Here is a 57671-nt window from a genome sequence, read left to right as displayed (position 1 = left end):
AGCACCGACTGCTCTAGCACCCGCAGACCTTCACGCGCCGACGACACCTGGCTCTCGGCCGCACGGGTGCGGTTCGCCGTCTGATTGCCGTTGAACAGCGTCTGCGATGCGGTCACGCCGACCGAGCGCGGGATCTGGGTGCCGGACGCCTGGAACTGGTTGCCGGCGACCGACGAAATCACGTCGGTGTACTGATAACCGCCGCTGGCCGTGACAGCGACCTTGGGACGGTAGCCGGACAGAGCCTGAGGAACCGATTCGTCGGTGGCGCGCACCGAGGCGCGCTGTGCATTGAGTTGAGGATTAGTCTGGTAAGCGCGAACCAGCGCGCCTTCGATGGTATCCGCTCGGGCCGCTGTCTGCGAGACGCACGCCAGAACGATGCCGGCAGCCGCGAGGCCGGAAATCCGCTTAAGCCCATCCATTCTGGCAATCCAATCCTGAACTTTTCCCCACACCGGACTTTCCGGTGCCCAACGCCGTGCGCTCGGCCGAACGATGTCCGGTAAGTCCATCCTCACCATAGGACACGGAATTGACCGAAGAAACCCCCCGGCCGTGGTGCACAACGAAACTTGCGAGCTGGGGCATTCGCGCCACAGGTATGATTCCTCTAAAGAATCCGGCCGCTTGCGTCAGAATTCGAAGGCCGGCGCGCGCTCCAAACCGGGCAGCACGGGAATCGACGCATCGAACAGAATGCGGGCACCGTAGTCGCCGTGCGAACGGGTCACCACGGTAACGCGCTGCGGCCGGCCGTTGGCGAAGGCGCCGACCAGGCGGCCGCCGAGCTTGAGCTGATCGTACAGCGCGGTCGGTTCGACCTCGGTGGCGCCGCAGAGCAGGATCGCGTCGAACGGCGAGTCGTGCAGATCGCCCTTCGCCGCCTCAGCGACCCGGACGTTGACGTTGGACAGACCCAGCGCCGGCAGCGTCGAGCGGATGCGTTGCGCCAGCGATTCGTCATCGATCGTCGTGGTGACGCGGGTAACCAGCTTCGCCGCCACGGCCGCGATGTACCCGGTCGGACAGCCTACCACGAGCACGCGATCGTCGTGCTGCAGCTCGGCAGCCTGCAACATGCGCGCGGTCATGATCGGATTGAGCATGAAGTGCTTATGGCCGTCGTGGCCTTCGATCTCGAGATCGAGGTCGAGATAGACCAGCTCGCGCTTCGATTCCGGCACGAATGCCTCGCGCGGCAGCGCCCGCATCGCATCGATGATTCGCCAATCGGTCACGCTGGCAGGCCGAATTTGCCCGTCGACCATGTTTTGCCGCGCGCGCTCGAATTCCAACATCCTCGATCCCCTGCGTGAAACCCGCGCCATCCATGCTGCAACGCCGCTGAAAACGCAACATGTCGCCGCACTCAACAGATTTAGTGCAAAGGGGGCTTCACGCGGCGCAGATCATCCCCTACATAGCCCTCGCCGTCACGGCGGCTCGCCGCGGCGTTGCGGCGGAAAACGGCCGGTGTGGATCGACCGATTTCTGCTTTCCAACGCCGAACGGCTTTGTTATACGCTGCCCCGCGAAGCGCTGCTTCGCATGTTCCCTGGTAGCTCAGTGGTAGAGCAACCGGCTGTTAACCGGTTGGTCGCTGGTTCGAATCCGGCCCGGGGAGCCATTCTCATTTTCCATCATTGCAGGTCGTGACGCCCACGCTAGCTCGTGGGCTCCCGAGGATGTGCCAGCTTCCTCACAGCGGCGCGCCAGCGACCTTTCACGCCGCTGTGACTCCGCCTCCCCCGGCCCCCGGAACGTTCTCGCTCCGACGCACGTTGCGTCGGCATCGGAAACAAAGAGGGAGACCACAGATGTTGAAGCCGATCACCTTTGCCGCCGCCGTGCTCGCGGGCGCCGTGGCCCTGACCAGCGCCGCCTCGGCTCAGCAGCCGACGCAGATGCGCGGCCAGCTCTACGGCGAGAGCACTCGTTATCAGGGTTATCAGGAGCGCGGCTACCAGGAGCGCAATTGGCGCGACAGCAACGCGTTCTGGCCGGGCCAGGTGGCTGCCGGCGTCGTTGGCGGCGCGATCGGTGCGGCAGGAGCCATCGCCACGGCTCCGTTCGAGGCCGGCTATCAGGGCAACTACGACATGCGCAGCTACGCCGAGCGCAACGGCTTCGTCTGTCTGCCCGGCACCACCTTCCGCGGCGAAGACGGCCGGATGCATCTCTGCCAGTAAGCAGCCGTTTAGCATAACGGTCGAACCGAGCCGCCTCCTCCCCGGGGGCGGCTTTGTTTTTGGCCGCATTCCTTGTGGATCAGCTCAACACACACCGCACGACGAAGGCCGATCGCTAAAATTGTAGCGATCGGCTCAACCGGCCCCACAACAGTTTTTGCCACACTCAGGTTCGGACAGGGGAGCCGAACCATGAGCGAAGCCGAATACGATCTGTTGCTGGAATCGATCAGCGACGCCGTTGCGGAAAGCACGCAGGACAACGTCATCCGCCCGAACGTGGTGGCGACGATGCGCCGCGCCGCCAACGACAATTCGGTCGAATGGCCGCTGCTGCCGTTCCCGTCCGACTGGTACGCCTCCTGCTGAGCAAGGCGCTGCCGGCGTCAGCGGCCTTCCTGGGCGACGGTGTCCGCCAGCGAATCCAAATGCCGCTCCGCCAGCTCTTCGATCACCAGATCGGGCTTCTCGCGTTCGATCAACGGCGCGATCTCGCGTGACGGCTTGAAGCCCGACCGGGCGACGTAGACCACCTCACCAAAACTGCGCGACAGATACTTCACCAGTGCTCCGGTGAAGGAGTCGCCGATGAACATGATCTTGTATTTGGCCTGCGGACAGAACGTCCGCCCGATCGAAATGTCGTCGCCCACGGACTGATACGCCGTCGCCGTGAGAGCACAGCGATCGGCCGGCAGCTCCGACAGCCGGGTCGTTTCCCGCCGCGTCAATCCCGCCATGCCGGCGAGATCGCCTGCGTGGTCAGAGGGAATTGCAAACTGCTTCGCATCGAGATCGAGCACCGGCAGATCGGTCAGCGGCAGCGCAGCCATGATGCGGCGATAGCCGAGATACGCGCCCCAATCGGTCCAGTGCGAGTCGTCCTTGAGGTACACCTGCCCGTCCGCCTTGCCCTGCCGCAGCGTGCTGCGCAGATCGAGCACCGGGAGGCGCGCAGCCTCCGCCAGCGCGACGACTTGGTCGAACTGCGACGGCGGATCGCGCCGCGACATGAAGCTCGGCATCATCTCCGGATAGATCGTGTGCTTGTCCGGCACCACCACGAAGAGATATGGGCGGCTCACGGCTCGCAGCGGACGCATCCGCAACGCGAGCGCGGCTTCGGTATTGGCAAGCTGCAGCGTGCTGAAAGGACGCTGGTTGCGATACAACTCGATCGAATTGTCGCCGGCGTAGAACAGCCAGTCGTCCTTGCCGAACACCACTTTGTCCGACGGCGAGCGTCCGAGCATCACCGTGGTGAAGTTCGAGTTCAGCCGCAGCAGCAGCTTTCGCAAGCCGAAATTGTCGTTGAAATAGGCATCGAACCGCTCCGGGAAGCTGTCCCACTGCGCCGCGGTGCGCGGCCATCCCGGGAGCTGCGTCAGTTCGCGCTTCTCACTAATGCTGATCTCGGCGTGCTTGAAGGTCATCGCGATCAGCGACGCGAACGAAAACGCCGCGACGAGGCCCACGAGGGCGCCGCAGTACAGCCGAACGGTGAAAGGGGTTCGCTGCATCGCTAGAACCGGAAATAGATGAATGGATTGTAGGTGCCGGCCGCAACTTGGCTGCTGGCGAGCAGGCCGATCGTCAGCAGCACGATCAGCCGGCCTGTCATCATCAGGGTCCCATCACCGCCAATCTGCAAGGTGCGGACATCGGGATGCACCCGGCCCTGGTTCTGGTCCCGGCGCAGCCGCCAATCCGCGGTCAGCGGGCTGAACACCGCAGCACTCGCCAGACCTCCCATCACCAGGCAGAGGACGACCAGCGGATCGACATTGCCGAGGAAATCCAGCGACCAGCCGGCGCCGAGCCCGACCATGGCGCGCAAATAGGTGATGGCGTGCGAGAGGTCGGTGGCGCGGAAGAACACCCAGGCCAGCGACACCACGGCCAGCGTGTAGAGGTGCCGCACCGGCCGCGGCATCCGCGCCAGCAGCGACGCCAATCCGAGCCGTTCGAAGATCAGGAACAGGCCATGGATAAGGCCCCAGACCACGAACGTCCAGTTCGCGCCATGCCACAGCCCGCACAGCAGGAACACGGTGGCGAGATTGAAATACACCCGCCACGGCGGCACGCGGTTGCCGCCCAGTGGTATGTAGAGATAGTCGCGCAGCCAGTTCGACAGCGAGATGTGCCAGCGCCGCCAGAATTCCTGCAGCGACTGCGACAGATACGGATAGTTGAAGTTCTCCAGGAAGGTGAAACCGAACAGCCGCGCCAGCCCGATCGCCATGTCCGAATAGGCCGAGAAGTCGAGATAGATCTGCAAGGTGTAGCAGAGCAGCCCGAGCCAGGCCGCGCCCGGGCTGAGGTCGGCGGCCGGCAGCGCAAAGATCCGGTCGGCGACTTCTCCGAGCGGATTGGCCAGCAGCATCTTCTTGCCGAAGCCGGCCAGGAACCGCTCGATGCCGGAGGCCGCCAGTTCGAGCGTCACCGGCCGACGCCGGAGCTGATCGGAAATGTCGTGATAGCGGATGATCGGGCCGGCAATCAGCTGCGGAAAGAACGCAATGTACAGCGCGAAGTCGACCGGCCGGCGCTGTGCGCGGGCGACGCCGCGATAAACGTCGATCACATAAGACAGCGCGTGGAAGGTGAAGAACGAAATCCCCAGCGGCAGATGCGGCGCCACCACGGTGACCGGCGCGATGCCCACCGTCTCCAGCAGCGCGTTGAGGTTCGCGATCAGGAACTCTGAATACTTGAACACCGCAAGCAGGCCGATGTTCAACACCACCGCGGCGGCCACCACCAGCTTGCGCCGGCCCGGGTCCGTCAGGGCATCGAGCGCCAGCCCGAGCAGCCAGTTGCCGAAAATCGACCCCAGCATCACCAGCGCAAAGAACCGCTCGCCCCAGGCATAGAACACCAGGCTGGCGACCAGCAGCACGCTGTTGCGAAGCGGCCGCGGCACGCTCCAATAGACCAGGAGCAGCAGCGGCATGAACAGGAACAGGAAGACCGGCGAACTGAACAGCATCAGGCCATCGCCCTCGCTTCCCAGCTCCTGCAGTTGCGCTCCGGCATCGCCGCCCCGTCGTTTGGTGCGCCTTCTCCTTGCGTGAGCGCCCCCGATTGTTCAAGGCCACCTCTGTCCCCAGGGCAACGCGCTGTGCGGCGGTTGCCTATCGCCGTCCGGCCGTATATGAGTTCGCCGCGTGGGGCCACGTGGCGGAGTGGTTACGCAACGGTCTGCAAAACCGTGTACACCAGTTCAATTCTGGTCGTGGCCTCCACTTTCCTATCAAGCACTTAGCCAATCTTCCTGAGACTCGACCGGAACCGCGTCGAGGATCGCGCTGTTGCGCGCGGAATCGCTTCGCACGAACGCCCCATCCAATCGACACCTGTCGAGATCGCCGCGTCAGACCGCGGCGCGGGCGCGCGCCCTCATCCGCGCTTCTTGCGGCGCCAGTCGCGCTTCTTCGGCTTCGGGGCCAGATCCGGTCGCTCGGCCTGGACCTGCTTGAACCGCGCCAGCATCCGGTCGAAGGCTGACAGCAAGGCCGTCTCGATCTCGGGGCGATGCTCCAGCCGCGACAGCAGCATGGCGGCGGCTTCCAGCGTCGACAGCCCGTCGCGGCGCGGCTCCTTGCGCAGCCGGCCGTAGCGCGACGGCGCCGCGGGGTCGAGAATCACCCGCTGGCACTTCAGCATCCAGGCGTTGCGCCACCACAGCGCCTTGGCCTGGCTCCAAGTGCCGTCGAGCAGCACCACGCCCTCGATCTCGTCGAGGATCATGTCCTGATACGGCTCGGGCTGGCCCTTGGCGTCGACCGCAAGGATCTCGCGCCCCTCGGCCAATTCGGCCGCGCGGGCTGAGCCGAGATACAGGACCGCCCAGCGCGACGGATCGTGCACGGTGCGGCCGAGCGCCTTGGACAGGCTCGGCCATGACAGCCCGATCCGCACCACCGCGTTCTTGAAATGCTGCGCGGTCAGCCGCGCGGTGCCGAGTGCGCGATCCTGCTCCTGCGGATGCTGCAGAATCAGAAGCTGGATGCGGCTGGCGATCGGCTCGACGGTGTCGCAGATGCACAGCGGCAGCGCTTTGCCGCAGCGCTCGCACTCCGGTTCAGGCGCGCCCAGCTCTGCCGCAGGTGTCTGGTGTTCGGTCGTCATCTCGTCCCTACTCCGCCGGCACTGCGGCCGGCGCACCGCGGCGCCAGCGCCGCTGCCGCACCCGGTCGATCAACAGATAAATCACCGGCGTCGTATACAGCGTCAGCACCTGGGATACGAACAGCCCGCCGATGATGGTGATGCCGAGCGGCCGGCGCAGCTCGGTGCCGGGGCCGACGGCGACCACCAGCGGAATCGCCGCGAACAGCGCCGCCAGCGTGGTCATCAGGATCGGCCGGAACCGGACAATGCAGGCTTCGAAGATGGCGTCGGCCGATGGCAGGCCGCGGTCGCGTTCGGCCTCCAGCGCGAAGTCCACCATCATGATCCCGTTCTTCTTGACGATGCCGATCAACATGATGATGCCGACGAAGGCGATCACCGACAGCTCGGTACCGGTGACCAGCAGCGCCAGCAGCGCACCCAGCCCCGCCGACGGCAGCGTCGAGATGATCGTCAGCGGATGCGCGAGGCTCTCGTAGAGCACCCCGAGCACGATGTACATCGCGATGAAAGCCGCCAGGATCAGCAGCGGCTGCTTGTTGGAGGTGGCGCGGAAATCGCCGGCATTGCCGTCGAACGAGCCGCGGATCCCCTCCGGCATGTGCAGCTCGTCGACCGCGCGCTGAATGTTGGCGGTCGCCTCCTGCAGCGGCACGTCGGGCAGCGTGTTGAACGACACCGTGGTCGACGGTACGCCCTGGGTATGGGCGACCGCCAGCGCCGCCAGCCCGCGCTCGGCGCGGACCACCGCCGATAACGGCACCTGATCGCCGCTGGTGCTGTCGACGTAGATCCGCTTCAGGTCGGTCGGATCGGTTTGGAAATTCGGGTCGATCTCCAGCACCACCTGATACTGGTTGCGCTGGGTGTAGATCGTCGCGATTTGCCGCTGCGAGAATGCGTTGTTGAGCGCGTTGTCGATATCCTGAATCCGCACGCCGAGCCGCGACGCCATGGTGCGGTCGATCGACAGGGTGAGCTGCAGGCCGCCGTCGTCGCGATCGCTGGTGACGTCGGTAATGCCGTCGACCGTCTGCATCCGCTTGGCGACGATCGGCGCCCATTTCTGCAACAGGTCGAGATCGGGACTGCTCAGCGTGTACTGATAGTTGGATTCGCTGGAACGGCCGCCGCCGCGCAGATCCTGGGCGGCGAACATGAACAGCCGGATGCCGGCAACGCGGCTGAGCTGCCGGCGCAGGCGATCGATCACCATCTGAGTGGTGACGCCCTCACGCTCGGCGGTCGGCTTCAGATTGATGAACATCGTGCCGCGATTGGCGCCGCCGGCGCCCGGTCCGCCGCCACCCAGCACCGAGCCGACGCCGCTCACCGCCGGATCGGCCATCACGATGTCGGCGAGCTCCTCCTGCAGAGTCCGCATCGACTGGAACGAGATGTCGGCCGAGGCGCGGGTCGAGCCGATGATGAAGCCGGAATCGTCGATCGGGAAATAGCCCTTGGGCACCTTGATATACAGCGTCACCGTGAGCGCGATGGTGGCAATGAACACCACAACGGTCAGCCACGGTACCGACAGCACGCCGCGCAGCGTCCAGGCATAGAAGCCGACGATGCGGTTCAGCGTGCCTTCGACCGCGCGATCGAACCAAGTCTGCTTCGGCGACACTTCGGCGCGGATGTAGTGCGCGCAGATCATCGGCGTCACCGTCAGCGACACCACGGTCGAGACCACGATCGCAAACGTCAGCGTCAGCGAGAACTCGCGCAGCAGCCGGCCGATCAGGCCGTCCATGAAGATCAGCGGCGCGAACGCAGCGACCAGCGACAGGCTGATCGACAGCACCGTGAAGCCGATCTGCCGGGCGCCCTCCATCGCGGCCGGCAGCGGCGCCATGCCGCGCTCAAGGTTGCGGTACATGTTCTCGATCATCACGATCGCATCGTCGACGACGAAGCCGACCGCGATCGCCAGTGCCATCAGCGACAGATTGTTGATCGAAAACCCGCTGATCCACATTCCGGCGCAGGTCCCGGCCAGCGCCAGCGGCACCGACACGCCGGCGGCGATCGTCGGCGTCAGCCGGCGCAGGAACAGCAGCACCACCACCATCACCAACACCGCGGTCGCCAGCAGCGTCCACTGCATGTCGTCGACGCTGGCGCGGATCGTACCGGTGCGGTCGGCCAGCACCGAGATGTCGACGCCTGCCGGAATCCACTGCTTCAGCTCGGGCAGCAGGGCTTTGACCCGGTCGACGGTCTCGATGACGTTGGCGTCGCCCTGCTTGGTGATCTGGATGATCACCGCCGGCTGCTTGTTGTACCAGGCGATGGTGCGGGCGTTGCGGGTCGCGTCGCTGACGGTGGCGACATCCGACAGACGGACCGTGCCGTTCGTATCGCTCTTGATGACGATGCTGCGGAACTGCTCCGCGGTGCGCATCTGCGGATTGGTCGACAGTGTTTCGGTCAACCGCGGCCCGTCGAACGAGCCGACCGGGCCGACCGGATTGGCGTTGATGATCGCGGTGCGGACGTCGTCGGTGGAGATGCCGGCGTTAGAAAGCGCGACCGGGTTGAGCGCGATCCGCACCGCGGGCTGGTCGGCACCGGAGACCGTGACGTCGCCGACACCCGGCACCTGCGAGATGCGCTGCGCCAACACCGTGTCGGCGACGTCGTAGATCGCGCTCGCCGGCATCGTCTTCGAGGTCAGCGCCAGGATATAGACCGGCGCCGCCGCGGAGTTGAACTTGCGGAACTTGGGCAGCGTCGGCAGGTCGGTCGGCAGATCGCTGACCGCGGCGTTGATCGCCGCCTGCACATCCCGCGCGGCGCTGTCGACGTTGCGGCCGATCGAGAACTGCAGCTGGATGCGGGTATTGCCGAGCGAACTGGTCGAGGTGATCTGATCGAGCCCCGCGATTTCGCCGAGCCGCCGCTCCAGCGGTGCCGCGACGGTCGAGGCCATCACCGACGGCGCTGCCCCAGGCCGCGACGCCTGCACCATGATCATCGGGAAATCGACGTTCGGCAGCGCCGCCACCGGCAGCACCGCATAAGCCACCATGCCGACCAGAAACAATCCGATCGCCAGCAGCGTGGTGCCGACCGGCCTCCGGATGAACGGGTCGGACATCGAGGCCATCACAGCCCCTCCCCGGCGCCGGCCAGCGGGGGCGATGGTGTCGCCGGCGGCACCGGCGGCAATGCCCGCTCCAGCTTCCGGTTGATGCGGTCGAGCGCCAGATAGATCACCGGCGTGGTGTACAGCGTCAGCAACTGGCTGAGCAGCAGGCCACCGATGATCGAGATGCCGAGCGGAAACCGCAGCTCAGACCCGGTACCGCTTTCGACCGCCAGCGGCAGCGCGCCGAACAAGGCCGCCAGCGTCGTCATCATGATCGGCCGGAAACGCAGCCGGCAGGCCTGCACGATCGCCTCGTAGGACGACATCTCCTGTCCGCGCTCGGCTTCGAGCGCGAAGTCGATCATCATGATGGCGTTCTTCTTGACGATGCCCATCAGCAGGATGATGCCGATCAGGCCGATCACCGACAGATCCTGGCCGAACAGCATCAACGCCAGGATCGCACCGACGCCGGCCGACGGCAGCGTCGACAGGATGGTGATCGGGTGGATGTAGCTCTCGTACAGCACGCCGAGCACGATGTAGATCGCCACGATCGCGGCCAGGATCAGCCAAGGCTGGCCGGCGAGCGCCTTGGAGAATTCGGCGGCGTCGCCATAGAACACCCCGACAATGCTGCCGGGCATCCCGATCTGCTTCTCGATGGTTTCGATCCGCTTCAACGCCTCGCCGAGCGAGGCATCGGGCGCGAGATTGAAGCTCATCGCGACCGACGGGAACTGCGCCTGGTGCGAGATCGCCAGCGGCGCGATGGTGCGCTTCAACTCGGCGACCGCCGAGATCGGCACCTGGGCGCCGGCATTGCCCGGCACATACAGCTTGGACAGGATCGACGGGTCCTGCTGATAGACCGGCATCGCTTCCAGCACCACGCGGTACTGGTTGGCCTGGCCGTAGATCGTCGAAATCTGCCGCTGCGCGAAGGCGTCATTGAGCGTGTCGTTGATCGCCTGAACGCTGACGCCGAGCTGGCCGGCGCGTTCGCGGTTGACGTCGAGCGCCGCCCGCAGGCCGCCCTCCTGCGCCTCGGTCGAGACATCGCGGAACAGCGGATCGCGGCGCAGTTCGCCGAGCAGCAGATTGGCCCATTGCGACAGCAGCGCCGCATCGGTCGCGGTCAGCGTGTATTGATACTGCGAGCGGCTGGCCTGGGTCGAAATCTGCACGTCCTGCACGGCCTGGAAGTACACGGTCATGCCGGGAATGCCGGCGACGCGCTGCTTCAGCCGTTCGATCACTTCGCCGACGTCGGACTTGCGGTCGCCGCGCGGCTTCAGCGTCAGCACCAGCCGGCCGACATTCGGCGTCGGATTGACCGAGCCGGCCCCGATCACCGACACCACGCCGACAACATCCGGATCGGCTTCGATCGCCTGCGCGGTCTCGGTCTGCCGCGCCTTCATCTCGGCGAACGACACCGCCGGTCCCGCTTCTGTCACCGCAGTGATCGAGGCGGTGTCCTGCAGCGGCAGGAAGCCCTTCGGCGCGATCGCATACAGCACCAGCGTCGCCGCGATGGTCAGGAACGTCACCACCAGCGTGGCGCGCTGATGCTTCAACACCCACAACAGGCTGCGGTGATAGGCCTCCGCACCGCGATCGATCCAGGCGGTGATGGTGGCGAGCCCCGGCACCTGGCGCTCGTCGCGGGCATGTTTGAGCAGCCGCGAACACATCATCGGCGTCAGCGTCAGCGACACGATCGCCGAGGTGACGACCGCGATCGTCAGCGTCAGCGCGAATTCGCGGAACATCCGGCCGACCAGCCCGGACATGAACAGCAGCGGGATGAACACTGCGATCAGCGACATCGTCAGCGAGATCACGGTGAAGCCGATCTCGCTGGCGCCCTTCAGGGCCGCCTGCATCGGGCTCTCGCCGTCCTCCATGTGGCGGACGATGTTCTCGATCATCACGATGGCGTCGTCGACCACAAAGCCGGTGCCGATCGTCAGCGCCATCAGCGACAGATTGTCGAGGCTGAAGCCCATGAAATACATCACGCCGAAGCTGGTGATCAGCGACAGCGGCAGCGCCACGCCGGCAATGATGGTGGCACGCATGGAGCGCAGGAACAGCAGCACCACCAGCGTTACCAGCACCACGCTGAGCAGCAGCGTGAACTGCACGTCGTGCACCGAGGCGCGAATGGTTTCGGTGCGGTCGCTGACCACGGTGAGCTTGACGCCGGCCGGCACCAGCCGCTGGATCCGCGGGATTTCGGCGCGGATACCCTTGACCACGTCGATGACGTTGGCGCCGGGCTGGCGCTGAATGTCGAGGATCACCGCCGGTGTGCCTTGGTACCAGGCGCCGGTGCGCTCGTTCTCCAGCCCGTCGACGATCTGCGCGACGTCGCCGATCGTCACCGGCGAGCCGTTGCGATACGCCACGATGATCGGCCGGTACGCATCCGCAGCAGCGATCTGGTCGTTCGCCGCGATGGTGTAGGCCTGCTGAGCGCCGTCGAGCGAGCCCTTCGGCCCCGACACGTTGGCGTTGGCGATCGCCGTGCGCAGATCCTCCATCGAGATGCCGTAGGCGGCGAGCCGGGCCAGATCGGCCTGCACCCGCACCGCCGGCTTCAGCCCGCCGAGCACCGAGACCCGGCCGACACCGGAGATCTGCGCCAGCCGCTGCGCCATCAGTGTGTCGGCAAGGTCGCTCATGGTGCGCAGCGACACTGTGGTCGAGGTCAGCGCCAGCGTCATCACCGGCGCGTCGGCCGGATTCACTTTGGCATAGACAGGCGGGTACGGCAGGTTCTTCGGCAGAATGCCGGCGGCGGCATTGATCGCCGCCTGCACGTCCTGGGTCGCGCCGTCGATATCGCGGTTAAGGTCGAACTGCAGCGACACCTGGCTGACGCCGTAGGACGAGGTCGAGGTCATCGCCGTCAGCGACGGAATCTGGCCGAGCTGCCGTTCCAGCGGCGCCGTGATCAGCGACGCCACGACGTCGGGACTCGCGCCTGGGAGCTGGGTCGTCACCTGCACGGTCGGGAAATCGACCTGCGGCAGGGCCGACACAGGCAGCGCCAGATAGCCGAGCAGACCGCCGATCATCAGCGCCACGCCAAGCAGCGAGGTCGCGATCGGACGTCGGATGAACGGCTCAGATACGCCCATGAAAACTCACCTCAGCGTTGCGTCCTGACGTCTCGCGCTCCGGCATCCGCCACCGTCGCGCTGGCAGCGGACCGCGTCAGGGCGCCTTGGGCGCACCCGACGACGGGGCTCCGCCTGCGGCCGGTGCCTGCTGCTGCCCGGCTTCACCGCGGCGGCGCTTGCCCTGCCCCTCGCCGGCTTCGTTGCCCCCCTGGCCCTGAGCACCCGGCGGACGGCGACGCTTCTGCGGAGCGAGATCGGCGGTTGGAATCTGGCTGGCATCGCCGATCGTCACCTTGGCGCCGTCGGCCAGATTGGCAAAGCCGGTCGTCACCACCCGGTCGGCCGGCGTCAACCCCTCGGCGACCACGGCCTCGCTTTCGTTCTGCTGCGTCACCTTCACCGGGCGGGCATGAACGATGTTGTCCTCGCCGATGATGTAGCTGAACGTCCCGGCGGGGCCGCGCTGCACTGCGGACACCGGCACCACGATCGCCTGCTTCAAGGTGTCGACCTTGAGCCGGACGTTGACGAACTGGCCGGGCCAGAGCTGCAGCTTGGCGTTGGGGAATTCCGCCTTCAGCTTCACCGTGCCGGTGGTCTGATCGACCTGATTGTCGATCCCCTTCAGCATGCCGGTATCGACCACGGTGACGCCGTCATTGCCGAACACGTCGACCGGCAGCGGCGCCTCGGCAGCCGCGGCGTTGACCCGGACGATCTGCTGCTGCGGCAGGCTGAACTGCACCGCGATCGGCTTGAGCTGTGTCAGCACCACGATGCCGGTGGCGTCCGAGGCGTGCACGATGTTGCCCTTGTCGACCTGGCGCAGGCCGGCGCGGCCGGAGATCGGCGCCACCACCTTGGTGTAGCTCAGCGTCGCCGCGGCATTATCGATCGCGGCCTGATCGGAGCGCACCTGCGCCTCGAGCTGCGCCACGGTCGCCTTCTGGGTGTCGGCCTGCTGCTTGGAGCCGGCATTGGAGGCGGCGAGCTGCTGATAGCGCGCCAGATCGATCCGGGCGTTGGCGAGCTGGGCTTCGTCCTGCGCCTTCTTGGCGACCGCCTGATCGTATTGCGCCTGATAGATCGCGGGATCGATCTCCGCGAGCACGTCGCCGGCCTTGACGTCCTGACCTTCGGTGAAATTCACCGCGATCAGCTTGCCGTCGACCTGGGCGCGCACCGTCACGGTAGCGAGCGCCTTCACGGAGCCGACGCCGTCGAGATACACCGGCACGTCGGCAACCTTCGGCGTCGCCGCCAGCACTGGGACCGCGAGGTCCGGCGGCATCCGCCGCTCCGCCTGCTTGGTCTGGATCGCGCGCCAGGCGATGAAGCCGAGGCCGCCGAGGATGGCGACGACCAGCAGCAGCGACACGCTGCGGCGGCGCAGGCGGTGGCCCCAACCGTTGCGTCCGGGCCCGGCGCCGGACGTATCCTTCGCATCCGGCTTAAAGAGCATCGGCCGTTCTTTCCATCTTTGGCTCCCAGCCGCCCCCGAGTGCCTGAAACAGACTGACGATCGCCTGGAAGCGCGCAAGCTGCGTCTGGATCAGCGCGTCCTCGGCCTGGAATAGCGTGAGCTGCGTATTCAGCACGGTGACGATGTCACTGGTGCCGGCGCGGAGCTGCTGTTCGGCGAGATCGAACGCGCGCCGCGACGATGCCACCACCTCGCGCTGTAGCCGCAGCCGCTCGGTGTTCTGCTTGATCGACTCCAGCGCGTTGTCGACATCCGCGAATGCCGACACCACGGTCTTGCGATAAGTCTGCAGCAGCTCTTCTTGCTGCGCCTGCGTCAAATCGAAATTGCCCTGGATCCGGCCGCCATCGAAGATCGGCTGCGTCAGCCCCGCGGCGATGTTGGAAAACGTCGCCTGCGGCGTGAACAGTGATGCCAGCGCCGCGCTCTGATAGCCGCCCTGCGCGGTGAGCTGGATGGTCGGGAAGAACTGCGCCCGCGCGCTGCCGACATTCGCTGTCGCCGAGGCGAGTTGAGCCTCCTGGCGACGGATATCGGGCCGCTGCGTCAGCAGATCCGACGGCAGCCCCGGCGTCACCCGTGGCGACGACAGCCGCGTCAGCGAACCGCCGGCGATCTTCACGCTCTCCGGCGGGCGCGCCACCAGCGTCGCCAGCGCGTTGACGTTTTGCGCCAGCGTCAGCCGCAGCGGCGGCAGCGCGGCGCGCTGGTTCGCCAGCACGCTCTCCTGCTGTGCCACATCGAGATCGGTGCCGGTGCCGGCTTTGAGACGCTGCTTGATCGCGTCGAGAATCCGGCTGGCGCTCTTGATGTTGCCTTCGGCGGTGCGAATCCGATCCTGCGCGGCGAGCACCTGGAAATACGCGTTGGCGACGCTCGCCATCGTGGTCAGCATCACCGTGTCGCGGTCGAACCGGTTCGCGGTGGCGGTCTCCTCGGCCGCGAGTGCGGCGTCGTGGTTCTTGCCCCAGAAATCGATCTCGTAAGACGCGCTCAGCGACGACGAATAGGTGCTGTAACGGCGGCCAGCGATCGTGGTGTTGGAGATGTTCGATCCCGAGGTCTTGACCTGACTGCCGTTGCCGCTGGCGCTGAGGCTGGGCAGCAGCGCCGCGCCGGTGATCCGCGCCTGCGCGTCTGCCTGGCGGATGCGCGCGACGGCGGCGGCGACGTCGAGATTGACGGTCTGCGCCTCTTCCATCAGTTGCGTCAGCTCGGCCGACCGGAAGCCACGCCACCAATCCAGCGCCGGCGGCTTCTCGACCGCGGTGCGCGACGCAGCCTTGTAGCGATTCGGCAGATCGAGCGCGGGATCGGGCAGATCTTGCGTCAGGATACAGCCGCCCGACGCAGCGACCAGCGCCGAGGCCACCACCAGTCGGGCTGCGCGGCCAAGGTAGCGAAGTGTGGTGCTCATGCTGGGCGCGATCCATCTCCCGGCGCGGCGTAAAGCCGCGCACGCCGCGCCACGATCGACTTCGGCGCACGATGTTCTCTGCCAGTCACTTGCAACTCGATCACGGAAGACTGCTGTTTGAAAGCCAGCCGCCATTGTAACGGGCGGAAACGCCGACGCACAGGGCCGTCATCGCCGCGTTCAGTGACAAGTTGTTTCCGGTATCCCGCCGCCTGAGCCGGCTTCGGCGGTGCGATTCTCCCGATTCCATCGGTGTTCCCTCAGCTTGACGGCCCCGCCGAATGCGGCAAAGCTTACAAAGATTTCATCTGCTGATACGGCCGTCCGAGGACGATTCCCTGCCCGCCCTTCGAATTTTTTCGCTGCCGGACGTGCTGAAACTCTCGAGCCTGGATGCCGTAACTCGGTCGCCGGTGGGCTAGAGGGGGCTTGGAATGCGCGTTGCTATCGTCGGAACGGGGATCGCGGGGAATGCTGCCGCATGGGCGCTGTCCCAGCGCTATCCTGTCACGGTCTATGAGCGCGAATTGCGCGCTGGCGGCCACAGCCACACCGTCACGGTCGATTACGACGGCACCTCGATCCCGGTCGACATCGGATTCATCGTCTACAACCAGCTCAACTATCCCGACCTCACCGCGATGTTCGCCCATCTCGGCGTCGAGACCGTCGAAAGCTGCATGAGCTTTTCGGTCAGCGCCGACGCCGGACGATTCGAATGGAAGGGCGGTGGATCGAACTGGCTGGAAACGGCGGACGGCCTGTTCGCGCAGCGCCGCAATTTGCTGTCGCCGTCATATCTGAAGATGCTCCGGCACATCCTGATCTTCAACGAGCGGAGCGTCGAAGACTTCAAGACCGGCGCCCTCGCCGGCCTGTCGCTGGGCGACTATTTCACCAGCCGCAAATTCGCGCCGCGATTGCTGACCGATTATCTGGCGCCGATGGGCGCGGCGATCTGGTCGGCGCCGGCGTCGCAGATCCTGGATTTCCCGGCGGAGAATTTCGTCGCCTTCTTCAACAACCATCGGCTGCTGCATTACGAACGCCCGATCTGGCGGACCGTGAAGGGCGGCAGCGTGCGCTATGTCGAGAAGCTGACCAGCGCCTTCAAGGACGACATGCGGCTCGGCGCCGCCGTCACCTCGATCGAACGCTCGCCGAAGGGCGTGATCGTCCGCGACAGCCTCGGCGGCCTGGGCGTGTTCGACCACGTGGTGATCGGCGCCCACAGCGATCAGGCGCTGGCGATGCTCTCGGACGCCAGCGACGTCGAGCGCGACATTCTCGGCAGCATCGGCTACGCGCCGAACATGGTGTACCTGCATCGCGACCCGCGGCTGATGCCGAAGCGCAAGCGCGCCTGGGCGTCGTGGAATTTCCTGCGCTGGCAGCGCGAGGGCTGGCCGGTCAACGACGTCGCCGTCACCTACTGGATGAACCGGCTGCAGGGCATCGATGCCGACAAGCCGCTGTTCGTCAGCCTCAACCCGCCGTTCGAGCCCGCGCCCGAACTGACCTTCGGCCGCTACGCCTGCGACCATCCGCAGTACACTGCCAAGGCATTTGCGGCACAGCGCCGCGTCGGCGAGCTCCAGGGCCATCGCAACACTTGGTTCTGCGGCGCCTGGACCGGCTACGGCTTCCATGAGGACGGACTTCGCTCGGGTCTTGCGGTCGCCGAACATCTCGGCGCCCCGGTGCCGTGGCGCGGCCCGCCGTCGGAATTCCGCGAAGCGGCCGAATAACCATGGCCGCCCTCGCCGCCTCAACCTCCTCGACCCGCGGCGCGCCGCCCGCAGCGGCCGCGTCGCTGTATGTGGGCGAAGTGATGCACGCGCGGCTGAAGCCGGTTGGGCACCGTTTCCAATACCGGGTGATGTCGCTGCTGATCGATCTCGATCGTCTGGACGAGGCCGACCGGATATCGCCGCTGTTCGGCGTCAACCGGCGCGCGCTGTACAGCTTCCATGAAACCGATCATGGCCCGCGCGACGGCACCTCGCTGCGCGCCTACGCTCAGGCCAGCGCCGCGGCGAAGGGCGTCGATCTCAGTGGCGGCCGGGTACTGCTGCTGACCTATCCGCGGATCGCCGGCTACACCTTCAATCCGCTATCGGTGTACTTCTGCTACGACGCCTCCGGGGCCCTCGCGGTGGTGATCTACGAAGTCCGCAATACCTTCGGGGACATCCATCCTTACGTGCTGCCAGTGAGTGCCGGCGAACTCGGGCCAGCAGGTCTGCGGCAGGAGCAGGACAAGCTGTTCTACGTCTCGCCCTTCATCGAGATGGCGATGCGCTATCACTTCCGCATCGTGCCGCCGGGCGAAATCGTACGCTTGCGGATTCTCGAAACCGACGCGGACGGCCCGGTGCTTGCTGCCACTTTTGCAGGCACGCAGCGCGTTCTGTCGACGGCATCGCTGCTACAGGCATTCCTCGCGCTACCGCTGATGACGTTGAAAGTGATCGCCGCAATCCATTGGGAAGCGCTGCGGCTGTGGATCAAGGGCGCCAAGCTCGTTCCGCGTCCGGCGTCACCGCCGCCTCCGACCGGCTTTGCAGCCGGCGGTCACGATGCTTATACTCACTAAAGCTAAAGTATGAGCCCGGCGTTGCTCCCGTCCCGCTGGGCGCAAGCAATGGAACTGGAATGTCCGAGTTAGTAGCGCTGACCCCCGACAACGTCGATGACCGAGTGGCCGATCTGCCGCGCTTGGTCCGGATGGCGCTGGCGTTCGGTGCGCGGCTGCAGCGCGGCACGCTCGACGTCACCCTCCCCGATGGCCGCCGCTTCCGCCTCGGCGGCGCCGAGCCCGGCCCCGCCGCCGAGATGCGGCTGCACAGCTACGCGTTTGCGTCGCGGCTGATCAATGGCGGCGACATCGGAATCGCCGAGGCCTATCTGAACCGCGAGTGGGACACGCCCGATCTCACCCAGTTCCTGTATCTGTTCTGCGTCAATCACGAGATGATCCAGGCGATGCTGGCGGATAATCCGCTGATGCGGCTGGTGCAGATGGTGCGGCACTGGTTCAACCGGAACACCAAGCGGCAGGCGCGCAAGAATATCTACGCGCATTACGACATCGGCAACGAGTTCTACTCCGCCTGGCTCGATCCGAGCATGACGTATTCGTCGGCGCTATTCGAAGATCATACCCACGATCTGACCGCGGCGCAGATCAACAAATATCAGCGGCTGGCCGAGGCGATCGACCTCAGGCCGGGACAGTCGGTGCTCGAGATCGGCTGCGGCTGGGGCGGCTTTGCCGAATATGCCGCCAAGACCTTCGACGTCCGCCTCGTCGGCCTGACGATCAGCCGGGAACAGCGCAATTTCGCGCAGAAGCGGATGTTCGAGGCCGGACTCGCCGACAAGGTCGAGATCAGGCTGCAGGACTACCGCGACGAGCGCGGCCGCTACGACCGCATCGCCTCGATCGAGATGATCGAAGCAGTCGGCGAGGAATTCTGGCCGAAATACTTCTCACAGTTGCGCGATCGGCTGATGCCGGGCGGATTGGTCGGTATCCAGGCGATCACCATCCAGGATCGCTTCTTCCAGACTTACCGGCGCGAGGTCGATTTCATCCAGCGCTACGTGTTCCCCGGCGGCATGCTGCCCTCACCGGGCGTGCTGAAATCGCTGGGCGAGACGTTCGGCGTGCCGGTGGTGCGCGAGCGGGTGTTTGGAGAAGATTATGCCAAGACGCTCGCAACCTGGAGAGACAATTTCCGCGCCGCGTGGCCGAAGCTGACGTCGCAAGGCTTCGACGACCGCTTCCGCCGGTTGTGGGAATACTACCTGTCGTATTGCGAAGCCGGCTTCCTGTCCGGAAACATCGACGTCCGCCAAGTGGTGTTCGCAAAGGCGGGCTGATCTCGGCTGCATGGTCGCCGCGTTTGCTCAATGCGGCGGCATGCGTGCCTTGTCTCGCGCCGCGCGGTCTCTTACCTTGAGGGCCCGCAACGTCACCAGCCGGACAGCATGAGCATCAAGAACGACGTCGTCGACGCCATCGGCAACACGCCCCTGATCAAATTGAAGCGCGCGTCGGAACAGACCGGCTGCACCATTCTCGGCAAGGCCGAGTTCATGAATCCGGGCCAGTCGGTGAAGGATCGGGCTGCGCTGTTCATCATTCAGGATGCGGTGAAGCGCGGTGCGCTGCGGCCCGGCGGAGTCGTGGTCGAAGGCACCGCCGGCAACACCGGCATCGGGCTGGCGCTGGTCGCCAACGCGCTCGGCTTTCGCACCGTGATCGTGATCCCGAACACGCAGAGCCAGGAAAAGAAGGACATGCTGCGGCTGTGCGGCGCCGAACTGATCGAAGTGCCGGCCGTCCCCTATTCCAATCCCAACAACTACGTGAAGCTGTCCGGCCGCCTCGCCGCGCAGCTTGCCAAGACCGAGCCGAACGGCGCGATCTGGGCCAATCAGTTCGACAACGTCGCCAATCGTCAGGCCCACATCGAGACGACCGCGCCGGAAATCTGGAATCAGACCGATGGCAAGGTCGACGGCTTGGTCGCCGCGGTCGGCTCCGGCGGCACGCTCGCCGGCGTATCGATCGGCCTGAAGCAGTTCAATCCGAAGGTCCGCATCGTGCTCGCCGACCCGTTGGGCTCCGCGCTGTTCAATTACTACAAGCACGGCGCGCTGAAGTCGGAAGGCTCTTCGATCACCGAAGGCATCGGCCAGGGCCGCGTCACCGCCAATCTGGAAGGCGCGCAGATCGACGACGCCTACCAGATCCCCGACGATGAAGCGGTGCCGCTGATCTATGATCTGCTCGAACACGAAGGCCTGTGCCTCGGCGGCTCGAGCGGCATCAACGTCGCCGGCGCGATCCGCCTCGCCAAGGATCTCGGCCCCGGCCACACCATCGTGACCATCCTGTGCGACTACGGCAGCCGGTATCAATCCAAACTGTTCAACCCGGACTTCATGCGCAGCAAGAACCTGCCGGTGCCGGACTGGATGGAGACCAAGAGCACGATCCAGGTGCCGTTCGAGCAGGCCTGAATGCCGCGGGCCGCAGGCGCGGCCGCGACATCCTGAGCGACCGCGTTAACCCGCCGCCAACCGTGCTCATACGGGGCGCTGCGCATTAAACTGAAACTTCATGGCGCCGACCGATCCTTGCGCAAAACAAGGAGCGCGTCGGCTCATGTCCGTGTTCAGGTCGTTCGGCGCCACGCTGGTGGCTGCGGTTGCTGTGCTGTTGGTCTCAGATGCTCTGTTCGGTGACGACAGCTACCGCTTCGATCGGTCGCTGTACGACAGCCGGCTTTATGCCCCGCGACACACGCCGGGCGCGGCGGGGATAAGCGACTTCGACGAAGCGATGACGCCGGCCGAGCGCATCCGCGAAACCTTCAGCCAGTTCACTGTCAGCAGCGCCAAGCGCTACACGTCGCGCGCGACGATCATCAGATAGCGCAGCTTCGATCGGCCGGCCTCAGCGCAGGATCTGGCTGAGGAATAGCTTGGTGCGCGCGTGCTGCGGATGGGCGAAGAATTCCTTCGGCTCGTTCGCCTCGATGATCTGCCCGGCATCCATGAACACCACACGGTCGGCGACCTCGCGGGCGAAGCCCATTTCGTGCGTCACAACCAGCATGGTCATACCCTCTTCGGCGAGGTCGACCATGGTGTCGAGCACCTCCTTGACCATCTCCGGGTCGAGCGCCGAGGTCGGCTCATCGAACAGCATCACTTTCGGATTCATCGACAGCGCCCGCGCGATCGCCACGCGCTGCTGCTGGCCACCTGAGATCTGGCCGGGATACTTATTCGCCTTGTCAGGAATCCGCACCCGCTCCAGGAATTTCATCGCGGTGGCTTCGGCATCCTTCTTCGGGATGTTGCGCACCCAGATCGGCGCCAGCGTGCAGTTCTCCAGCACGGTCAGGTGCGGAAACAGGTTGAAGCTCTGGAACACCATGCCGACTTCACGGCGGATCTCGTCGACGTGCTTCAGCGTCGGCCCGAGGTCGATGCCGTCGACCACGATCTGGCCTTCCTGAAACTCCTCCAGCGCGTTGATGCAGCGGATCAGCGTCGACTTGCCCGAGCCGGACGGCCCGCAGATCACGATGCGTTCGCTGCGCGCGACGTCGAGGCTGATGTCGCGCAGCACGTGGAACTCGCCGTACCATTTATTCAGGCCCGCGATCGAGACGATCGGAGTATCAGCCATCAATCGATCCTTCCGTCAGGTCCGCCGGTGCGCGTTGAGCCGGTGCTCGACCGACAGCGAATAGCGCGACATCCCGAAGCAGAACACGAAGTAGATCAGCCCGGTGAACGCGAAGCCGGTGAACAGCGTCGTCGGCGTCGACCAGGTCGGATCAGCAAATGCGGCGCGGAGCTGGCCGAGCAGATCGAACAGCGCGACGATCGACACCAGCGAGGTGTCCTTGAACAGCGCGATGAAGCTGTTCACCAGGCCCGGAATGACGTGGCGCAACGCCTGCGGCAGCACGATCAGCCCGGTGGTCTTCCAATACGACAGCCCGAGCGCGCTCGCCGCCTCCGCCTGCCCGCGCGGGATCGCATTCAGGCCGCCGCGAATGACCTCGGCATTGTAGGCGCCGGCGAACAGCGCGATGCCGATCAGCACCCGCATCAGATTGTCGATGGTGAAGTTGCCCGGCAGGAACAGCGGCAGCATGTAGGTGGCGAAGAACATCACCGTGATCAGCGGCACGCCGCGCCAGAACTCGATGAAGGCGACCGAGAAGATCCGGATCAGCGGGATCGTCGAACGGCGGCCGAGCGCGAGCGCAATGCCGATCGGCATCGAGGCGACGATGCCGGTGACCGACACCACCAGCGTCACCAGCAGGCCGCCCCACATCCGAGTATCGACCACTGGCAAGCCGCCACGGTCGAGCCGCAGCGCGGCGACCATCACGGCGATGCCGACGAAAATGCCGACCGTCGTCGCCAGCGCGCGCCAGCCGTTGCGCACCCCGGTCAGGATGAACACCAGCGCAGTGACGGCAACCGAGGTGAGCAGAAGATCGAGCCACACCGGCTGCGACGAGGCCTGGATCCAGTCGCGCAGCGCCACCAGCGGCCAGCTCAGCCACACCAGCACGGTGCCGAGACCGAGCAGCGCCTGACCGATCACGCTGCCGATCGGCCCGCCCGCGGCGAGCTTGCGGCCGGCGCGCCCGACGCTGTCGGCAATACCGCTCAGCAGGTCCGCGCTCCAGGTGACGCCGAAGCCCTGCACGCCGCCGCCATACAGCAGGAAGAACGCCAGCACCGGAAAGGCGATGAAGAACAGGCCGGCATTCAGCGTCTTGGCCGGCGCCCGAGGAATCAGTAGCGGCGCCAGCAGCAGCGCGCCGAGCGCAAACACCAGATCGACCCGCCAGCGTTCCTGCGTCGGATAGAAACCGTAGATGAACTGCGAGAACTTGGCCTGCACGAACGGCCAGCAGGCGCCGACCGGATGCCCGGCCTTGTCGGCGAGACAGTCGGTGCGGTTCGAACCGGACCACACGGCGTCGACCAGCAGAAACTTCAGCGTCGGCACCACGGTGAAGTACAGCAGCAGCGCACCGACGATGGTCAGCAGGATATTGGTCGGCGAGTTGAACAGCCGCTGCCGAATGATGCCCATCACACCCGGCTGGTGCACCGGCGGCGGCCGCTGCGGCACCATCTCGCCGCGCACGAACACCGGCGTCACGGACCCGAGCTCGCTCATGCGCCCATGCTCCGGTTGATCCGCCATGCGTACAGACTCATCAGCGCGCTGGTGACCAGCGAGATCAGCAGGTACACGCCCATGGTGATGGCGATCACCTCGATCGCCTGACCGGTCTGGCTCAGCGTGGTGCCGGCGAACACCGAGAACAGGTCCGGATAGCCGATCGCGACTGCCAACGACGAGTTCTTGGTCAGGTTGAGATATTGGTTGGTGAGCGGCGGCAGGATTACCCGCAGCGCCTGCGGGATCACGATCAGTCGCAGCGTCTGCCCGCGCGACAGGCCGAGCGAGGCGCCCGCCTCCATCTGTCCTTTGTGTACCGACAGAATGCCGGCGCGGACGACTTCGGCGATGAACGAGGCGGTGTAGGTCGACAGCGCCAGCGTGAGCGCCACGAATTCAGGCGCCAGCCGCGAGCCGCCGACGAAATTGAAGCCGCGCAGCACCGGCACTTCCAGCGAGAACGGCTTGCCGACGATCAGGAACGCGATCAGCGGCAATCCGATGAGCAGGCCGAGCACGATCGGCCAAACCCGCATCGGCTTGCCGGTCGCAAACAGCCGGCGCCGGGCGTACAGCGGCAACACGATCGCGGCAGCGATTGCGATCAGCAGCGCGACCAGGAAGCCATCGAGCCCCGCCTCGCCCACCAGCCGCGGCACCACGATGCCGCGGTTGGACAGGAAAAAGCTGTCCATCACCGAGACGCTCTGGCGCGGTGACGGCAGCGCGCCGAGCACCGCGAGGTACCAGAACAGGATCTGGAACAGCAGCGGCAGGTTGCGGACGATCTCGACATAGCCGCCACCGATCCGCGAGATCAGCCAGTTCGGCGACAGCCTCGCCAGCGCGACCGCGAAGCCGATCACGGTGGCGAAGAAGATGCCGACGACCGACACCACCAGCGTGTTGATCAGGCCGACAAGGAACACGCGGGTGTAGCTGTCGGACTCCTGATACGGGATCAGCGTCTGGCTGACGCCGAACCCCGCTGTGTGCGACATGAAGGCGAAGCCGGAAGCGACCCGCTGATTGGCGAGGTTGTCGCGGGCGTTGTCGACGATCTCGTAGCCGATCCAGACCAGCGCCGCGACGAACAGCACTTGGGCGAGCAGCCCTTTCCAGCCTGAGCGACCACCGAGCACTCGTCGCAGTTTCGCGACGAGCTGTGGCGGCGGTGGACGTGCGTCGATCGCCATCGGCGCGGATCTTTAGGCGATCAGCGGATCGGCGGGGCGTACATGATGCCCCCCTTGTTCCAGAGCTTGTTGAGGCCGCGCGCGATCTCGAGCTTGGAGCCGGTCCCGACGTTGCGCTCGAACGATTCGCCGTAGTTGCCGGTCGCCTTGATGATACGGGCGACCCAATCCTTGGTCAGGCCGAGCTGTTCGCCGAGATTACCGTCGGTGCCGAACACCCGCTTCAGCTCGGGCTTGTCGGATTTGGCCATCTCGTCGACGTTCTTCTGGGTGACGCCGAGCTCCTCGGCATTGACCAGCGCGAACAGCGTCCACTTGACGATGTCGAACCACTGATCGTCGCCGTGGCGGACCAGCGGGCCGAGCGGCTCCTTGGAGATCACTTCCGGCAGCACGACATGATCGGCCGGGGTCGCCAGCTTCAGGCGCTGGGCGTAGAGCTGCGAGACGTCGGAGGTGAACACGTCGCAGCGGCCGGACTCATAGGCCTTGACCGCCTCGTCGGCATTGGCGAACGCGATCACCTCGTACTTCATGTTGTTGCCTTTGAAATAGTCGGCAACGTTCTGCTCGTTGGTGGTGCCGGTCTGCACGCAGATCGAGGCGCCGTTCAGTTCCAGCGCCGAGTTCACCTTGAGCGACTTCTTGGCCATGAAGCCCTGGCCGTCATAATAGCTGATGCCCGCGAAGTTCACGCCGAGCGAGGTGTCGCGCGACAGCGTCCAGGTGGTATTGCGCGACAGCACGTCGATCTCACCGGACTGCAGCGCGGTGAAGCGATCCTTCGCCGACAGCGGCACGAACTTCACTTTGCTGGGGTCGTCAAACACCGCGGCCGCGATCGCGCGGCAAACATCGACGTCGAGACCGGTCCAGTTGCCTTTGTCGTCGGGCGCCGAAAAACCGGGCAGTCCCTGGCTGACGCCGCAGGACAACATGCCGCGATCCTTGACCGTCTTCAGGGTCTGCGCGTCCGCCGACGTCACCGAGAATACGGCGGCGGCTGCAAAGGCGGCGACGAGCGATACACGTTTCATGGAATGACCTTTCAAGGGATGTCCTGGCCGCTTCAATCGGCTTCGTGGGCGATGCGTTCCGATTGGATCCGCCGTTCGATCGCCCGAAGGCCCGCGCGCGGCAGCCGTTGCCCGGCACCATGCTGCAAAACTCTCGCCCGGCATTCGCGAGCCCCTCAGCACGATCTCCAGACAGACCGGTATGCATCACAGAACGAGACGCGCGCCGGGTCAAGGGGTTGACGGCCGTCTTCCAGAAGCTGCTATTACCCCCATTCGTCGAAGTAGCCGAAGCACACGCACGAGCGCTGTCACATTCGGCACAACCACCAGCGAGCCACCATGGACGCCTCCGACTCCAGCGGGACACCCGCGCCGCTCAGCACGCAGACCCGTCTCGTCACCGCGGGGCGCGACACTGCGGCGCAGAAGGGCTTCGTCAATCCTCCGGTGGTGCATGGTTCGACGGTGCTGTACCCGACCGCGGCCGATCTGCACGCCCACCGCGGCGAGTACTCCTATGGACGGCACGGCACCCCGACCACCAAGGCGCTGCAGCAGGCGTTGATGGCGCTCGAAGGTCCGCAGTGTGCCGACGTCGGCATCACGCCCTCCGGCGTGTCGGCGATCTCGACCGCCCTACTTGCTGTCGTCAAAGCCGGCGATCATGTGCTGGTGTGCGACAACGCGTATCGGCCGACCCGGCTGTTTTGCGACCAGATGCTGAAGCGGCTCGGCGTCGAGACCAGTTATTTCGATCCGCTGATCGGCGCCGGCATCGCTGCGCATTTCCGGCCGAACACGGCGGTGGTGGTGGTCGAGGCGCCCGGCTCGCAATCGTTCGAGATGCCGGACATCCCGGCGATCGCCGCGGTCGCCAAGCAGCACGGCGCGCTGGTGATCGACGACAACACCTGGGCGACGCCGCTGTATCATCGCTCGCTGGAACAAGGCGTGGATATCTCGATCCAGGCCGCGACCAAATATATCGGCGGTCACTCCGACATCATGTTCGGCACCATCTCGGCCAATGCCGCCGCGTGGCCGAAGGTGTCGGAAGCGATCCGGCTGCTCGGCGTCTGCGCCGGACCGGACGATGTGTTCCTGGCGCTGCGCGGTCTGCGCACCCTGGAGGTGCGTCTCGCCCGGCACTATCAGGCCGGCCTGGAAATGGCGCGCTGGCTCGGGGCACGTCCCGAGGTGCAGCGCGTGCTGCATCCGGGCCTTGAAACAGATCCGGGCCATGCGATCTGGAAGCGCGACTTCACCGGCGCCTCCGGGCTGTTCTCGATCGTACTGCAGCCGGCGCCGCAGGCTGCCGTCGATGCCCTGCTCGACACCGTCTCGCTGTTCGGGATGGGCTATTCCTGGGGCGGCTTCGAAAGCCTGGTGATCCCGTTCGACTGCGCCTCGTATCGGACCGCGACGCAGTGGAACCCGGGCGGCCCGGCGCTGCGGCTGCATATCGGGCTGGAATCGACCGACGACCTGAAGGCCGATCTAGACCGCGGCTTCGCGGCGTTCAACGCGGCGCGGTAAGGGTTCTCTCCGTCATTGCGAGGAGCACCCGGATCGGCGCCTCTCGGCGCTTCGCGCCGTCCGGGCACAGGCTCCGCGACGAAGCAATCCAGCGCAGCGCACTGAGCTTCTGGATTGCTTCGCTACGCTCGCAATGACGGGGGATAGTCCTCGTTCTGATCGCGCTGAGCAGCGTCAGGCGGTCAGCCCACTGCCGATCAGTTCGGCACGCTTTCCGAGCCGCGAGCGTGCGCCTTGATGATCAGCATGATGTTGCGCACGTAGATGATGGTCGCCATCGCCTGGCCGAGGATGATCACCGGCTCGCGCTTGGCGATGCCGTAGATCAGCGTCATCAAGCCGCCGCCCATCGAAAAGAACCAGAACGCCATCGGCACCACGCTCTTGCCGGCGCGCTCGCTCGAGATCCACTGCACCAGGAAGCGGGCGGTGAACAACAGCTGCGCGATCAGGCCGAAGGCGAGCCAGAAATCGAACTTGGCGACGAACACATCGTACAGATAGTCGCCGAGTTCCTGACCGTATTGAATCAGCATCAGTTCACCTCAGTGGCGACCGGTGTCGCTTTCTTGCGGCGGATCAGCCACCACACCCCGGCGAGATCCATCAGCCCGACCCACAGCCGATCGAAGAAGCCGTAGTTGGACTTGCCCGACAATCGTGGCCGGTCGGCGACATCGACGTAAACGATGTCGAAGCCCTCGCGGCGCACCAGCGCCGGCAGGAACCGATGCAGGCCGTCGAAATACGGCAGCGACAGGAAGACGTCGCGCCGGAACGCTTTCAGGCCGCAGCCGGAGTCGCGGGTGCCGTCGCGCAGGATGGCGTTGCGGACCTTGTTGGCGACGCGGGACTGCAGCCGCTTGAAGCCGGTATCCTTGCGCCCCACCCGCTGGCCGGCGGCAAGGCCGACCCGCGCCCCACCCTGCTCCAGCGCAAAGATCAGTTCGGGAATGAACGCCGGGTTGTTCTGGCCGTCGCCGTCGAGCGTCGCGACCATGCCACCCCGCGCTGCGCGGACGCCGGTCCGCACCGCCGCCGACTGGCCGCAGGACGCGGCGTGGCGGATCTGGCGGAGATTGGACCGCTCGGCGCGCAACGCGGCGAGACGCTGCGGGGTCGCATCGGTCGAGCCATCATCGACATAGACGATCTCGTAGACCCAGCGCCCATCGAGCGCAGCGGCGATCTCGGCGATCAGCGGGGCGACGTTGTCAGCCTCGTTGCGCACCGGTACCACGATGGACACCGCAGGCGGCGGTCCGGACTGAGACAAGGTTTCAGGCATGCTTCGGAACAATCCGGGGCCGACGGGAACTCGCGGCCGGGGCGCTGTCTGCGCGCCCGCTTCTTATGGGGCGGAGCCGCCGCGGGCAACCCTTTTGACGCTATCCCAGGACGGCCCTGGCAGCGGATCGATGGTGCCATCCTGCCGGATGGTGAACGCCAGCCGCCGCGCGGCGAACCAGTACCGCACCGCCATTGCGCCGACGAGCCCGAGCAAGGCACCGGCGACGACGTCGCTCGGATGGTGCGCGAGCAGCACCAGCCGGCTGACCAGGATGGCGAACACATACGTCGCCATCAACGCCGTCAGCCGCGGCCACAGCGCCGCCACCGCAAAGCTCAGCGCCGCCGCGGTGATCGAGTGGCCCGAGGGGAAGCTGGCGTAAGCCTCGTTCCAGGCGAACAGCGAGAAGTTGTACGGATCGGCAGCGCCGCCGACGAACGGCCGGCCACGGCCGATGATCCCCTTCAGCACCTCGCCGATCGCGACCGGCACCAGCACCGCCAGAAACAGGAATTGCACGCGGGTGCCGAAACCGATCAGCACCGCACGCGACATGCCGCGCAGCAACGGTACGATCAGCAAGATCAGCAGCAGCAAGCCTGCGAGCGCCCACAGCACGTAAGCGGACTTGCCGAAATCGGTGATGATCTTCACCGGCCACAGCGACGGCGTGCCCCGCGGCGGCATCAGGCCGATCTCGAACGCATCGACGCCGACCATCAGGATCACGATCGCCAGCGACAGCACGGCCGTCAGCCACAGCGCGTGCCGCGCCCAGCGCCGCGCAGCTTCGGCGCGCCGCGAATGCGACGGCGGGCGGACGAGCTGCGCCAGGGCGCGGCCGATCACCAGTACGAGCTCAGCGGGATAGATACGCTGCGGCCGGCCGGCCTTAGCGGGCACGGCCATGTTATTGCGTGCCTTCGGAGCGGAAGATCGCGATCGAGACCGGCTTGCCTTGCGAGAAGTTGTAGCCGTCGATCCGGGCCGCAACATTGTACCGCAGGCCGATCGCCTCGGCCCGGCTGGCGAACGCCCGCTCGCTGCGCGACTCGACGATCGCGAACCGGCAGGAGCCGCCGAGCAGGAAGTCCGCGGCGCCGGAGCCGTCGGTGAGCAGCGTATCGGTGCCGGTCATGAACACCAGGCTCGGCTCATGATAGCCCGCCGCGGCCGCCTTCGGCCCGACGCAGACCACCTTGCGCAGCTCGCGTGCGATCTCGACGCTCGGGAACACCGGCCGCAACGTCGGTACCACAACACCAAACACCGCCACGACCAGAAACAGCGAGGCCAACGCGCCGTTCAGCAGCGACGCTTCAGCCCGGTTGTCGTCGAACAGGCGCCAGGCGAACAGACCGAAGATCAGCGAGCCGGCCGCGAACGGCCACGCCAGGAACATCGGGTGGCGCGTCAGATACACCGAACCGATCACCACCAGCGGCAGGATGATGGCCGGAATCGCGAACCACCACGCCGAGCCGCGCGCCAGCCACGAGCGCGACAGCACCCGCCGCTCGATCGCGCCGGCGGTCATGATTGCGATCGCCGGATACAGCGGCAGCACGTAGTGCGGCAGCTTGGTGATCACCAGCTCGAACACTATCCAGGACGGGACCAGCCAAGCGAGCAGATATTGGGCGCCCGGCTCCCGCCGCGCCCGCCACACCGCCGGGGCCGCCATCGCGGCCAGCGGCGCTCCGGGCCAGAACGTTGCCCAGAACAGCAGGAAATACAGACCGGGAGGCGCGCCGTGGGATTCCTGCGGGCTGGCGATCTTGCTCAGCATGTCGCCGCCGACCGAGTCCGCGAAGAAGGTGTCACCGGCGCGCAGATAGATCGCGATGAACCACGGCAGCACCCACAGCAACATCCACGGCACGCCGAGCAGCGGCCGCAGCCGCCACAGCCATGCCGCCGAGCGATCCAGGATCGCCAGCGGGATTACCGTCAGCGCGATGAACATCAGGATCAGCGGGCCCTTGAGCAGAATGCCCGCCGCCAGCGCGGTCCAGAATACCGCCGGCACGATCCACGACCGCTCCGGACCGATGTCCCCACGCTGCCAGCCAAGATAGGCCCGCGCCATAGCGCCCAACGCGGCGGTGACGGTGAACAGCAGGAACGCATCGGTCTTGGCGAGCCGCGCCTCGACCCCGAGCAGGATGCAACTACACAGCATCAGGGCGGCGATCACCGCCCCGCGTCGTCCGACGAAGGCCAGCGCCGCCCAATAGGTCATCAGCACCGCGCCGATCGCGCCGGCCAGCGACGGCACCCGGTACAGCCAAATCCGGACCTGCGCGCGCGGCAAGCCGAGCTTGCCGGCGGTCTCGACCACGGTGGCCTGCAGCCAATAGATGCCGACCGGCTTCTTGTAGCGAACCTCATCCTGATAGCGGATGTCGATGAAGTCGCCGGTCTCGACCATCTGCTTGGTCGCCTGCGCGAACCGCGCTTCGTCGCGGTCGATCGGCGGGATGTTGAAGAATCCCGGCAGGAAGAACAGCAGCCCGACCAGCACCAGGAAGGCCGACGCGCGCAGGTGACTGACCGTCACGAAGTCCAGCACCGCGACCAGCCCGCGGCCGGGATCGACGGTGGTTTTAGGTTCGCGCGGCGCGCCGAAACGGGGTCTGGCAGAGGTCTCGATCATCGGCTCCGCATACGCTGAAACCGATACAGCGACAACTGCTTAGCCCGGCTCTATTGAATTCTGACAACAACTGTGTCCGCGGCGCCAGAGGCGTCCATCACGGTGAGCCGGACGAAGCCCGGACCGGGCGGCGCGATCAGCCGCTGCCGCCGTCCGTCGATCTCGCCGACCGACAATCCGTTGACCATCACGGTCATCGGCAGCACCCCGCCGGCCACCTTGACCGGCAGCGCGCCGGCCGAGGCTTCGCTGACCGCATCGATCCGCGATCCGTTCAGGGGAAACTGGATCCGCAGCGCCTTGTCGTCGCCGGGCTGCACCAGATCGCCGGAGGACCGGAACCGCCGCAGCGGCAGCGGCAGCTTGGCGTTGCTGGCCACCAGCGTGCCTTTCGGCGCCTTCGGCAGCGGCGCCCGCATCTGGCCGCTGCGGGCGAAGGCGTCGAACAGCACCGGGGCGGCGGCGACGCGGCCGATCATCCCGGGCACCGGAGCGCCGTCGGGCCGCCCAACCCAGACGCCGATCGTCATCCGGCCATCGAACCCGACCGACCAGGCATCGCGGTAGCCGTAGGAGGTGCCGGTCTTGAACGCGATCTGGTTGCGCACCGCATTCTCCGGCGGCGGGGTGCCGAGCAGAACGCTGCCGACCTGCCAGGCGGCGACTTGATCCATCAGGCGCAGAGTCTCGCGCTTGTCATTGCCGGAACTTGCAATTTCACGCAGCGGAAGAACGCTGCCGAGGCGCGGCAGCCCGCTGTAGAGCTGCACCAGGTCGATCAGCTTGACCCCGACGCCGCCCAGCCCCATCGCCAGCCCCGGCGCTTCGTCCTTGGGCAGTACCAACTTGCTGCCGGCCTGCTTCAGCCGCGAGGCCAGTCGCGCGGCGCCGACGCGGTCGAGCAGTTCGATCGCCGGAACGTTGAGCGACAGCTGCAGTGCCTTCCGCACCGGCACGGTACCCTGGAACGTCATGTCGAAGTTCTCGGGCGCATAGGCGCCGTACCGCACCGGGCGATCGTCGATCAGGCTCTCCGGGTGGACGAAGCCGTCCTCGAAGGCGAGCCCGTAGATGAACGGCTTCAAGGTCGAACCCGGCGAGCGCACCGCCCGTGCCATGTCGACCTGCCCGGCGCGGCGGTCATCGAAATAGTCGGCCGAGCCGACATGGGCGAGCACGTCGCCATTGGCATTGTCGACCGCGACGATGCCGATCGAGATGTCGGGGCCGAGCGCGGCGGCGCGGTCGCGCGCCAGCGTCTCGAGCGCGCGCTGCAACCCGGCATCGAGCGTCAGGCGGATCAACTTGGCGTTCTTGTCGGCGATCACCGCCTGGTCGGCCGAATGCGGCGCCAGCACCGGCATCGGCTTGCGCTGACGGGCAACCGGAACCGCCCTCGCCTGCGCTGCATCGTCGTCGCTGACGACGCCGTCTTCGACCATCCGCGCCAGCACCCGGTCGCGCGCGGCCTGGGCAGCATCGGGGAAACGATCGAGCCGGCGGGTTTCCGGCGACTGCGGCAAGGCGACCAGCAGCGCCGACTCCGCCAGCGTCAGCCGCTTCGGCTCCTTGCCGAAATACGCGATCGAGGCGGCGCGAATGCCTTCGAGATTGCCGCCATACGGCGCCAGCGCCAGATAAAGATCGAGGATCTGCTGCTTCGACAGCGTCTGTTCGAGTTCGACCGCGCGCACCATCTGCCGCAGCTTGGCGCCGACCGAGCGCTGGCGCCGCGGCTCCATCAGCCGCGCCAGCTGCATGGTGATGGTCGAACCGCCGGAGACGATCCGGCCGTGGCTGACGAGCTGCAGCGCGGCCCGTCCCACCGCGAGCGGATCGACGCCATGATGCTGATAGAACCGCTTGTCCTCATAAGCGAGCAGCAGCTTGAGGTAGCGCGGATCGACTTCGGTCGTCGCATCGACCGGCAACCGCCAGCGCCCGTCCGCCATCGCGAACGCCCGCAGCAGCTTGCCGTGGCGGTCGACCACCGTCACCGAGGCCTGCCGCGCCTCGTCGAGCGGCAACGGGCCGAGCGAGACGGCGTAGGCAACGAGGCTGCCAAGGGCAGCGACGATGAAGACCGCCGAAACGATCGCGGTCGTTCTGATCCACCGCCATCCCCTCCACCCGTCATTGCGAGGAGCGAAGCGACGAAGCAATCCAGAGGCTGCAGGCGCGGTGTCTGGATTGCTTCGCTCCGCTCGCAATGACGAAAGTGAGCGTATGGCGCGCGCGATACTCATTTCGCCGCCCGCACCTCGATCGTGCCGGTGCCGGTGCGGCCGTAGCGCGAGGGATTGTACATGTCCTCGACCACGGCCTGCGGCAGCACGTATTTGCCGGGCGACACCGCGCGCACCACGTAGGCGACCGTGAACACCGACTTGTCGTCGGCCTTGCGGTCGATCGCGGCGGTGAAGCGGTCGTCGCGGAACTCGGTGTTCACCGGCTCGGCGCCGTCGGCGATCCAGCTCAGCGTGCCGGAGTCGCCCGACGACACCAGATGCGGATTGTCGATCTCCAGGCCCGCCGGCAGGTAGTCGGCGATCATGACGTGGCCGTATTCCGGCTTCGGCTCGGTGATCGTCAGCACCACCGCGAAGCGGTCGTTCTGCTTCGCCTTGGCGATGTCGGCCGGCTCGCCGCCGAGCGTGAAGTAATTGCGCTCGATCTTGAAGCCGTTGCTGGCGGCCGGCTCCGGCGTGATCGGCGAACCGCTCACCGTCACCACCGCCTGCACCGGGGAGTCGCCGGTGTTGGCGATCTTGAGCGGCTGGGCCTTCACCTCGTCCGCCTTGTAGCTGCGGTACAGCGCCGTCTTCACCGCATCGCCGTTGAGGTCGAGCGCCATCGTCTCCTTGGCGAGCGCGCGCGCCGCCAGCACCAGCCAGGCATTCTCCTGGGTCGAGGTGTAGGGCGACAGCCCGCGCGCGGCTTCGACCCGTTGCACCGCCGTCGTCAGTGTCGGGCGCGGCGCATTGCCTTCGCTGGCAAGCGACACCAGCGCCGCAGCGTCGCGCAGCTCGGAGCCGTAATCGGTCCGGCCGAACACGATCGACGGCTCCGGATTGAGGCTGTCGGCTGCTGCCGCATAGACCCGCTCGGCGCGGGCGCGGTCACCGACCAGCGCCAGCGCCGCGGCGAGCTGCGCCTTGGCGATCGGGGTGGCCAGCTTGTCGAGCTTGGTGTCGGCGAGATAGCGCAGGTCGCCGATCGGTGCGGCGCCATTGCGGGCGAGCACATAGAGGCCATAAGCGAGATCGCGGCCGCCGTCCTTCTCCGGCTCGTCGGCATTGACCACCGAGTTGCGGATGCGGTCGAGCGCGGCGCGGAACGCGACGTCCGGCACCACAAACCGCTTCTCGCGCGCCCGGGTCAGGAAGTCGGTGACGTAGGCGTCGAGCCAGGCATCGTCACCGCCGGTCGACCACAGCCCGAACGAGCCGTTTGAGCCCTGCCGCGACAGCAGCCGGTCGATCGCGCCCTTGATCCGCTCGTCGGCGCTGCCGTCCATCGCCAGATGCGCGCCGGCGGCGAGATCGTTGACGTAGAGCAGCGGCATCGCCCGGCTGGTGATCTGCTCGGAGCAGCCGAACGGATAGCGGTCGAGCGCCTTGAGGATGGTGGCGGCGTCGAGCGCGGTCGACATACTGACCGACAGCGACAGTCCGCCGGTGCCCGGCACCAGGTCGGAGAACATGTCGGAGGTCAGCGTCAGGCTGTCGCCCTTGGCGAGGGTCCGGATCGAACGCCGCGCCAGGGTCTGGTTGGCGGGACGGACGTCGAGCGCATAGTGCCGCGCCAGCGACAGGCCGTTCGGCCCCTGGATCGCGACATCGAGCGCAGCGGTGCCGGCGCCACCGGCGTCCAGCATCAGCTTGGCCGAGCCGCGCTGCTTGGCGGCGAGTTTCATCGTCGTGGCCGCTTCGCCGCTCAGCTTCACCGGACCGCTGGCGCTGACCTTGATGGTGTAGTCGCCCGCAGCGCCTTCGACGTTGTCGAGGTCGAACGCCATGGTGCCGCGGTCGCCGTTGCGCAGGAAGCGCGGCAGCGTGGTGGTCAGCACCACCGGATCGCGCACCGTGACGTCGGTGTTGGCGCGGCCGACCTTGGTGGCGGTCCACGCCACCGCCATCACCCGCGCGGTGCCGGCGAATTCGGGGATGTCGAAGTCGATCGTCGCGGTGCCGTCGGCCGCCACGGTGACGATGCCGGAATACAGCGCCAGCGGCTTTTGCGTCGGCGGGCTGCCCTGCAGCTCGGCCGCCGAGGAGTCACCGCCGGAACGGATCTGGCCGCGCGCGCCCTGCATGCCGTCAATCAGCTGGCCATAGAGGTCACGGATCTCCGCGCTCAGCCGGCGCTGGCCGAGATAGTACACGTCCGGTGCCGGCGGCTTGTAGCCGGTGAGATTGAGAATGCCGACGTCGACCGCGGCGACCACGATCTTGGCGTCTTCGCCGGGCGCCAGCCCGCCGAGCCGGACCGGCAGCTTCAGCGTCGTCGACGGCCGCACAAGCGCCGGCGGCGACAGCTCGACCGACAGCGTGCGCGCCGCCTTGTCGATGCCGAACCATTTCAGGCCGATCGCGCGGCCCGGCATCCGCTGCGCGGCGGTGTCGAGCGGCCGGCGCAGCGTGGTGACGACGTACGCGCCCGAGCCCCAATCCTTGCCGACCGTGAGCTTGACCTGCGAACTGCCCGGCTTGACCTGCAGCGACTGCGTGGTCAACAGCCGGTCGCCGAGCACGTTGACGGTCAGAAGGCCGGCGGTGCGCGCGTTCACCGTCACCGTCATGGTGTCGCCGGAGGCGTATTCCGGCTTGTCGATCGAGGTCTCAAGCAGATCCGGCGTATCGGCCGAACCATCCGAATACCAGCCGACGTCGAACTGCACCGAAGTCAGCGGACCGGCGACATCGGCGGTCTTGACGTCGAGCCGGTAGCGGCCGGGCTCCGGATTGAACTGCAGCCGCGCCGGCTCGCCGGCCTTGATCGACAGGTCGCCGTCGGCAACCCGCTTGGTCGACTTCACCGGCTCATAATCCCAGGACGAGTTCTGCCGGTACCACTGGTAATGCGACTCGATCTTGAGCAGCTCGTAACGCAGCCCGCTGCGCGGCAGCGAGCTGCCGTCCGGCGCCACGAAGGCGACGTCGAATTTGGCGACATCCCCCTCGGCCACGTTGCGGTCGGCGAACTGCGGCTTGACGCCGATCATCGCCGCCGCCGGCGCGACCGGCAGCACCAGCTTGCGCTCGACCGCGCGGCCGCCGGCTTCCGCCATCCGGACGAAGATCTGCGCCTCCTGCGGGCGGGTCGAGGACGGCGGCTTCGGCAGGCTCACCTCGAAGGTGGCGGCGCCATTGGCGTCGGTCTCGGGCAGGTTTTCGAGCGGGGTGCGCTCGTTACTGGTGGTCTCTTCGTCGGCGACGCCGAACTGATAGCCGGCATAGCCCGGCCGCCCTTCGGCCGGCGCCACCAACAGCTCGCCCTCGATCTGCAGCGCCGAGGCCGGTGCGCCGTACAGGAAATGGCCGTCGACCTTAAGTTCCACAGGAGCATCAGCTTTGATCGCCTTGTCCTTGGTCGAAATGTCGAATTCGATCCGATCGGGAACATAGTCTTCGACCATGAAGGTGGTTTCGCCAACGCTGGCGCCCTTCGGATCGGTGAATGCACGCACCCGCCATGTACCGGTCGGCACCGCCGAATTGAGCGCGACATCGAGGCTGCGGCCGCCGGCGCCCTGGTCGGACAGCACGGCGCGGCGGTATTCGACGCCATCCGGGCGCTCCACCACCAGCGTCATCGGGCTCGCCGTCATCGCCACGCCCTGCCCGTCGCGCAGCAGCGCCGTGAGGTGCACGGTCTCGCCGGAGCGGTACACGCCGCGCTCGGCATAGACGAAGGCGTCAGCGCCGGCCGGCACCGCACGCCCGGCGACGCCGCGGTCGGACAGGTCGAAGGCGCTGGTCTTCAGGCTGAGGAACGCATAGTCGGCCTTGTCGCTGGACGCGGTCAGCAGCGCCGGCGACAGCCCGCCCTCGCCGCGCGCCAAGCCGGCTTCGAACAGCACGTGGCCGGAGGCGTCGGTCTTGCGGGTCGCCAACACCTCGTTGTTGCGCGCGATCAGCCGCACCTCGGTATTGGCCAGCGGATCGGTCGAGGCCAGCGAATTGACGAAGACGTGGACGCCGTCATTGCCGGAGAACGCGGTCAGGCCGAGATCGGAGACGATGAACCACTGGGTGGCGAGCTGGCCGTCATCGTCGGAATTGGCGGTCGGGCCCTTCGGCGCCGCGGTCATCACATAGACGCCGGGCTGCAGATCGCCGAGCACCTGATCGACCGGGAACGCGGTGGTGACGTCGGCATTGAGAGCAGCGGCCGCGGTGTCGAGCTCGCCCGACCACACCTTGGCGCCGCGCTCGTTGCCGAGGTCGCTGAGCTGGTAGCGGCTCAGCGTCCGCTGGAAGTCGCTGTCGACCACGGTGTTGATCAGGTTGCGGTCGCCGATCCGGAACACCTGCACCGCCACGGTCGGGGTGTTGACGCTGACCAGCGGAATGCCGCGCTGGCCGGTGCGCGGCAGCACGTAGGCGCGGCCGGTGAAGCGCACCAGCGGCTTGCGGTCGCGGACATAGACGTTGAACTCGGCCGACTTCGCCAGCGCCTCCTTCACGGTCGACGGCAGGCCGGCGCGCAGATTGATGTTGTAGCGCTCGCCGTGCTTCAGCCCCTCGACGCAGAGCTGGCGCTCCTCGGCGCTGGTCGCCGGCTTGTCGGTGCCGGCCAGCGTCACATAGGGCGCGAAGTCGGTGCGCTTGGCGAGCTCCTCGGAGAACTGGAAGCACACCCGCGGCGAGGCCGAATCCGAGTCGACGGTGTAATCGAGCAGCCGGAAGCCATGCTCGGCGCGCAGCTTCTCATATTGGCCGCGGATGTCGGCGACCTCGCGCAGTTCCAGCGAAATCCGCAAGGCATCGAGCGCCGGCCGCCACAGGCTGCGGTCGGCCATCGCGCGGCCGAGCAGCGCCAGCGCGGTGGCCTCCTCGCCCGGGCTCTTGGCGCGCTGATAGGCGATATAGGCGGCGGTGGTGGCGCGCTCGCGCAGGAAGGTCTGTTCGGAACTGGTGGCGGCCTTGATCTGCAGCACGGTGCGGGCCAGCCGCAGCCAGTTGTCGCCGTCGGCCGGATCGAGCGCCGCGATCTGCCCCAGCGTCTGCAGGCCGCCGCGGTAGTCGCCGCGCTTGAACGCGGCGTCGGCGTCGCCCCGCAGCACCGCGGTGGGCTTGTTGGTGGCCGCCGCCTCGCTCTTGATCTGGGCTTCGAGCTTGATCGCAGCGTCCGCCAGCTCGTCGCGCTGGAACGCCTTGTCGGCCGCCTGAGCCGATGCGAGCCCGAGCGCCAATCCGGCGCAAAGCGTGAGGGCGCGAACCAGACCGATCATGCTTGAACTCCCTTGCCGCGAACGAGCGTCGCGTTAGATCTTGTCATGCCGTGACGAAGATGACGCCGTGATGGCTGCGGGCGGACGCAGGGGCCGCCGGTTTCGCCATCCATCTTCCGCCCTCGCCGGCCAGCCCGGTTCGAGACTCACATCCTCGCCCGCGCGCGCGCCGAAAACAACGCGCCGCATGCGTTGGACGCAGGATGGTGGCAAATGGTTCGGGGCGGTTGTGGCGGAAGCGGATTTTTTGTATCCGGTGGTGCTATAAAGCCCCCAACGGTCCCATAGCTCAACTGGATAGAGTAGCGGATTTCTACTCCGCGGGTTGCAGGTTCGAATCCTGCTGGGATCGCCAGCCGCCTGTGCACACGTGTCCATGCGCGTGCACAGATGAACGCAGTCAATTGATTTCCCTTTGTTTTACGCCGGAGCCGCAGGCGACCCGCAACAGCCTCAATCTCAATACTGTCTACGCGCGCCGCGCCGCACAGGCGCGGCGTGAATAGGAAGGCTGCCGATGCATTCTCTGTTCAAGGCCACTACGCGTCGGCCGAGATCGGAGAACGCACAGGCGACCGCGGCTGCCCCACCTTGCCCGATGGAAAAGGCACTTGGAAAGGGGCCATGAGGGCTGCGCGGCCAACGAGCCCGCCCCTCTCGAAAAATTCGGAAAATTGAAAACTGCATTTCCACTTCCCAAAGGTGAACCATGATCATGAATCAAGCAGAGCTTGCGGAACGGCTCGGAGTAACCTCGCGTCGCGTTCGACAGCTTGAAGCCGCAGGCATCATCACCGCAAAAGGCCGCGGCGAGTATCAGGCCGAAGAAAGCGAGCGCCATTACCAAATCTATGCGGCTCGCGATCTCGATGCCGCGGAAGCCCAGTTGGTCCGCGCTGAGGCAAAAATGAACCAAGCGCTCGCCGCGTTCCGCCGAGCGAAAGACGACGCAAAGAAGCGCACGGCCGCCGGCCCTCTCGGTCAGGCGCTGGACCTGCGGGTTCGGGCGATCGACCTCATTTGCGCGATTGTGCCGGAGAGCGGCGCCGAACTGATTAGGACGGCAGCGAAATCCAGCACGTCAGAAGTCTTTGCCGAGATCTTTACGGCTCTCGGTATCATCGGAATTTGCGACACTGTGTGATGTCACATCCCGCCCTAAATAGATCGACCGGCCACCATGGCGAGTCGAGGCCAATTACAAATAATTCGACGAAAATAGGCACTTCGGATGCAACGATAAAACCGGCAAGACGCTGTTGCTCGCAACTTTCACTGATTGACCATATCTAACAATACCTGTGCATCTTTATTCCGAATTCCCATAGCCTCTATCTTGCGTCGCAAAGAGGGGCTGACAATGAACGAATGAGGATCTTTTCGAAGTCTGCTCAAGTTCGATCGACAGTAAGCAATTGCATCCTTTTGGAGATCAAGGCGACCGGGGAACGACAGCCTGTAGTTACCAAAACCATTCACTCTGATCGCGTCAATCTCGCCTCCCTTTTCGAGGCGAACTGCACAAATGAACGCCAACTGATTGAGGACTGTCCGAGACCGGAGGTTGATCACAAATTCAACTCGAAAGTCATTCTCCCGCACCTGCACCCTTCACCGCTCCCTACTCACCAAGAGATTGCTGCTGATCGCTGTGACGATGGCAGAGCCATCCACTTTGGGGATATTAGAATTTCATTCCCCCTCCGCCGCACGGATGCGGCGTAACGCAATCCGAACGGTCGAATGTTGACCCACCCCTGGTACAGCAATCGTATCTCAGGGCAATCGTCATAGGTCAAAATCCAGGCCCCGTCATTTCGGGCCTTCAATTCTCTGGATAGTTCCGCGTGATAATCATTGCCCAATGCATTTAGATAGAGTGTGTTTAGATAGAGTGTGTTTCCCTTTTCAAAATAGGGCGAATCGATAAAGAAAACCGTATTCGTTGCATCAAAAGCGTTTCTTCCAAACACTGATAGGATATGCGGCGCATAAGACGCGGATTACGTTCAATAAACTAGCTCACCGGCACCCGCGGCTTGCGATGGTGCCGGACGACCGGCGGCGGCGGTGGTGTGACCGGCTGCAGCGTCACCACGACCGGGTTGGGCTTGTGATCCATCGCGGCGCCGGTGGCGGCGTCGACGCCCATGCCGACCACGCCGCCGAGCAGCAGGTTGCCGGCAAAGCCGGCGCCGCCGCTGCCGGAGACTTCACGGGTCAGCGGGATGATCTGCGGCTCGTAGCCCTCTTTGCTCAGGCTGACGGTGATGTCGGCGTTGCGGTTGACCTCGACCACGCACGGCGTGACGCAGGAGAACGGCGCCTCGGTGCCGGCCACATCGGCCTTGGCGCCCGACGGCGTGGTCGCGATCGAAATGTTCTCCGTGGTGCCGCGCGTCACCGACGCACATCCCGACAGCAGCAACGCGGCCAGCACCGCGCCTCCCAATGACCGCATCGCAATCCCTCTGATACCGATGCTTCCAGAGCACCGTGTTGGAGGGGGATTTCAAGCCGCGGCGGGCCGCCAAAGCGGCAACTGAGACGCAGGGACAAAGCTATCTGCAGGATGTCCCCACCGCGGACGATCACGGCCGAGCTGCAGTCCGAATTTTACCGGCGATCACGCTCACATGACGCGACAGCAGCCCTATGGCAGAATCGGATACCGATCTGCATTCCGGCAAGCATTCGAGATCGCGTGGACCAGTCCCAAGCCCGAGCCATTCTGCATCTGAAAGCGGAGATCGTCCGGGTCCGCTCGTTCGGCCAGTCGCACCTCTACAAGTTCTGGGCCTTCAAGGTCGACGAGATCAGCGATCCGGTGTGGACCGATGGCGCCGCGACCACCTCCACGGTGTGGCTGACGACCGATTACGGGCTGCTCGACGGGACCGGCTACCGGGACCGCCGCAAATTCCGGATTGATCCCGGCGGGCGGGTGTCGCTGATCCAGGCCAGCAGCCACGACGGCAGCATCGTCGAGGGCCGCAATGCCGGACGGCTGGCGAGCGGCGTGGCGCGCTCGGTGGCCTGGCCCGGCACCGGGCGTTGATCAGAACTGCCGGCTCTTCAAGAGATAGGCCGGGATCGCCAGCCCCGCCCCGATCGCGCCGACGATCGACAGCACCCGCACGAACGCCTGCGAGGCCGCGACGATCTGCGCGGTCGAGGAGCCGGTGGTGTCGGCGGCGACCGCCATATAGCCGAGCATCGCCTGGCCGAAGAACGCGCCCGGCACCATCGGAATGCAGCCGGCCAGCGCCACCGCGTTGCAGGCCGGGCCGAGCCAGCGCAGCGCCAGGATCGCGGTGAACGAGGTGACGAACGCCGCCGCGAAGGTCGCGGCCTCCAGGCTGCCGCCGGTCTGCTGCACCACGGTGCGGACCGCCAGCGCCAGGGCGCCGGCAACCGCACACCAGGCCAGCGTGCGCCAGCCGAAATTGAACAGCACGCCGAAGCCGGCCGCGGCCAGCGCGCCGAACGCCGCCTGATGCGCCAGATGCGGCAGCATCGCGATCCAGTTCGCGGTCATGTGTGGATCCTCAGCACGAATTCGGCCAGCCACAGCCCGGTGACGGCGAACACCATGATCATGATCACGGTGACGGCGCGGGCGCTGCCCATGGTCGGATAGCCGTCCATCACGTCGGTCTGCGCATTGGTGGACGGCACGCCCGGCACCAGCAGCAGGATCGACGCCATCATGGCGAGCTCGGTGGTGGAGCTGCCGATCAGCCGCGCGCCGAGGCCGCCGAGCGCCGCCGAGATGCAGCCGACGATGGCGGCGACCACGAACACGTTGAAGCGGCGGCCGAGCAGCAAATGACGAACGCCCTGCCCGATGCTGGCTGCGGCCAGCACCGGCCCAAACGACAGCCAGTCGGAGCCGAGCAGCCGGCCGAACGCCGCGCAGGCGGCGCCGGTGGCGATCGCCACCAGCCACGGCGGATGCCGCGGCGTATCCTTCTGCAGCCGCTTCAGCTCGGCCTCGATCGCATCCGGCGTCATGTCGCCTTGCGAGGCGCGCTTGAGCAGCTCGCGCACCGCAAAGTCGAGCCGGTGGTTCACGCCGTGCGGGCCGATCTGCATCATGCGGGTGATGCTGTGGTGGCCGCGCGCCAGCGTGATCTCGAACGAGGCGTAGCCGGAGCGCATCCCCAGCACCTCGACGCCCAGCCCCTCCGCCACCATCCGCGCGCCCTCATGCACAACGCGCACCGACGCCCCGCTCTGCGCCAGCACCGCGCCGGCCTGCAGCGCGACGTGTGAGATCCGCGCTAGCGAATACGGATGGATCGGTTCGAGGTCGGCGGGATCGGGTTGAATCATCGTCATGGTCGGTGGCTATACAGATTGAAGTGGGGCGAAAGCAGGATTGGTCGGACAGCTGCGCTACATGGATACTAACCGCTTAACTAATCGCGGTCGCATATTACCATTTGCGCTTGATCAGTGACGGGTTAACGCCGTTGGCGTTGAACGCTTCCAATTCCGCAATGCAGGTCTATGCTCATCGCGGTCTCGGCCGCTGCTTATTCGAGGAATGGGGTTGAAGATGAAGTTACCGACATTGATCGTCGCCTGCATCGCCGCCGCTGTGGTGGTGTTCGGCGTCCGCAATTTCAAGGCAGAGCCCAACCCGAACGAGGCGACCGAACAGGCGGCGGCCAGTGCGGCTGCGGTCCCGGTCAGCCCGATCAAGACGCTGACTTCGACCTCCTGCCCGTCCGACGGCTGCCCGATCTCTTGCGAAGACGACGACACCCTGCTGTCGGCGTTCTGCGTCAGCGGCACCAAGGCCCGCTTCGCCGACACGCTCAAGCTTGCGAGCGGCAAGCTGACCGCGACCTGCGGCATGGGCGCCAGCAGCATCCTGGCCTATTGCGGGCGGCAGTAACCGCGGCAACGACGGCCCGGCGCAGGCCGGGCCATCGCATCATCGGCCTTACTTGAGGCCGAGCAATTCCACATCGAAGATCAGGGTCGCGTTCGGCGGAATCACGCCGCCGGCGCCGCGCGCGCCATAGCCGAGCTCCGGCGGAATGATCAGCGTGCGCTTGCCGCCGACCTTCATGCTGGCAACACCCTCATCCCAGCCCTTGATCACCCGGCCCATGCCGATCGGAAATTCGAACGGCTCGTTGCGGTCGACCGAGGAGTCGAATTTGCGGGTCTTGGCGCCGTTCTCGTACAGCCAGCCGGTGTAGTGCATCACGCAGATCTGGCCGCGCGCCGGCGACGCGCCGGTGCCGACCTGGGTGTCGACGATCTGGAGGCCCGACGGCGTGGTGACGGCTTTGACGGATTCGGACATGGCGGGGGTGCTCGACATCAGGGCCGCGGCGGGAGACAGCGCAACGACGGCCAAAGCCAGCACAGCGCCGGCGGGGAAAGCGAAACGCATCGGATTGTCCTTTGGGAAGATCGACGTCGGTCGCGGTGAGGCCCGGTTGTAGCCGCTCGGCGCCGATCCGACAACCAAGCGAGGTGCGGCCGCCTACCTGCCGGCCGCAGCCGGCCTCCCCGCCCCGTCACCCCAGCCGTCGAGGCCCGGCACCAAGCCCGGCCTCGATCCGACGGCTCAGTCCCCCGCGAACAATGACGGCCCGAACTTGTAGTTCACCCCGAGCGACACCGTCTGCAGTCTGTTGCTCTGCGGCGCCAGATTGACGCCATCCAATGCCGGCGTCACCGACGTGGTGAACGCCGGAGACGCCCCAAAGTCGAAGTACTTGTATTCGAGCGCCATCGACCACGACGGCGCCAGCGCGTATTCGAGACCGCCGCCGATGGTCCAGCCCCAATTGGTGCTGGTGTTCGCCAGCGTCGTGCCGCCGACGCCGACAGTGTTGAACTGATCCTGCTGGCGATCCCATGCCGCGCCGCCCTTGACGAAGAGCAGCGTGCGATCGATCGCGTAACCGCCCCGCGCCGTCAACGCGCCGATCGCGTCGATCTTGCTGCCGCAGTCGAAACCGGCCACCACAGGATCGGGATACGCGCCGAAGCAGGTGTTGGTGCCGCGGATATTCGCCCAGTTGGCCGAGGCTTCGACACCGGCGACGAGATGACCGAACTGGTAGTTCGCGCCGATCTGTCCGCCGAGCAGCGCGCCGCCGAGGTCGACCCGATCACCGGTCGTCGGGGTCGGGAACGGATCCGCATAGGTGGTGCGGCCCCAGCCCGCGCCGACGCTGGCGCCGACATAGAGCCCGGTCCAATTGACGGACACGTTCCGCGATGGCGCCTTGGTGATGCCGGCGGCCGAAGTCTCTGCCGCATCGAGATCGCCGAACTTGTACGAGGTCTGCACGAAGCCGCCGTAGCGTTCGGCGTAGAACTGCATCGGCGAGGTCGTCGCTTCTCTCGGGAAGATCGTGCTGGCGCTGTCGGTCGCGAAGTACCAATAGCGGCCGCCGACGCCGACGCTGAAACGATCGGTGACGGCGTAGGATAGGATCGCTTCGAATTGAGTGCCCCAGCCGTGGCCGACCTCCGACTGCGGATTGATGTCGGCGCGGAACCAATGATTGTCGAACCCGGCGCGATTGACGTACGGCAGATAGGCCGCATCCACTTCCAGCCGCAGCCGTTCGGTCAGCGGCGCGCGAACGTTGAGGCCGAGCGCGACGCCGCGCCAGGACTCGGTTTCGCTCAGACCGACGAAGTTGGTGGGAAACGGGACGCCACAGGTGTCGAAATCGGTCGCGATCTGCCGACAGCCGAAGCCATTGCCGGTCTGGTAGAACGAACGATAACCGACGAAGCCACCGAGTTTACGGCCGCCATCGTTGATGAAATTGTATCCGATGTCGGCGCTGCCGAAAGCCATACGGCCGTCGCGCATCTCCGAGATCGTGTTCGAGTAATTCACTTCGCTCGGAAAGTCTTCGTCGTTGAGCTGACCGTTCACGAGATGGCCGAGACCGAGATTGGCCTTGGCGAACAGACCCGAGGCGTGATCGACGCGCACGAAGGCTTCGAGCGAATGTCCGGTCTGATCGCCGTAGATCAGCCGCGAATTCAATCGGCTCGGCTGGACATTGTCGTTCAGATCCTTCTGCATCCGCCCCGAGCTGCCCCAATACCGGGTGCCGGCTTCGATCTGCCAGCCGAGCGGCAGCGCGGCGGCCTTAACGAACAGCGGCACGTCGCCGCCCGCACTGAGCGTCGGTGCGCCCGAGCCGAGCCGATAATTCAGGCCTGCCTTGACCAGATCGAGCTTCTGCTTGAAGCCGACCTCGGAGGCATTGCCGAACTGATCGACGTATGCGGTGTCTTTGGTGCCGAAATCGACGTGGTTGTATTCCACGAAGGCCGACAGGTTCGGACTCAGCGCGTATTCCAGACCGGTGCCGGTGACCCAGCCCCAGCGCGTGCCGCTTTCGGTGAAGCGGCTGGCGCTGCCTGCGCGCTGCACGTCGCTGCTGCCGGTTGCCCACGCCGCGCCGGCCTTGCCGTAAATCAACAGATTTCCCCAGGTCTGCCCAAGCCGCCCGGTGATGGTGCCGAGCGACGACAGCTCATTGTGGCAGGTGAAATTTCTCCGGGTCCCGATGTCGGTGGCGCATTTGGCGTAGCCGCCGATATCCGCTGCGGCGGCGGACGCTTCAACGCCGGCGACCCAGCGGCCGACTTGATAGTTCGCGCCGATCTGACCGCCGCCGAACAGACCGGAACTGTCGCCGCGCCCGGGGAACCCGCCCGACGTCGACGCGGCGAGCAGCGCGCCCGTTGCCGACTCCCAGTCGTTGCTACCGAAGCCGCCGCCGGCATGGACACCGAGATAGATGCCGGTCCAGCTCCACTGCGGCAGCGGAACTCCCGGGAGCGGCGCCGCGCTGACCGAGGCCGCGCCGAGCCGGTAGTTGAGGCCGACCTTCACCAGATGCGCAGTCTGGCCGATCGACACGTTCGATACGTCGCCGAACTGATCGGCCATCGTCAGTGAGCGATTGCCGAAATCCGCGTAGTTGTACTCGATCTTACCGGACAGGCCCGGCAGGAAGGCATATTCGACGCCGGCGCCGAGCAGCCAGCCGGTGCGCGTCTCGGACTCATCGAGCACATTGACGAAGTTGCCGCTGACCATCCGGCGATTGACATCAGCCCAGGCGGCGCCGGCCTTGCCGTAGAACAGTAAATCGCCTGCGGCGTAGCCGAAGCGCGCGGCGAGCGTCCACAGTTCATCGATCCGGCTGGTGCAGGCATAGGTGCCGCGCAGGCATCGTGCCAGGCCGTTGATGGAACCGAAGCTGGCGTCGCCTTCGATGCCGAGCACGTAATTGCCGAACTGGGCGTTGTAGCCGCCCTGAATGCCGGCGATCACATTGCCGCTCACGCCATGACCGTAGAAGGCCTCTCCAGCCAGCGCGGCACCGCCGCCCGAGATGCTGTTCCAGGCGCTATCCGACGCGGCGGCGCCGACGTGGCTGCCGACGTAGAAGCCGGTCCAGTTCGTGACGACAACTGCTGATGACGGAAACGGAGCAGCCGGCAGATCGGCAGCGTGCACGTCGCTGCATCCAACGGCCACGATCGCCCACACACTCAGCCACGCTGGAACCTGCTTCATCCTGTCCCCCTCGCTCGAAAAGCGCACCACCCAATCCAGGGCAAACATGATTCTGTCAGGGAACTCTACGGTCACGCGCGCATGGTGACTGAGCAGAACACAACAAAGTTCCGCAGCCGTACGCTGCCGCGCAAAACTCAGCGAAGGTTGTGAGTGCAGCCGATCTCGGTACACTTAGGTAAGGTACGGGGCAGCACGATGCGGAACGGGATGTACTCAATTCACATCCGGATGCTCGACGGCATCCGCGCCCGTTCGAACGGCGTGATCCTGCTGCGCGATGGCCGGCTGCTCGGCGGCGATCCGTATTTCTTCACCACCGGCCACTACACCGTCGCCGACGGCCGCTGGAAAGGCGAGCTGCTGACACGGCAGCACACGCCCTACAGCGAGACGCCGGGGCGACCGCTATTCTCCGGACATGACGTGACGACCGGGTTCTCCGGCAGCTTCGTTGATGATGAGTCCGAGGTGTTCGGCACGTCGCTGATCGGCAGCCGCAGCGTCAGCTTTCGCGCCACGCTGCGGCTGCTGGTGACGGACTAACCGGACGACGAACGTTCGTCGCCCTCGTCACGGGCGATGCGAACTACTTCTTCATCTGGTCCTTGGACATGCCGTCTTTGGACATGGCATCCTTCTTCATGCCGTCCTTCGCCATCGTGTCTTTCTTCATGCCGTCCTTGCTCATCGAGTCCTTGGCCATGGAGTCGTGAGCCATGCCGTCCTTCTTCTCCATCTTGTCCATTGCATAGGCGGCCGGCGCCATCGCCAGGCTAGAGGAGAACGCGGCGACCATCAGGGCGAGAACGATGCGGGTGCGGGTCATGTGATGTGATCCTTGTCGAAATCGATCGGTGCGGCGACTGCCGCCCTCCTGCTCGACGGATCGGGAACCCGGCTTGTTACGTCGCGCCGAAATAATTCTCGGTCGCAGCTATCCGGACGACGGTGGTTCGGCACCGCAACAACACCCGCGCCGCACTGCAACTAACAAAACCGGTCGCAATCGGCCCGATCGCCGCGTCTCGCCTTGACCGCTCAGCGAGCAATGCTTTAGCGATTCAGACAACAGAAAATGATCGGGAGAGAAACGATGCTGTCACGCCGCCACCTCCTCGTCTCCGCACTGGCAGCGCCCGCCGTCCTGAAATACGGGATCGGATCGGCGCAGGCGGCAACGACGCTGAAGATCTCGCATCAGTTTCCCGGCGGCACCATCGACAAAGGCGACTTCCGCGACCGGCTGTGCCGCAAGTTTGCCGACGAAGTCAGCAAGCGCTCGGGCGGCGAACTGGTCGGCGAAGTCTATCCCGGCTCGTCGCTGATCAAGACCAACGCGCAGTTCTCGGCGATGCGCAAAGGCGCGCTCGACCTGTCGCTATATCCTATGCCCTATGCCGGCGGCGAAGTTCCGGAGACCAATATCGGCCTGATGCCGGGATTGGTCTCGACTTATGAGCAAGGCCTGTCGTGGAAGACCAAGCCGGTCGGCAAGGCGCTGACCGATTTCCTCGCCGACAAGGGCATCGTGCTGGTCACCTGGGTGTGGCAGGCCGGCGGCGTCGCCAGCCGCTCCAAGGCGCTGCTGTCGCCCGACGACGCCAAGGGCCTCAAGGTTCGCGGCGGCTCGCGCGAGATGGACATGGTTTTGCAGCAGGCCGGCGCCGCGGTGCTGTCGGTGCCCTCCAACGAGATTTACGCCGCGATGCAGACCGGCGCCTGCGACGCCGGCATCACCTCGTCCACCAGCCTGATCTCGTTCCGCCTCGAAGAAGTCGCCAAGCACCTAACCTCGGGCGCCGACGCGTCGTACTGGTTCATGCTCGAGCCGCTGATGATGTCGAAGGCGATCTTCGACAAGCTGCCGAAGAACCATCAGGACATCATCCTATCGGTCGGCGCCGAGCTCGAAGCGTTCGGCAAGCAAGGCGCCCAGGCCGACGATATCGAAGTCGCCAAGGTGTATGAGAAGGCCGGCGCCAAGGTCGACAAGCTCGACGCCGCCACGGTCGAGAAGTGGGCGGCGATCGCGCGCGACACCGCGTGGAAGGACTACGGCAAGAAGACCGCGACCTGCGCCAGCCTGCTCAAGCTCGCGACCGACGCGGCATGATGCACGGACCCGTGCCGGGCCAGCCGGATCCGACCAGCGCCGCGCAGCGCGAGACCGGCGGCCCGCTCGGTCACGCACTGGCTCTGGTGAACCGCGCGATCCTGGTGCTGGCGGCGATCGCACTGGTGGTCGCCTGCGGCATCCTCAGCTACAGCGTCGCGGTGCGCAGCCTGTTCCACAGCGCGACCTACTGGCAGGATGAGGCCGCGGTGTTCCTTTTGGTCGGCGCCACCTTCCTCACCGCCGCCTTCGTGCAGAGCCAGCGTGGCCATATCGGCATCGAGGCGTTCACCGGCCTGCTGCCGCCGGCGGTGAACCGCATCCGGCTGTTGCTGGTCGACATCGCCAGCCTCGCCTTCTGCGGCTTCTTCGCCTGGAAATCCTGGACTCTGACGCATGAGGCCTATGTCGACGGCCAGGTTTCGAATTCGATCTGGTCGCCGCCGCTCGCCATCCCCTACGCGCTGATGGCCGCCGGCATGACGCTGCTGTGCCTGCAGATCGCGGTGCAGATCGTGAACTCCTTCGGCAGGATCAAGCGCGCGTGACAGTTCTCGGTATTGGTATCAGCTACGGCCTCGCTACGCTGGCGGCGATGTTCTCCGGCATGCCGATCGCGTTTGCGCTCGGCGCCGTCGCTCTGGTGTTCATGGCGATCTACATGCCGCACGCCTCGCTCGATACGGTGACGCAGAACGTCTACGAGGAAATGGCGTCGATCACGCTGCTGTCGATCCCGCTGTTCATCCTCAAGGGAGCGGCGATCGGCAAATCCCGCGCCGGCCAGGATTTGTACTCCGCTCTGCACGCCTGGCTGCATCGCGTGCCCGGCGGGCTCGGCGTCGCCAACGTGTTCGCCTGCGCGCTGTTCGCCGCGATGGCCGGCTCGTCGCCGGCGACGTGCTCGGCGATCGGTTCGGCCGGCATCCCCGAGATGCGCAAACGCGGTTATTCCGGCGGCTTCGCGGCCGGGATCATTGCGGCCGGCGGCACGCTCGGCATTCTGCTGCCGCCGTCGATCACCATGATCCTGTTCGCGGTCGCCGCCGAGAAATCGCTCGGCCGGCTGTTCCTCGCCGGCATCGGCCCGGGCCTGCTGCTGGTGGTGCTGTTCGGCCTGTATGCGGTGGTTCGCTTCCGCCGCGAATACGCGCTCGCCAAAGAGTTGTACGACCAGACCGGCCAGACCTCGCCGATCCTGACCCGCGAGACCTACACCATGGCGCAGCGCTTCGGCGCGCTGCCGCGGGTGCTGCCGTTCGTCATCCTGCTCACCGGCGTGATGATCGCGCTGTACGGCGGCTACGCGACGCCGTCGGAAACTGCAGGCCTCGGCGGCCTGCTGGCACTGCTGCTGATCGCGCTGATCTATGGGGTGTGGAAGCCTTCCGACCTGTCACCGATCATGACCTCCACCGTGCGCGAGTCGACCATGCTGATGATGATCATCGGCATGTCGCTGCTGTACTCCTACGTGATGAGCTATCTGCACATCTCGCAGTCGGCCGCCGAAGCCATCGTGGCGATGCAGCTGCCGCGCTGGGGGCTGCTGGTGGCGATCCTGGCGCTGGTGGTGGTACTCGGCTTTTTCCTGCCGCCGGTGTCGATCATCCTGATGACCGCGCCGATCATCCTGCCGCCGCTGCGCGCCGCCGGCTTCGACATCATCTGGTTCGGCGTGGTGATGACCATCGTGATGGAGATGGGTCTGATCCATCCGCCGGTCGGCCTCAACATCTTCGTCATCCGCAACGTCGCCCCCGACATCCCGCTGTCCGAGGTGATCTGGGGCACGCTTCCGTTCGTGCTGCTGATGATGTTCGCCGTGCTGCTGCTGTGCCTGGTGCCCGGCATCTCGACCTGGCTGCCGGATCTGGTGATGGGGCCGGAGAGCGCGAGGTGAGAGCACGGACCTCATCCTGAGGAGCGCGCCATTTGGCGCGCGTCTCGAAGGATGAACATCCCAAGCTCATGGTTCGAGACGTCGCTTCGCGCCTCCTCACCATGAGGCGCTTTTACGCGCGCCGTTTCTTCTTCGCATTCAGCGCATTGACGACGCGGCTGACCGGCGGGCGGCCGAGCAGTGCGGCGACGCTGTTGGTCGCGGCAATCAGCCTGTCCATGTCGACGCCCATCGGCACGCCCATGCCCTCCAGCATGTAGAGCACATCTTCGGTCGCGACGTTGCCGGTAGCGCCCGGCGCATAGGGGCAGCCGCCGAGGCCGCCGGCGGCGCTGTCGATCACGCAGGCGCCCTCTTCCAGCCCGGCATAGAGATTGGCGAGCGCCTGGCCGTAGGTGTCGTGGAAGTGCATGGCGAGCGACTGCATCGGGATCGCCTCGGCGCAGGCGCGCAGCAGCTCGCGAACTTTCTTCGGCGTGCCGACGCCGATGGTGTCGCCGAGCGAGACCTCGTAACAGCCGAGGTCCCACAGCGTCGTCGCAGCATCGACCACCGCCTGCACCGGCACGTTGCCGTCGAACGGACAACCGAGCACGCAGGAGATGTAGCCGCGGACCTTGACGCCGTCGGCCTGCGCCCGCGCCAGCACCGGCCTGAACCGCTCGATCGACCCCGCCACCGAGCAGTTGATGTTGGCGCGGGAGAATCCTTCCGAGGCCGAGGCGAACACCGCGACGACCTGCGCCCCGGCGGCGCGGGCGGCCTCATAGCCCTTCTCATTGGGCACCAGGACGTGAAACTCACCCGGCAGCTTGAGCGAGGCGCGCAGCACATCGTCGGAGCCGATCATCTGCGGGATCGCCTTCGGTGACACGAACGCGCCGACCTCGACGGTCGACAACCCCGCCGCCACCAGCGCCTCGACGAAAGCGATGCGGTCGGCGACGCTGACCGGCGTCTTCTCGTTCTGCAGCCCGTCGCGCGGGCCGACTTCGACGATGCGGATGATGTCGGTCATGCGCCCTCCACGTATTACTTCGTCTTGTCCGGCCTTGTGCCGGGCATCCACGCCTTTCACCGGATCAACGCCCGAAGGCGTGGATGGCCGGGACGAGCCCGGCCATGACGGCGGTGGTTATTCCTCTGCGTCCGGCTCGACTTCTGCGAGCTCGGCGCCTTCCTGGACGATGTCGCCGACCTTGCATTTCACCGCCGTCAGCGTGCCGGCGAACGGCGCGCGCAGGGTCTGCTCCATCTTCATCACTTCGAGCGTGAGGATCGGCGCGCCCTTGTCGAGCTTGGCGCCGGCTTCCGCGAGCAGCGCCACCACGGTGCCGGGCAACGGCGCGACGATCTTGTCTTCGCCGGTCTGCTCCTCGCTCTCGCCGCCGAACGGATCGACCAGGTGCAGCTCGAACCGGCCATGGCGCGTCCGCACGTACAGCTCGGCGCCATCGACCACGGCCTGCACGCGCGAGCGCGTTTCGCCGAGGGCCACATCAATGCCGTCGCCGGCAGCGGTCCAGGCGAAGGCAAGCTCGCGGCCAGTGATGTTCAGCGCCGACGTGCCGCCGCCATAGGTGAGTTCGATCTTGTGGTCGGTGTGGTCATGCCCCTGCCCGCGGCGGAACAGGAACGCGCGCTTGCGCCGGCCGACCGGCATCCAGCCGGAGGTCCGCCACGGCGACGCGCCTTCAGCTTTGGCGGCGTCGTCCTCGCTGCGCAGGATCGCCGCGACTGCGGCGGCGAGTTCGAGATCGCCGAGCGTGCTCGGTGCCGCGGTGAGCGCTACGAGATGGCGTTCGATGAAGCCGGTGTCGATCGCGTTGGCGCGCACTTCGGGATGCGTAATCAGCGCCGACAAGAACGGAATGTTGGTGACGACGCCGCGAACGTCGGTCTCGTTGAGCCCACGGTCAAGCCGGTCGATCGCCGCCGCACGGGTCGGCGCCCAGGCGATCACCTTGGCGAGCATCGCGTCATAGTATGGCGATACGCTGTCGCCGCCGCGATAGCCGGCGTCGATGCGCAGGCCATCGACCTCGGCCGGCGTCCGCCAGGTGGTGATCCTGCCGACCGACGGCATGAAGTTCTTCGCCGGGTTCTCGGCATAAACCCGCGCCTCGATGGCGTGGCCATTCAGCTTCAATTGGTCCTGTGTCAGCGGCAACGCTTCGCCGAACGCGACGCGAAGCTGCCACTCGACCAAATCGACGCCGCTGATCAGCTCGGTCACCGGATGCTCGACCTGCAGGCGGGTGTTCATCTCGATGAAGAACACGTCCTTGCCGTCGGAGACGAACTCGATGGTGCCGGCGCCGACGTAGTTCACCGCGCCTGCCGCACGCCGCGCGGCGGCACACACCGTCTCGCGCTGCGCTGCGTCGAGCGTCGGCGACGGCGCCTCCTCGATCACCTTCTGGTGGCGGCGCTGCAGCGTGCATTCGCGCTCGAACAGCGAGACCAGATTGCCGTGGCTGTCGCCGACGATCTGCACCTCGATATGGCGCGGATTATCGACGTACTTCTCGATCAGCAGCGTATCGTCGCCGAACGCCGCCTTGGCCTCGCGCTTGGCGCTGACGATCGCGGCGGACAGTTCGTCGGCCTTGCGCACCACCCGCATGCCGCGGCCGCCGCCGCCGGCCGAAGCCTTCACCAGCACCGGGAAGCCGATCTTGTCCGCAGCCGCGGCGAGCGTCGCCTCGTCCTGCGCCGCGCCGTGATAGCCCGGCACAAGCGGCACACCGGCCTTTTCCATCAGCGCCTTGGAGCCCGACTTCGAGCCCATCGCGGTGATCATCTGCGGCGTCGGCCCGACGAATACGAGGCCAGCATCCGCGCAGGCCTGCGCGAACTCGGCGCTCTCGGACAGGAAGCCATAGCCGGGATGCACCGCCTCGGCGCCGGTCTGCTTGGCGGCCTGGATGATGCGCTCGATGTTGAGATAGCTGTCGCGGGCCCGCGCCGGGCCGAGCAGCACGGCCTCGTCGGCCGCGGCGACGTGCTGGGCGCCGGCGTCGGCCTCGGAATACACCGCGACGGTGCGCAGGCCCATCGCGCGCGCGGTGCGGATGACGCGGCAGGCGATCTCGCCGCGGTTAGCGATCAGGAGCGTGCGGAAGCGACGATACAGGGCGGTGCTGGTCATCATCAGATCCTGATCATCACATCCGGAACAGGCCGAACTTGGTCGGCTCGATCGGCGCATTGCTGGAGGCTGAAAGCCCGAGCCCGAGCACCAGGCGGGTATCGGCGGGATCGATCACGCCGTCGTCCCACAGCCGCGCGGTCGCGTAGTACGGGCTGCCTTGCGTCTCGTATTGCGCGCGGATCGGCGAGCGGAATTCCTCCTCCTCCTCCGTGCTCCACGCGCCGCCCTTCGCCTCGATGTTGTCGCGGCGGAGCTGGCTCAGCACCATCGCGGCCTGCTCGCCGCCCATCACCGAGATCCGCGCGTTCGGCCACATCCAGAGGAAGCGCGGCGAATACGCGCGGCCGCACATCCCGTAATTGCCGGCGCCGTAGGAGCCGCCGATCACCACGGTGAATTTCGGCACATTGGCGGTCGCGACCGCGGTCACCAGCTTGGCACCGTCGCGGGCGATGCCTCCCGCTTCGTACTTCTTGCCGACCATGAAGCCGGTAATGTTCTGCAGGAACACCAGCGGAATGCCGCGCTGGCAGCACAGCTCGATGAAGTGCGCGCCCTTCAGCGAGCTTTCGCTGAACAGGATGCCGTTGTTGGCGATGATGCCGACCGGAAAGCCCCAGATATGCGCGAAACCGCACACCAGCGTCTGGCCGTACAGCTTCTTGAATTCGTCGAACTCCGAGCCGTCGACGATCCGGGCGATGATGTCGCGCACGTCGAACGGCTTGCGGCTCTCCGCCGGCACGATGCCGTAGAGCTGATCGGCCGGATACAGCGGCTCGCGCGGGGTGCGCATGTTCAGCGGCGGTCGCTGCGGCGGCTTCAAGGTGCTGACGATCTTGCGCGCGATGCCGATCGCATGGGCGTCGTTCTGCGCGTAGTGATCGGTGACGCCGGACTGCCGCGAGTGCACGTCGGCGCCGCCGAGTTCTTCGGCCGACACCACTTCGCCGGTCGCGGCCTTCACCAGCGGCGGGCCGCCGAGAAAGATGGTGCCCTGGTTGCGGACGATGATGCTCTCGTCCGACATCGCCGGCACATAGGCGCCACCCGCGGTGCACGAGCCCATCACCACCGCGATCTGCGGAATGCCTGCAGCCGACATATTGGCCTGGTTGAAGAAGATCCGGCCGAAGTGCCGCTCGTCGGGAAACACCTCGTCCTGCTGCGGCAGGAAGGCGCCGCCGGAATCCACCATGTAGATGCACGGCAGATTGTTCTGACGCGCGATGTCCTGCGCGCGCAGATGCTTCTTCACCGTCATCGGGTAATAGGTGCCGCCCTTCACCGTCGCGTCGTTGGCGACGATCATGCATTCGCGGCCCATCACGCGGCCGATGCCGGTGACGATCGAGGCCGAATGCACGTCACCACCGTAGAGGCCGTTGGCGGCGAGCGGCGACAGTTCGAGAAACGCGGTGCCGGGATCGAGCAGCAGGTCGACGCGCTCGCGCGGCAGCAGCTTGCCGCGCGCGGTATGTTTGGCGCGGGCCGCCTCGCCGCCGCCGGCAGCGACCGCCGCCAGCTTGTCGTTCAATTCGGCGACCAGCGCCCGCATCGCATCGGCATTGCGCGCGAAATCGGCCGAACCGGGATCGATCTTGGAGTGCAGCGACATGGCGTTTCCGGCAGGTTCTGACTCGCTTCGGGACCGAAGCGTTGAAGACATCGTGTCATCGCCAGGCCGCCAGGCGCAACCCTAACCTGACCCGGCGCAGCGCAGGACGCGCATAGCCGTTCGGCGCAGCCTCAGGCTTGCGCCGAGCGGTCGTCGAGGTCGCCGCGGCACCTCACGGAGCCACGGCGAATGCCGGATCAGTGGGTCCAGGGCTCGGGACGGCGGAAGGCAAAATTGTCGGCGTAGGCCGCGCGGCGGCGCGCCGGCTCCTTCGGCTCGATCACCTGATACGGAATGCCTTCCCGCTCGCAATAGGCCACCGCCTCGTCGCGGGTGTGGAAGCGCAGGCTGACCTGCTGCTGCATGTCGGACGACGAGGTCCAGCCCATCAGCGGCTCGATCATGCGCGGCTTCTCGGGCTCGTAATCGAGCTGCCATTCCCGGGTCTTGGCGGTCCCGGATTGCATCGCGTTCTTGGCGGGCTTGTAGATCCGTGCGGTCATGGAAGGGTCGAACCTGTCGGGGTGCGGCGCTGCGCCGGTTTGGTGGAAGCGGCGATCTTGGTGTATTGTTCCGCCGCGTAACGGATCGGGTCGGGATCACGTAAAGTTTTGAGGTTGGTCCCGGCCACTTGTGATTCCGTCGCCTGCGGTTTCGTTTCCTGATTTCCTATATGCCGTCCCCGGCACCCTGACAATCGTGGGGACCGGCGGGCGCCCCTCGCAACAACACGGACAATCGGCTCCATGGAAATTCAGGCCATTCTGCCCAGCAAAGGGCGCGATCTGCGGCTCGACCTGTTCCGCGGCGTCGCCAACTGGGCGATCTACCTGGATCACATCCCGAACAACGTGGTGAACTGGATCACAACCCGGAACTGGGGATTCAGCGACGCCGCCGATCTGTTCGTCTTCATCTCCGGCTACACCGCCTCGTTCGTCTACGCCAAGATGATGCTGGAGCGCGGCTTCATCGTCGGCGGCACCCGATTGACCAAGCGGGTGTGGCAGCTCTACGTCGCGCACATCGTGCTGTTCGTGATCTACATCGTGGCGATCGGCTACGTCGCGCAGCGCTTTTCCGATCCTGAGATCATCAACGAGTTCAACGTCGCCGGCCTCGTCGCCAATCCGATCGAGACGCTGCGACAAGGCCTGTTGCTGAAGTTCAAGCCGGTCAATCTCGACGTGCTGCCGCTCTACATCGTGCTGATGGGGCTGTTCCCGCCGGTGCTGTGGCTGATGCTGCGCCGGCCGGACGCGGTGATGATCGGCTCGTTCGTGCTGTATTTCGCCGCGCGTTACTTCGAATGGAATCTGCAGGCGTTTCCGGAAGGCACTTGGTACTTCAATCCGTTCTGCTGGCAGCTGTTGTTCGTGTTCGGCGCGTGGTGCGCGCTCGGCGGCACGGTGCGGTCGCGCTCGATCATCGACTCGCGCGGCATGCTGTGGTTCTGCCTGGCGTATCTGGTGTTCGCGCTGGTGATGACGATGGCCGGCCGCTTCCAGGAATTCGGCGATCTGTTCCCGCGCTGGCTGTACGACGCCTTCAATCCCAACGACAAAACCAACCTCGCCCCGTACCGCTTCCTGCATTTCGCGGTGATCGTGGTGCTGGTGATCCGGTTCGTGCCGAAGGACTGGAAGGGGCTGGAATGGCGCGGCTTCGATCCGCTGATCAAATGCGGTCAGCAGTCGCTCGCCGTGTTCTGCGTCGGCGTGTTCCTGTCGTTCGTGGCGCATTTCGAGCTGACCATGAGCTCCGGCTCGCTGCTGGCGCAGATCCTGGTCAGCGTGATCGGCATCGCTCTGATGACGCTGGTGGCCTACTACATTTCCTGGTCGAAGCAGCAGGACAAACCCGCCCGCCCCGCCGCCAAGCCCGCCACCCAGGCTGCGGCTCAGCAGCCGAGGCCGTGGCCGGAGCGACTGGCGCGGCCTGGGTGGCGGGCTTGGC

The 57671-nt window shown here is 66.0% G+C and carries 45 protein-coding genes and 3 tRNA genes (1 of these 48 running past the window's edge); 19 read left to right on the top strand and 29 right to left on the bottom strand.

Going from position 1 to position 57671, the window contains the following annotated elements:
• Both VRZ08_RS00240 and VRZ08_RS00235 read right to left on the bottom strand, forming a co-directional pair.
• On the bottom strand, positions 1-425 hold the 5' end (the start) of the coding sequence (locus tag VRZ08_RS00240; protein ID WP_107355666.1) for a TolC family outer membrane protein. The gene continues 967 nt to the left of window position 1, outside the view; the window shows 425 of its 1392 coding nt (coding positions 1-425); its start codon is at positions 423-425; its stop codon lies beyond the left edge, outside the window.
• A gap of 210 nt (positions 426-635) precedes the next feature.
• Positions 636-1301: a protein-L-isoaspartate O-methyltransferase family protein gene (locus VRZ08_RS00235; RefSeq protein WP_107355665.1), complete on the bottom strand. Its 666-nt coding sequence runs from the start codon at positions 1299-1301 to the stop codon at positions 636-638.
• Between the two features lie 254 nt (positions 1302-1555).
• On the opposite strand from VRZ08_RS00235, the gene VRZ08_RS00230 reads away from it, so the two are divergent.
• The 3 genes from VRZ08_RS00230 (at position 1556) to VRZ08_RS00220 (ending at position 2561) form a co-directional block, all read left to right on the top strand.
• Positions 1556-1630: transfer RNA gene (locus VRZ08_RS00230), tRNA-Asn, on the top strand.
• A 190-nt stretch (positions 1631-1820) separates the two neighbouring features.
• Positions 1821-2192 carry a hypothetical protein gene (locus VRZ08_RS00225; RefSeq protein WP_107355664.1) on the top strand — a complete coding sequence of 124 codons (372 nt, stop codon included), beginning with the start codon at positions 1821-1823 and terminating at the stop codon, positions 2190-2192.
• 192 nt (positions 2193-2384) lie between these two features.
• Positions 2385-2561, top strand: coding sequence for a hypothetical protein (locus tag VRZ08_RS00220; RefSeq protein WP_264073436.1), 177 nt, complete (start codon positions 2385-2387; stop codon positions 2559-2561).
• Between the two features lie 17 nt (positions 2562-2578).
• Here VRZ08_RS00220 and VRZ08_RS00215 read toward each other — a convergent pair whose 3' ends face one another.
• Both VRZ08_RS00215 and VRZ08_RS00210 read right to left on the bottom strand, forming a co-directional pair.
• On the bottom strand, positions 2579-3712 hold the full coding sequence (locus tag VRZ08_RS00215; RefSeq protein WP_414531206.1) for an alginate O-acetyltransferase AlgX-related protein: 1134 nt from the start codon (positions 3710-3712) through the stop codon (positions 2579-2581).
• A 2-nt stretch (positions 3713-3714) separates the two neighbouring features.
• Complete coding sequence (locus tag VRZ08_RS00210) at positions 3715-5184, bottom strand: MBOAT family O-acyltransferase (protein ID WP_414531205.1); 1470 nt, start codon at positions 5182-5184, stop codon at positions 3715-3717.
• A 182-nt stretch (positions 5185-5366) separates the two neighbouring features.
• Between VRZ08_RS00210 and VRZ08_RS00205 the strand changes: the two genes are divergently transcribed.
• Positions 5367-5440 (top strand) — tRNA-Cys (locus VRZ08_RS00205).
• Positions 5441-5594: 154 nt separating this feature from the next.
• Here VRZ08_RS00205 and VRZ08_RS00200 read toward each other — a convergent pair.
• The 5 genes from VRZ08_RS00200 to VRZ08_RS00180 all read right to left on the bottom strand — a co-directional run bounded on the left by VRZ08_RS00200 (position 5595) and on the right by VRZ08_RS00180 (position 15454).
• Complete coding sequence (locus VRZ08_RS00200) at positions 5595-6326, bottom strand: tRNA-uridine aminocarboxypropyltransferase (RefSeq protein WP_107357503.1); 732 nt, start codon at positions 6324-6326, stop codon at positions 5595-5597.
• Between the two features lie 7 nt (positions 6327-6333).
• Positions 6334-9441 (bottom strand): efflux RND transporter permease subunit, encoded by a 3108-nt coding sequence (locus VRZ08_RS00195; RefSeq protein ID WP_414531204.1) that lies wholly within the window; start codon positions 9439-9441, stop codon positions 6334-6336.
• Entirely contained in the window at positions 9441-12572 is a 3132-nt protein-coding gene (locus VRZ08_RS00190; protein WP_414531203.1) for an efflux RND transporter permease subunit, read from the bottom strand. The genes VRZ08_RS00195 and VRZ08_RS00190 overlap by 1 nt, the downstream gene beginning before the upstream one ends.
• Before the next feature lie 76 nt (positions 12573-12648).
• Positions 12649-14016, bottom strand: coding sequence for an efflux RND transporter periplasmic adaptor subunit (locus VRZ08_RS00185; protein WP_264052251.1), 1368 nt, complete (start codon positions 14014-14016; stop codon positions 12649-12651).
• The gene (locus VRZ08_RS00180; RefSeq protein ID WP_164572646.1) at positions 14006-15454 is read right to left on the bottom strand and encodes an efflux transporter outer membrane subunit; all 1449 of its coding nucleotides are present in this window, start codon (positions 15452-15454) and stop codon (positions 14006-14008) included. Before VRZ08_RS00180 ends, VRZ08_RS00185 begins: the two co-directional genes overlap by 11 nt.
• A gap of 434 nt (positions 15455-15888) precedes the next feature.
• Between VRZ08_RS00180 and VRZ08_RS00175 the strand changes: the two genes are divergently transcribed.
• From VRZ08_RS00175 to VRZ08_RS00155, 5 genes are all read left to right on the top strand, one after another.
• Positions 15889-17202 (top strand): NAD(P)/FAD-dependent oxidoreductase, encoded by a 1314-nt coding sequence (locus tag VRZ08_RS00175; protein ID WP_414531202.1) that lies wholly within the window; start codon positions 15889-15891, stop codon positions 17200-17202.
• A 2-nt stretch (positions 17203-17204) separates the two neighbouring features.
• On the top strand, positions 17205-18050 hold the full coding sequence (locus VRZ08_RS00170) for a DUF1365 domain-containing protein (RefSeq protein ID WP_414531201.1): 846 nt from the start codon (positions 17205-17207) through the stop codon (positions 18048-18050).
• A gap of 59 nt (positions 18051-18109) precedes the next feature.
• Positions 18110-19339 carry a class I SAM-dependent methyltransferase gene (locus VRZ08_RS00165; RefSeq protein ID WP_414531200.1) on the top strand — a complete coding sequence of 410 codons (1230 nt, stop codon included), beginning with the start codon at positions 18110-18112 and terminating at the stop codon, positions 19337-19339.
• Between the two features lie 108 nt (positions 19340-19447).
• The gene (locus VRZ08_RS00160) at positions 19448-20485 is read left to right on the top strand and encodes a cysteine synthase A (RefSeq protein ID WP_414531199.1); all 1038 of its coding nucleotides are present in this window, start codon (positions 19448-19450) and stop codon (positions 20483-20485) included.
• 100 nt (positions 20486-20585) lie between these two features.
• Positions 20586-20900, top strand: coding sequence for a hypothetical protein (locus VRZ08_RS00155; RefSeq protein WP_414531198.1), 315 nt, complete (start codon positions 20586-20588; stop codon positions 20898-20900).
• 21 nt (positions 20901-20921) lie between these two features.
• Here the strand turns inward: VRZ08_RS00155 and VRZ08_RS00150 are convergent, their stop codons facing one another.
• The 4 genes from VRZ08_RS00150 to VRZ08_RS00135 are packed head-to-tail and all read right to left on the bottom strand — an operon-like array spanning position 20922 to position 25422.
• Positions 20922-21662 (bottom strand): amino acid ABC transporter ATP-binding protein, encoded by a 741-nt coding sequence (locus VRZ08_RS00150; protein ID WP_107344547.1) that lies wholly within the window; start codon positions 21660-21662, stop codon positions 20922-20924.
• A gap of 15 nt (positions 21663-21677) precedes the next feature.
• Complete coding sequence (locus VRZ08_RS00145; RefSeq protein ID WP_414531197.1) at positions 21678-23183, bottom strand: amino acid ABC transporter permease; 1506 nt, start codon at positions 23181-23183, stop codon at positions 21678-21680.
• Positions 23180-24385, bottom strand: coding sequence for an amino acid ABC transporter permease (locus tag VRZ08_RS00140; RefSeq protein ID WP_414531196.1), 1206 nt, complete (start codon positions 24383-24385; stop codon positions 23180-23182). The genes VRZ08_RS00145 and VRZ08_RS00140 overlap by 4 nt, the downstream gene beginning before the upstream one ends.
• Positions 24386-24405: 20 nt before the next feature.
• Positions 24406-25422: an amino acid ABC transporter substrate-binding protein gene (locus VRZ08_RS00135; protein ID WP_107355652.1), complete on the bottom strand. Its 1017-nt coding sequence runs from the start codon at positions 25420-25422 to the stop codon at positions 24406-24408.
• Positions 25423-25743: 321 nt separating this feature from the next.
• Between VRZ08_RS00135 and metC the strand changes: the two genes are divergently transcribed.
• Positions 25744-26940 carry a cystathionine beta-lyase gene (gene metC, locus VRZ08_RS00130; RefSeq protein ID WP_414531195.1) on the top strand — a complete coding sequence of 399 codons (1197 nt, stop codon included), beginning with the start codon at positions 25744-25746 and terminating at the stop codon, positions 26938-26940.
• A 197-nt stretch (positions 26941-27137) separates the two neighbouring features.
• Here metC and VRZ08_RS00125 read toward each other — a convergent pair whose 3' ends face one another.
• From VRZ08_RS00125 to VRZ08_RS00100, 6 genes are all read right to left on the bottom strand, one after another.
• Positions 27138-27476, bottom strand: a complete 339-nt coding sequence (locus VRZ08_RS00125) for a lipid-A-disaccharide synthase N-terminal domain-containing protein (protein ID WP_012496014.1) — start codon at positions 27474-27476, stop codon at positions 27138-27140.
• Complete coding sequence (locus VRZ08_RS00120) at positions 27476-28228, bottom strand: glycosyltransferase family 2 protein (RefSeq protein ID WP_414531194.1); 753 nt, start codon at positions 28226-28228, stop codon at positions 27476-27478. Before VRZ08_RS00120 ends, VRZ08_RS00125 begins: the two co-directional genes overlap by 1 nt.
• A 63-nt stretch (positions 28229-28291) precedes the next feature.
• The gene (locus VRZ08_RS00115) at positions 28292-29140 is read right to left on the bottom strand and encodes a phosphatase PAP2 family protein (protein WP_414531193.1); all 849 of its coding nucleotides are present in this window, start codon (positions 29138-29140) and stop codon (positions 28292-28294) included.
• 1 nt (position 29141) lies between these two features.
• A complete protein-coding gene (locus tag VRZ08_RS00110; protein WP_107355646.1) occupies positions 29142-30887 on the bottom strand; it encodes an ArnT family glycosyltransferase in 1746 nt (581 codons plus the stop codon).
• A gap of 50 nt (positions 30888-30937) precedes the next feature.
• The gene (pbpC, locus tag VRZ08_RS00105; protein WP_414531192.1) at positions 30938-33133 is read right to left on the bottom strand and encodes a penicillin-binding protein 1C; all 2196 of its coding nucleotides are present in this window, start codon (positions 33131-33133) and stop codon (positions 30938-30940) included.
• Positions 33130-38343, bottom strand: coding sequence for an MG2 domain-containing protein (locus VRZ08_RS00100; protein ID WP_414531191.1), 5214 nt, complete (start codon positions 38341-38343; stop codon positions 33130-33132). The genes pbpC and VRZ08_RS00100 overlap by 4 nt, the downstream gene beginning before the upstream one ends.
• A gap of 278 nt (positions 38344-38621) precedes the next feature.
• Here VRZ08_RS00100 and VRZ08_RS00095 point away from each other — a divergent pair.
• Both VRZ08_RS00095 and VRZ08_RS00090 read left to right on the top strand, forming a co-directional pair.
• Positions 38622-38698 (top strand) — tRNA-Arg (locus tag VRZ08_RS00095).
• A gap of 354 nt (positions 38699-39052) precedes the next feature.
• Positions 39053-39487: a hypothetical protein gene (locus VRZ08_RS00090; protein ID WP_414531190.1), complete on the top strand. Its 435-nt coding sequence runs from the start codon at positions 39053-39055 to the stop codon at positions 39485-39487.
• Between the two features lie 873 nt (positions 39488-40360).
• On the opposite strand, the gene VRZ08_RS00085 is transcribed toward VRZ08_RS00090, so the two are convergent.
• Positions 40361-40804 (bottom strand): translation initiation factor 2, encoded by a 444-nt coding sequence (locus VRZ08_RS00085; RefSeq protein WP_414531189.1) that lies wholly within the window; start codon positions 40802-40804, stop codon positions 40361-40363.
• Positions 40805-41047: 243 nt separating this feature from the next.
• On the opposite strand from VRZ08_RS00085, the gene VRZ08_RS00080 reads away from it, so the two are divergent.
• A complete protein-coding gene (locus tag VRZ08_RS00080) occupies positions 41048-41401 on the top strand; it encodes a hypothetical protein (RefSeq protein WP_119018581.1) in 354 nt (117 codons plus the stop codon).
• On the opposite strand, the gene VRZ08_RS00075 is transcribed toward VRZ08_RS00080, so the two are convergent.
• Positions 41402-41881, bottom strand: a complete 480-nt coding sequence (locus VRZ08_RS00075) for a threonine/serine exporter family protein (protein ID WP_414531188.1) — start codon at positions 41879-41881, stop codon at positions 41402-41404.
• On the bottom strand, positions 41878-42684 hold the full coding sequence (locus VRZ08_RS00070) for a threonine/serine exporter family protein (RefSeq protein WP_164630739.1): 807 nt from the start codon (positions 42682-42684) through the stop codon (positions 41878-41880). The genes VRZ08_RS00075 and VRZ08_RS00070 overlap by 4 nt, the downstream gene beginning before the upstream one ends.
• A gap of 220 nt (positions 42685-42904) precedes the next feature.
• Between VRZ08_RS00070 and VRZ08_RS00065 the strand changes: the two genes are divergently transcribed.
• A complete protein-coding gene (locus tag VRZ08_RS00065) occupies positions 42905-43246 on the top strand; it encodes a hypothetical protein (RefSeq protein ID WP_107346591.1) in 342 nt (113 codons plus the stop codon).
• Between the two features lie 48 nt (positions 43247-43294).
• Here VRZ08_RS00065 and VRZ08_RS00060 read toward each other — a convergent pair whose 3' ends face one another.
• Both VRZ08_RS00060 and VRZ08_RS00055 read right to left on the bottom strand, forming a co-directional pair.
• Positions 43295-43753, bottom strand: coding sequence for an FKBP-type peptidyl-prolyl cis-trans isomerase (locus VRZ08_RS00060; RefSeq protein ID WP_107344532.1), 459 nt, complete (start codon positions 43751-43753; stop codon positions 43295-43297).
• Between the two features lie 177 nt (positions 43754-43930).
• A complete protein-coding gene (locus tag VRZ08_RS00055; RefSeq protein WP_414531187.1) occupies positions 43931-46924 on the bottom strand; it encodes an outer membrane protein in 2994 nt (997 codons plus the stop codon).
• A gap of 198 nt (positions 46925-47122) precedes the next feature.
• Between VRZ08_RS00055 and VRZ08_RS00050 the strand changes: the two genes are divergently transcribed.
• On the top strand, positions 47123-47470 hold the full coding sequence (locus tag VRZ08_RS00050) for a GrlR family regulatory protein (RefSeq protein ID WP_107355639.1): 348 nt from the start codon (positions 47123-47125) through the stop codon (positions 47468-47470).
• Positions 47471-47513: 43 nt separating this feature from the next.
• On the opposite strand, the gene VRZ08_RS00045 is transcribed toward VRZ08_RS00050, so the two are convergent.
• A complete protein-coding gene (locus VRZ08_RS00045; protein ID WP_164572914.1) occupies positions 47514-47753 on the bottom strand; it encodes a pentapeptide MXKDX repeat protein in 240 nt (79 codons plus the stop codon).
• A 267-nt stretch (positions 47754-48020) separates the two neighbouring features.
• Between VRZ08_RS00045 and dctP the strand changes: the two genes are divergently transcribed.
• Genes dctP through VRZ08_RS00030 form a run of 3 tightly spaced genes read left to right on the top strand, consistent with a single transcriptional unit; the run spans position 48021 to position 50943 of the window.
• Positions 48021-49040, top strand: a complete 1020-nt coding sequence (dctP, locus tag VRZ08_RS00040; protein WP_414531186.1) for a TRAP transporter substrate-binding protein DctP — start codon at positions 48021-48023, stop codon at positions 49038-49040.
• The gene (locus VRZ08_RS00035) at positions 49037-49588 is read left to right on the top strand and encodes a TRAP transporter small permease (RefSeq protein WP_414531185.1); all 552 of its coding nucleotides are present in this window, start codon (positions 49037-49039) and stop codon (positions 49586-49588) included. Before dctP ends, VRZ08_RS00035 begins: the two co-directional genes overlap by 4 nt.
• Positions 49585-50943: a TRAP transporter large permease gene (locus VRZ08_RS00030; RefSeq protein WP_414531184.1), complete on the top strand. Its 1359-nt coding sequence runs from the start codon at positions 49585-49587 to the stop codon at positions 50941-50943. The genes VRZ08_RS00035 and VRZ08_RS00030 overlap by 4 nt, the downstream gene beginning before the upstream one ends.
• Positions 50944-51055: 112 nt before the next feature.
• Here the strand turns inward: VRZ08_RS00030 and VRZ08_RS00025 are convergent, their stop codons facing one another.
• From VRZ08_RS00025 to VRZ08_RS00010, 4 genes are all read right to left on the bottom strand, one after another.
• Positions 51056-51961, bottom strand: coding sequence for a hydroxymethylglutaryl-CoA lyase (locus VRZ08_RS00025; RefSeq protein WP_414531183.1), 906 nt, complete (start codon positions 51959-51961; stop codon positions 51056-51058).
• A 117-nt stretch (positions 51962-52078) separates the two neighbouring features.
• Entirely contained in the window at positions 52079-54094 is a 2016-nt protein-coding gene (locus VRZ08_RS00020; RefSeq protein WP_414531182.1) for an acetyl/propionyl/methylcrotonyl-CoA carboxylase subunit alpha, read from the bottom strand.
• A gap of 16 nt (positions 54095-54110) precedes the next feature.
• Positions 54111-55715, bottom strand: coding sequence for a carboxyl transferase domain-containing protein (locus VRZ08_RS00015; RefSeq protein ID WP_414531181.1), 1605 nt, complete (start codon positions 55713-55715; stop codon positions 54111-54113).
• Between the two features lie 197 nt (positions 55716-55912).
• Entirely contained in the window at positions 55913-56218 is a 306-nt protein-coding gene (locus VRZ08_RS00010) for an ETC complex I subunit (protein WP_107344521.1), read from the bottom strand.
• A gap of 243 nt (positions 56219-56461) precedes the next feature.
• Here VRZ08_RS00010 and VRZ08_RS00005 point away from each other — a divergent pair.
• On the top strand, positions 56462-57671 hold a 1210-nt coding region (locus tag VRZ08_RS00005), incomplete at its 3' end, for an OpgC domain-containing protein (protein WP_414531180.1).

Source organism: Rhodopseudomonas sp. G2_2311 (assembly GCF_047501505.1).
Taxonomy (GTDB): Bacteria; Pseudomonadota; Alphaproteobacteria; order Rhizobiales; family Xanthobacteraceae; genus Rhodopseudomonas; species Rhodopseudomonas palustris_H.
The sequence above is the reverse complement of the archived record's forward strand: the minus strand, read 5'-3'. Positions and strand labels throughout refer to the sequence as shown.

Bases quoted from the DNA above. Each gene is read 5' to 3' on its own strand.
- VRZ08_RS00235 (WP_107355665.1), bottom strand. From the start codon at position 1,301: ATGTTGGAATTCGAGCGCGCGCGGCAAAACATGGTCGACGGGCAAATT.
- VRZ08_RS00225 (WP_107355664.1), top strand. From the start codon at position 1,821: ATGTTGAAGCCGATCACCTTTGCCGCCGCCGTGCTCGCGGGCGCCGTG.
- VRZ08_RS00220 (WP_264073436.1), top strand. From the start codon at position 2,385: ATGAGCGAAGCCGAATACGATCTGTTGCTGGAATCGATCAGCGACGCC.
- VRZ08_RS00215 (WP_414531206.1), bottom strand. From the start codon at position 3,712: ATGCAGCGAACCCCTTTCACCGTTCGGCTGTACTGCGGCGCCCTCGTG.
- VRZ08_RS00210 (WP_414531205.1), bottom strand. From the start codon at position 5,184: ATGCTGTTCAGTTCGCCGGTCTTCCTGTTCCTGTTCATGCCGCTGCTG.
- VRZ08_RS00200 (WP_107357503.1), bottom strand. From the start codon at position 6,326: ATGACGACCGAACACCAGACACCTGCGGCAGAGCTGGGCGCGCCTGAA.
- VRZ08_RS00195 (WP_414531204.1), bottom strand. From the start codon at position 9,441: ATGGCCTCGATGTCCGACCCGTTCATCCGGAGGCCGGTCGGCACCACG.
- VRZ08_RS00190 (WP_414531203.1), bottom strand. From the start codon at position 12,572: ATGGGCGTATCTGAGCCGTTCATCCGACGTCCGATCGCGACCTCGCTG.
- VRZ08_RS00185 (WP_264052251.1), bottom strand. From the start codon at position 14,016: ATGCTCTTTAAGCCGGATGCGAAGGATACGTCCGGCGCCGGGCCCGGA.
- VRZ08_RS00180 (WP_164572646.1), bottom strand. From the start codon at position 15,454: ATGAGCACCACACTTCGCTACCTTGGCCGCGCAGCCCGACTGGTGGTG.
- VRZ08_RS00175 (WP_414531202.1), top strand. From the start codon at position 15,889: ATGCGCGTTGCTATCGTCGGAACGGGGATCGCGGGGAATGCTGCCGCA.
- VRZ08_RS00170 (WP_414531201.1), top strand. From the start codon at position 17,205: ATGGCCGCCCTCGCCGCCTCAACCTCCTCGACCCGCGGCGCGCCGCCC.
- VRZ08_RS00165 (WP_414531200.1), top strand. From the start codon at position 18,110: ATGTCCGAGTTAGTAGCGCTGACCCCCGACAACGTCGATGACCGAGTG.
- VRZ08_RS00160 (WP_414531199.1), top strand. From the start codon at position 19,448: ATGAGCATCAAGAACGACGTCGTCGACGCCATCGGCAACACGCCCCTG.
- VRZ08_RS00155 (WP_414531198.1), top strand. From the start codon at position 20,586: ATGGCGCCGACCGATCCTTGCGCAAAACAAGGAGCGCGTCGGCTCATG.
- VRZ08_RS00150 (WP_107344547.1), bottom strand. From the start codon at position 21,662: ATGGCTGATACTCCGATCGTCTCGATCGCGGGCCTGAATAAATGGTAC.
- VRZ08_RS00145 (WP_414531197.1), bottom strand. From the start codon at position 23,183: ATGAGCGAGCTCGGGTCCGTGACGCCGGTGTTCGTGCGCGGCGAGATG.
- VRZ08_RS00140 (WP_414531196.1), bottom strand. From the start codon at position 24,385: ATGGCGATCGACGCACGTCCACCGCCGCCACAGCTCGTCGCGAAACTG.
- VRZ08_RS00135 (WP_107355652.1), bottom strand. From the start codon at position 25,422: ATGAAACGTGTATCGCTCGTCGCCGCCTTTGCAGCCGCCGCCGTATTC.
- metC (WP_414531195.1), top strand. From the start codon at position 25,744: ATGGACGCCTCCGACTCCAGCGGGACACCCGCGCCGCTCAGCACGCAG.
- VRZ08_RS00125 (WP_012496014.1), bottom strand. From the start codon at position 27,476: ATGCTGATTCAATACGGTCAGGAACTCGGCGACTATCTGTACGATGTG.
- VRZ08_RS00120 (WP_414531194.1), bottom strand. From the start codon at position 28,228: ATGCCTGAAACCTTGTCTCAGTCCGGACCGCCGCCTGCGGTGTCCATC.
- VRZ08_RS00115 (WP_414531193.1), bottom strand. From the start codon at position 29,140: ATGGCCGTGCCCGCTAAGGCCGGCCGGCCGCAGCGTATCTATCCCGCT.
- VRZ08_RS00110 (WP_107355646.1), bottom strand. From the start codon at position 30,887: ATGATCGAGACCTCTGCCAGACCCCGTTTCGGCGCGCCGCGCGAACCT.
- pbpC (WP_414531192.1), bottom strand. From the start codon at position 33,133: ATGAGTATCGCGCGCGCCATACGCTCACTTTCGTCATTGCGAGCGGAG.
- VRZ08_RS00100 (WP_414531191.1), bottom strand. From the start codon at position 38,343: ATGATCGGTCTGGTTCGCGCCCTCACGCTTTGCGCCGGATTGGCGCTC.
- VRZ08_RS00090 (WP_414531190.1), top strand. From the start codon at position 39,053: ATGATCATGAATCAAGCAGAGCTTGCGGAACGGCTCGGAGTAACCTCG.
- VRZ08_RS00085 (WP_414531189.1), bottom strand. From the start codon at position 40,804: ATGCGGTCATTGGGAGGCGCGGTGCTGGCCGCGTTGCTGCTGTCGGGA.
- VRZ08_RS00075 (WP_414531188.1), bottom strand. From the start codon at position 41,881: ATGACCGCGAACTGGATCGCGATGCTGCCGCATCTGGCGCATCAGGCG.
- VRZ08_RS00070 (WP_164630739.1), bottom strand. From the start codon at position 42,684: ATGACGATGATTCAACCCGATCCCGCCGACCTCGAACCGATCCATCCG.
- VRZ08_RS00065 (WP_107346591.1), top strand. From the start codon at position 42,905: ATGAAGTTACCGACATTGATCGTCGCCTGCATCGCCGCCGCTGTGGTG.
- VRZ08_RS00060 (WP_107344532.1), bottom strand. From the start codon at position 43,753: ATGCGTTTCGCTTTCCCCGCCGGCGCTGTGCTGGCTTTGGCCGTCGTT.
- VRZ08_RS00055 (WP_414531187.1), bottom strand. From the start codon at position 46,924: ATGAAGCAGGTTCCAGCGTGGCTGAGTGTGTGGGCGATCGTGGCCGTT.
- VRZ08_RS00050 (WP_107355639.1), top strand. From the start codon at position 47,123: ATGCGGAACGGGATGTACTCAATTCACATCCGGATGCTCGACGGCATC.
- VRZ08_RS00045 (WP_164572914.1), bottom strand. From the start codon at position 47,753: ATGACCCGCACCCGCATCGTTCTCGCCCTGATGGTCGCCGCGTTCTCC.
- dctP (WP_414531186.1), top strand. From the start codon at position 48,021: ATGCTGTCACGCCGCCACCTCCTCGTCTCCGCACTGGCAGCGCCCGCC.
- VRZ08_RS00035 (WP_414531185.1), top strand. From the start codon at position 49,037: ATGATGCACGGACCCGTGCCGGGCCAGCCGGATCCGACCAGCGCCGCG.
- VRZ08_RS00025 (WP_414531183.1), bottom strand. From the start codon at position 51,961: ATGACCGACATCATCCGCATCGTCGAAGTCGGCCCGCGCGACGGGCTG.
- VRZ08_RS00020 (WP_414531182.1), bottom strand. From the start codon at position 54,094: ATGACCAGCACCGCCCTGTATCGTCGCTTCCGCACGCTCCTGATCGCT.
- VRZ08_RS00015 (WP_414531181.1), bottom strand. From the start codon at position 55,715: ATGTCGCTGCACTCCAAGATCGATCCCGGTTCGGCCGATTTCGCGCGC.
- VRZ08_RS00010 (WP_107344521.1), bottom strand. From the start codon at position 56,218: ATGACCGCACGGATCTACAAGCCCGCCAAGAACGCGATGCAATCCGGG.